The 57,671-nt window shown below is 43.7% G+C and carries 51 protein-coding genes and 4 tRNA genes (1 of these 55 running past the window's edge); 37 read left to right on the plus strand and 18 right to left on the minus strand.

Annotated features, from left to right (window positions below; genetic code table 11):
* Both F597_RS0118290 and F597_RS0118295 read left to right on the plus strand, forming a co-directional pair.
* Positions 1-245: IS30 family transposase (locus F597_RS0118290; protein ID WP_019541205.1), on the plus strand; the 245-nt coding region annotated here is incomplete at its 5' end.
* Positions 246-345: 100 nt separating this feature from the next.
* A tRNA-Cys gene (locus F597_RS0118295) sits at positions 346-416 on the plus strand.
* Between the two features lie 51 nt (positions 417-467).
* On the opposite strand, the gene F597_RS0118300 is transcribed toward F597_RS0118295, so the two are convergent.
* The gene (locus F597_RS0118300; protein WP_019541206.1) at positions 468-815 is read right to left on the minus strand and encodes a sll1863 family stress response protein; all 348 of its coding nucleotides are present in this window, start codon (positions 813-815) and stop codon (positions 468-470) included.
* Between the two features lie 338 nt (positions 816-1,153).
* Here F597_RS0118300 and F597_RS0118305 point away from each other — a divergent pair, with 338 nt between their 5' ends.
* From F597_RS0118305 to pgeF, 3 genes are read left to right on the plus strand one after another with little or no spacing between them, the layout of a single operon-like run.
* Positions 1,154-1,729 (plus strand): adenylate kinase, encoded by a 576-nt coding sequence (locus F597_RS0118305; protein ID WP_019541207.1) that lies wholly within the window; start codon positions 1,154-1,156, stop codon positions 1,727-1,729.
* A gap of 2 nt (positions 1,730-1,731) precedes the next feature.
* Complete coding sequence (obgE, locus tag F597_RS0118310) at positions 1,732-2,880, plus strand: GTPase ObgE (RefSeq protein ID WP_019541208.1); 1,149 nt, start codon at positions 1,732-1,734, stop codon at positions 2,878-2,880.
* Between the two features lie 9 nt (positions 2,881-2,889).
* Positions 2,890-3,708 (plus strand): peptidoglycan editing factor PgeF, encoded by an 819-nt coding sequence (gene pgeF / locus F597_RS0118315; protein ID WP_019541209.1) that lies wholly within the window; start codon positions 2,890-2,892, stop codon positions 3,706-3,708.
* A gap of 80 nt (positions 3,709-3,788) precedes the next feature.
* Here the strand turns inward: pgeF and F597_RS0118320 are convergent, their stop codons facing one another.
* From F597_RS0118320 to F597_RS0118335, 4 genes are all read right to left on the minus strand, one after another.
* Positions 3,789-4,364, minus strand: coding sequence for a superoxide dismutase (locus F597_RS0118320; protein ID WP_026327638.1), 576 nt, complete (start codon positions 4,362-4,364; stop codon positions 3,789-3,791).
* Positions 4,365-4,759: 395 nt separating this feature from the next.
* Positions 4,760-6,859, minus strand: a complete 2,100-nt coding sequence (ftsH, locus tag F597_RS0118325; protein WP_019541211.1) for an ATP-dependent zinc metalloprotease FtsH — start codon at positions 6,857-6,859, stop codon at positions 4,760-4,762.
* Positions 6,860-6,937: 78 nt separating this feature from the next.
* The gene (gene rsfS, locus F597_RS0118330; RefSeq protein ID WP_019541212.1) at positions 6,938-7,297 is read right to left on the minus strand and encodes a ribosome silencing factor; all 360 of its coding nucleotides are present in this window, start codon (positions 7,295-7,297) and stop codon (positions 6,938-6,940) included.
* A gap of 129 nt (positions 7,298-7,426) precedes the next feature.
* The gene (locus tag F597_RS0118335) at positions 7,427-8,668 is read right to left on the minus strand and encodes a 3-keto-disaccharide hydrolase (RefSeq protein WP_044060477.1); all 1,242 of its coding nucleotides are present in this window, start codon (positions 8,666-8,668) and stop codon (positions 7,427-7,429) included.
* Positions 8,669-8,901: 233 nt separating this feature from the next.
* Here F597_RS0118335 and F597_RS0118340 point away from each other — a divergent pair, with 233 nt between their 5' ends.
* On the plus strand, positions 8,902-9,846 hold the full coding sequence (locus F597_RS0118340) for a bifunctional riboflavin kinase/FAD synthetase (protein WP_019541214.1): 945 nt from the start codon (positions 8,902-8,904) through the stop codon (positions 9,844-9,846).
* 78 nt (positions 9,847-9,924) lie between these two features.
* Here the strand turns inward: F597_RS0118340 and mltG are convergent, their stop codons facing one another.
* Positions 9,925-10,968, minus strand: coding sequence for an endolytic transglycosylase MltG (gene mltG, locus F597_RS0118345; RefSeq protein WP_019541215.1), 1,044 nt, complete (start codon positions 10,966-10,968; stop codon positions 9,925-9,927).
* 196 nt (positions 10,969-11,164) lie between these two features.
* Here mltG and F597_RS0118350 point away from each other — a divergent pair.
* Positions 11,165-11,251: transfer RNA gene (locus F597_RS0118350), tRNA-Ser, on the plus strand.
* A gap of 46 nt (positions 11,252-11,297) precedes the next feature.
* Here F597_RS0118350 and F597_RS0118355 read toward each other — a convergent pair.
* From F597_RS0118355 to F597_RS0118365, 3 genes are all read right to left on the minus strand, one after another.
* Positions 11,298-12,623: an outer membrane beta-barrel protein gene (locus F597_RS0118355; protein WP_019541216.1), complete on the minus strand. Its 1,326-nt coding sequence runs from the start codon at positions 12,621-12,623 to the stop codon at positions 11,298-11,300.
* A gap of 7 nt (positions 12,624-12,630) precedes the next feature.
* The gene (locus F597_RS0118360) at positions 12,631-13,194 is read right to left on the minus strand and encodes an RNA polymerase sigma factor (protein WP_026327640.1); all 564 of its coding nucleotides are present in this window, start codon (positions 13,192-13,194) and stop codon (positions 12,631-12,633) included.
* Between the two features lie 130 nt (positions 13,195-13,324).
* Positions 13,325-14,065, minus strand: coding sequence for a NigD1/NigD2 family lipoprotein (locus tag F597_RS0118365; RefSeq protein ID WP_019541218.1), 741 nt, complete (start codon positions 14,063-14,065; stop codon positions 13,325-13,327).
* Between the two features lie 870 nt (positions 14,066-14,935).
* Between F597_RS0118365 and F597_RS0118370 the strand changes: the two genes are divergently transcribed.
* On the plus strand, positions 14,936-16,132 hold the full coding sequence (locus F597_RS0118370; protein WP_019541219.1) for a pyridoxal phosphate-dependent aminotransferase: 1,197 nt from the start codon (positions 14,936-14,938) through the stop codon (positions 16,130-16,132).
* A 172-nt stretch (positions 16,133-16,304) separates the two neighbouring features.
* Here the strand turns inward: F597_RS0118370 and F597_RS0118375 are convergent, their stop codons facing one another.
* The 4 genes from F597_RS0118375 to F597_RS0118395 all read right to left on the minus strand — a co-directional run bounded on the left by F597_RS0118375 (position 16,305) and on the right by F597_RS0118395 (position 22,853).
* Complete coding sequence (locus tag F597_RS0118375) at positions 16,305-17,165, minus strand: endonuclease/exonuclease/phosphatase family protein (RefSeq protein ID WP_019541220.1); 861 nt, start codon at positions 17,163-17,165, stop codon at positions 16,305-16,307.
* A gap of 236 nt (positions 17,166-17,401) precedes the next feature.
* On the minus strand, positions 17,402-19,156 hold the full coding sequence (locus F597_RS0118385; RefSeq protein WP_019541222.1) for a RagB/SusD family nutrient uptake outer membrane protein: 1,755 nt from the start codon (positions 19,154-19,156) through the stop codon (positions 17,402-17,404).
* Between the two features lie 11 nt (positions 19,157-19,167).
* The gene (locus F597_RS0118390) at positions 19,168-22,407 is read right to left on the minus strand and encodes a SusC/RagA family TonB-linked outer membrane protein (protein ID WP_019541223.1); all 3,240 of its coding nucleotides are present in this window, start codon (positions 22,405-22,407) and stop codon (positions 19,168-19,170) included.
* Between the two features lie 251 nt (positions 22,408-22,658).
* Entirely contained in the window at positions 22,659-22,853 is a 195-nt protein-coding gene (locus tag F597_RS0118395) for a helix-turn-helix domain-containing protein (RefSeq protein WP_019541224.1), read from the minus strand.
* A gap of 109 nt (positions 22,854-22,962) precedes the next feature.
* Here F597_RS0118395 and F597_RS21825 point away from each other — a divergent pair, with 109 nt between their 5' ends.
* The 17 genes from F597_RS21825 (at position 22,963) to F597_RS0118480 (ending at position 42,474) form a co-directional block, all read left to right on the plus strand.
* Complete coding sequence (locus F597_RS21825; protein WP_019541225.1) at positions 22,963-23,352, plus strand: hypothetical protein; 390 nt, start codon at positions 22,963-22,965, stop codon at positions 23,350-23,352.
* Positions 23,353-23,489: 137 nt separating this feature from the next.
* Positions 23,490-26,906, plus strand: coding sequence for an isoleucine--tRNA ligase (ileS, locus tag F597_RS0118405; protein ID WP_019541226.1), 3,417 nt, complete (start codon positions 23,490-23,492; stop codon positions 26,904-26,906).
* Between the two features lie 50 nt (positions 26,907-26,956).
* Positions 26,957-27,337, plus strand: a complete 381-nt coding sequence (locus F597_RS0118410; protein ID WP_019541227.1) for a TraR/DksA family transcriptional regulator — start codon at positions 26,957-26,959, stop codon at positions 27,335-27,337.
* A gap of 99 nt (positions 27,338-27,436) precedes the next feature.
* Positions 27,437-28,114 carry a lipoprotein signal peptidase gene (locus F597_RS0118415; RefSeq protein WP_019541228.1) on the plus strand — a complete coding sequence of 226 codons (678 nt, stop codon included), beginning with the start codon at positions 27,437-27,439 and terminating at the stop codon, positions 28,112-28,114.
* On the plus strand, positions 28,104-29,003 hold the full coding sequence (locus tag F597_RS0118420; protein WP_019541229.1) for a DUF4296 domain-containing protein: 900 nt from the start codon (positions 28,104-28,106) through the stop codon (positions 29,001-29,003). Before F597_RS0118415 ends, F597_RS0118420 begins: the two co-directional genes overlap by 11 nt.
* A gap of 128 nt (positions 29,004-29,131) precedes the next feature.
* Positions 29,132-31,849, plus strand: a complete 2,718-nt coding sequence (ppdK, locus tag F597_RS0118425; RefSeq protein WP_019541230.1) for a pyruvate, phosphate dikinase — start codon at positions 29,132-29,134, stop codon at positions 31,847-31,849.
* 225 nt (positions 31,850-32,074) lie between these two features.
* Positions 32,075-33,445: a peptidylprolyl isomerase gene (locus F597_RS0118430; protein WP_019541231.1), complete on the plus strand. Its 1,371-nt coding sequence runs from the start codon at positions 32,075-32,077 to the stop codon at positions 33,443-33,445.
* 16 nt (positions 33,446-33,461) lie between these two features.
* Positions 33,462-35,087, plus strand: coding sequence for an OstA-like protein (locus F597_RS0118435; protein ID WP_019541232.1), 1,626 nt, complete (start codon positions 33,462-33,464; stop codon positions 35,085-35,087).
* Positions 35,088-35,379: 292 nt separating this feature from the next.
* The gene (locus F597_RS0118440; RefSeq protein WP_019541233.1) at positions 35,380-35,703 is read left to right on the plus strand and encodes a hypothetical protein; all 324 of its coding nucleotides are present in this window, start codon (positions 35,380-35,382) and stop codon (positions 35,701-35,703) included.
* A gap of 18 nt (positions 35,704-35,721) precedes the next feature.
* A complete protein-coding gene (gene mutL / locus F597_RS0118445; RefSeq protein ID WP_019541234.1) occupies positions 35,722-37,557 on the plus strand; it encodes a DNA mismatch repair endonuclease MutL in 1,836 nt (611 codons plus the stop codon).
* Positions 37,558-37,588: 31 nt separating this feature from the next.
* Entirely contained in the window at positions 37,589-38,557 is a 969-nt protein-coding gene (locus tag F597_RS0118450) for an aldo/keto reductase (protein WP_019541235.1), read from the plus strand.
* Positions 38,554-39,024, plus strand: coding sequence for a Rieske 2Fe-2S domain-containing protein (locus tag F597_RS21245; RefSeq protein ID WP_019541236.1), 471 nt, complete (start codon positions 38,554-38,556; stop codon positions 39,022-39,024). Before F597_RS0118450 ends, F597_RS21245 begins: the two co-directional genes overlap by 4 nt.
* 166 nt (positions 39,025-39,190) lie before the next feature.
* Positions 39,191-40,399 (plus strand): cation:proton antiporter, encoded by a 1,209-nt coding sequence (locus F597_RS0118460; protein WP_019541237.1) that lies wholly within the window; start codon positions 39,191-39,193, stop codon positions 40,397-40,399.
* A gap of 252 nt (positions 40,400-40,651) precedes the next feature.
* Positions 40,652-40,724 (plus strand) — tRNA-Gly (locus F597_RS0118465).
* 8 nt (positions 40,725-40,732) lie between these two features.
* Positions 40,733-40,819, plus strand: a tRNA-Leu gene (locus F597_RS0118470).
* A 184-nt stretch (positions 40,820-41,003) separates the two neighbouring features.
* Positions 41,004-41,171, plus strand: a complete 168-nt coding sequence (locus F597_RS22640) for a hypothetical protein (protein ID WP_019541238.1) — start codon at positions 41,004-41,006, stop codon at positions 41,169-41,171.
* A 274-nt stretch (positions 41,172-41,445) separates the two neighbouring features.
* Entirely contained in the window at positions 41,446-42,474 is a 1,029-nt protein-coding gene (locus tag F597_RS0118480) for a dihydroorotate dehydrogenase-like protein (protein WP_019541239.1), read from the plus strand.
* Here the strand turns inward: F597_RS0118480 and F597_RS0118485 are convergent.
* Positions 42,471-43,520 (minus strand): Na+/H+ antiporter NhaC family protein, encoded by a 1,050-nt coding sequence (locus tag F597_RS0118485; RefSeq protein WP_019541240.1) that lies wholly within the window; start codon positions 43,518-43,520, stop codon positions 42,471-42,473. The genes F597_RS0118480 and F597_RS0118485 overlap by 4 nt on opposite strands.
* Positions 43,521-43,721: 201 nt before the next feature.
* Here F597_RS0118485 and F597_RS0118490 point away from each other — a divergent pair, with 201 nt between their 5' ends.
* The 8 genes from F597_RS0118490 to F597_RS0118525 all read left to right on the plus strand — a co-directional run bounded on the left by F597_RS0118490 (position 43,722) and on the right by F597_RS0118525 (position 51,375).
* A complete protein-coding gene (locus F597_RS0118490) occupies positions 43,722-44,324 on the plus strand; it encodes a TetR/AcrR family transcriptional regulator (RefSeq protein WP_026327646.1) in 603 nt (200 codons plus the stop codon).
* Between the two features lie 50 nt (positions 44,325-44,374).
* Positions 44,375-45,655 (plus strand): TolC family protein, encoded by a 1,281-nt coding sequence (locus F597_RS0118495; protein WP_019541242.1) that lies wholly within the window; start codon positions 44,375-44,377, stop codon positions 45,653-45,655.
* A 243-nt stretch (positions 45,656-45,898) separates the two neighbouring features.
* Positions 45,899-46,777, plus strand: a complete 879-nt coding sequence (locus tag F597_RS0118500; protein ID WP_026327648.1) for an HlyD family secretion protein — start codon at positions 45,899-45,901, stop codon at positions 46,775-46,777.
* A gap of 142 nt (positions 46,778-46,919) precedes the next feature.
* A complete protein-coding gene (locus tag F597_RS0118505) occupies positions 46,920-47,276 on the plus strand; it encodes a four helix bundle protein (RefSeq protein ID WP_019541244.1) in 357 nt (118 codons plus the stop codon).
* A gap of 73 nt (positions 47,277-47,349) precedes the next feature.
* Positions 47,350-48,327 (plus strand): ABC transporter ATP-binding protein, encoded by a 978-nt coding sequence (locus F597_RS21250; protein ID WP_019541245.1) that lies wholly within the window; start codon positions 47,350-47,352, stop codon positions 48,325-48,327.
* Positions 48,324-49,064 (plus strand): ABC transporter ATP-binding protein, encoded by a 741-nt coding sequence (locus F597_RS21255; protein ID WP_019541246.1) that lies wholly within the window; start codon positions 48,324-48,326, stop codon positions 49,062-49,064. The genes F597_RS21250 and F597_RS21255 overlap by 4 nt, the downstream gene beginning before the upstream one ends.
* A gap of 15 nt (positions 49,065-49,079) precedes the next feature.
* On the plus strand, positions 49,080-50,204 hold the full coding sequence (locus F597_RS0118520) for an ABC transporter permease (protein WP_019541247.1): 1,125 nt from the start codon (positions 49,080-49,082) through the stop codon (positions 50,202-50,204).
* A gap of 49 nt (positions 50,205-50,253) precedes the next feature.
* A complete protein-coding gene (locus tag F597_RS0118525; RefSeq protein ID WP_026327649.1) occupies positions 50,254-51,375 on the plus strand; it encodes an ABC transporter permease in 1,122 nt (373 codons plus the stop codon).
* A gap of 32 nt (positions 51,376-51,407) precedes the next feature.
* Here the strand turns inward: F597_RS0118525 and nhaA are convergent, their stop codons facing one another.
* The gene (nhaA, locus tag F597_RS0118530) at positions 51,408-52,598 is read right to left on the minus strand and encodes a Na+/H+ antiporter NhaA (protein WP_019541249.1); all 1,191 of its coding nucleotides are present in this window, start codon (positions 52,596-52,598) and stop codon (positions 51,408-51,410) included.
* Complete coding sequence (gene pepE / locus F597_RS0118535; RefSeq protein WP_019541250.1) at positions 52,595-53,308, minus strand: dipeptidase PepE; 714 nt, start codon at positions 53,306-53,308, stop codon at positions 52,595-52,597. Before pepE ends, nhaA begins: the two co-directional genes overlap by 4 nt.
* Positions 53,309-53,478: 170 nt before the next feature.
* On the opposite strand from pepE, the gene F597_RS21260 reads away from it, so the two are divergent.
* Positions 53,479-54,138 (plus strand): DNA alkylation repair protein, encoded by a 660-nt coding sequence (locus F597_RS21260; protein ID WP_019541251.1) that lies wholly within the window; start codon positions 53,479-53,481, stop codon positions 54,136-54,138.
* Between the two features lie 3 nt (positions 54,139-54,141).
* Here F597_RS21260 and F597_RS22495 read toward each other — a convergent pair whose 3' ends face one another.
* Both F597_RS22495 and rlmH read right to left on the minus strand, forming a co-directional pair.
* Positions 54,142-54,327, minus strand: a complete 186-nt coding sequence (locus F597_RS22495; protein ID WP_139224172.1) for a hypothetical protein — start codon at positions 54,325-54,327, stop codon at positions 54,142-54,144.
* A gap of 48 nt (positions 54,328-54,375) precedes the next feature.
* On the minus strand, positions 54,376-54,849 hold the full coding sequence (gene rlmH, locus F597_RS0118550) for a 23S rRNA (pseudouridine(1915)-N(3))-methyltransferase RlmH (RefSeq protein WP_026327651.1): 474 nt from the start codon (positions 54,847-54,849) through the stop codon (positions 54,376-54,378).
* Positions 54,850-55,198: 349 nt separating this feature from the next.
* Here rlmH and nadC point away from each other — a divergent pair, with 349 nt between their 5' ends.
* The 3 genes in view from nadC to F597_RS0118565 are tightly spaced (at most 16 nt apart) and all read left to right on the plus strand, a layout consistent with a single transcriptional unit that may run on beyond the window.
* Positions 55,199-56,053, plus strand: coding sequence for a carboxylating nicotinate-nucleotide diphosphorylase (gene nadC / locus F597_RS0118555; protein WP_019541254.1), 855 nt, complete (start codon positions 55,199-55,201; stop codon positions 56,051-56,053).
* A gap of 6 nt (positions 56,054-56,059) precedes the next feature.
* Positions 56,060-56,494: a deoxycytidylate deaminase gene (locus F597_RS0118560; protein ID WP_019541255.1), complete on the plus strand. Its 435-nt coding sequence runs from the start codon at positions 56,060-56,062 to the stop codon at positions 56,492-56,494.
* A 16-nt stretch (positions 56,495-56,510) separates the two neighbouring features.
* Positions 56,511-57,671 carry the 5' portion of a S41 family peptidase gene (locus tag F597_RS0118565; RefSeq protein ID WP_019541256.1) on the plus strand. Its footprint extends 480 nt past the window's final position, so the window shows 1,161 of its 1,641 coding nt (coding positions 1-1,161); its start codon is at positions 56,511-56,513; its stop codon lies beyond the right edge, outside the window.

The following is a 57,671-nucleotide window of genomic DNA, read 5'->3' on the forward strand; positions in this document are numbered from 1 at the left end:
CCCATGAAATGATAACTAAAAGACTGGGAGTCCCCGTATATTTTACAGACCCCTATTCATCGTGGCAAAAAGGAGCGATTGAAAATGCTAATAAACTCATCCGGCAATACATCCCCAAGGGGGCATCATTCAAGGACTATCCCCCGGGGAGATTAAAGCAAATACAGCATAAATTGAACAATCGACCAAGAGAAAAATTAAGCTTCAGCACACCAAAAGTTGAGTTTTACAAACAATTAATGTAAATTGCACTTGCTGCTTGACTCTGCTGGAATAGAAAAAGAGGGGGAATCTTTTTATAAGTCAAAAAAATATCCTACCTTTGCAACCTATTTAAGGGCAATTGGTACCTTGGCCGAGTGGTTAGGCGCCGGTCTGCAAAACCGTTGACGGCGGTTCGAATCCGCCAGGTACCTCGAAATAAAAAAATCCAACACTGCTTGATGGTGTTGGATTTTCTAATGTTCTTAGTCCGGTGTGTCGGTATCGGTATCGTCACAACAACCTCCGGTTTTCTCTTTTTTAAATGCATCAGCTACTTTACCGAAATTTTCTTTCCATGCATCAGCTACTGAAGCAAAGAAATTGACAGCACTATCCTTCACCACATCCCATTTAGAGTCGGCCACTTGCTCATATTCCTCCAATTTGGCGGACAGATTGTTTTTAATCTCTTTGAGATTCTCCAGACGCTCACGGTATTCTTCTTTTGCCTCTTCCGCAATTTCTCCTGCTTTGTCTTCCAGTTTGGTGATGTAATCTGCTAATTCGTTCAGTACATCATACGTTTTTTGTTTGAATTCTTCTTTTTTCATTGTAGAGAGTGTTATATGTTTCAATTACTTTAGGCATTTTGAGTCGCTTTCGCTCCTCGATTTTCAATTTTCGCAACGACATATTCAAGTAAATTTAGTTGTTTTCTACGCTCAACATAATAAAACAAGTTTTCTTCTGTACTCGCTTACCGAAAACATTCCAGGCAAGCTTGTCTTCTGTTCGTATTGCTTAGCGAAAATGTTGACTTTTACTCTATAAACAGATGACAAAAAAATTAGTTCAACTTCAATTGAATGAGGGAGTATAAAAACGGTGATGGAGCTACAGTCCGGAAAAAAATAAAAATTGTATCTTTGCATCTTAACGAAAAACGAATATGTTGAATATTGTAATTTTTGGAGCTCCCGGATCGGGAAAAGGGACACAAAGCGCGAAATTAGTTGAGAAATATGGACTCAAGCATCTCTCTACCGGAGATATATTGCGCAACGAGATTAAAGCAGACACGGAATTGGGAAAATTGGCGGACTCATATATGTCGAAAGGACATCTTGTTCCCGACGAGTTGGTGATTGATATATTGGATAATCTGATTGGCAAGCATAGAGACGCCAAAGGATTTATCTTTGATGGATTTCCCCGTACGCTTGCCCAGGGCGAAGCGCTGGGTAAGATGTTGGAGAAGCATGGTGAGGCCATAGATGCTGTCCTCAGCCTGGAAGTGGAGGAAGAAGAGTTGATCGACCGCCTGCTGAAACGGGGACAGATCTCCGGCAGGGCGGATGATAACCGTGAAACCATTGAATCGAGGCTGAAAGTGTATCATGCTCAGACCGAGCCGCTCAAGGAGTTTTACCGGACACGCGGCACATTAAAAAATATTGAAGGGGTTGGTTCTATTGATGATATCTTCGGATCCATCGAGAAAGAGATCGACCGGTTAGAAAAATAAAAATGGCGGAAACAAATTTTGTAGATTACGTAAAGATTTTCTGCAGGTCAGGTAAGGGTGGACGAGGCTCTGCCCACCTGAGGAGGGAAAAATATATCCCGAAAGGTGGTCCTGACGGGGGCGATGGGGGAGATGGCGGAAACATTATCCTCCGTGGTAATCGTAACTACTGGACATTACTCCATCTGCGTTATCAGCGACACATCTTTGCCGGACACGGCGAAAGCGGATCAAAGGCTCAACGTTCGGGGAAAAAGGGCGAAAGTAAGATAATTGAAGTGCCTTGTGGTACTGTAGCCTATGATGCACATACCGGAGAATATTTGTGTGATATCACAGATGATGGCCAGGAAGTGACCTTGCTGAAGGGGGGACGTGGCGGCCTGGGCAATGTCCATTTTAAGTCGTCTACAAATCAGACTCCGCGTTATGCACAGCCGGGAGAACCGTATGAAGAGCGATGGATAATCCTTGAGTTGAAGCTATTGGCAGATGTGGGATTAGTGGGTTTCCCGAATGCGGGGAAGTCCACATTGCTTTCAGTGGTATCAGCTGCAAAACCAAAGATCGCCAATTATCCCTTTACCACACTCCAGCCCAATTTGGGTATTGTGGAATATCGTGACGGAAAATCGTTTGTGATGGCCGATATTCCCGGGATTATCGAAGGTGCCAGTGAAGGAAGAGGACTTGGATTACGTTTCCTCCGGCATATAGAGCGTAATTCTTTATTGCTGTTTGTTATTCCTGCCGATGCGGATGACATAAAGAAAGAGTACAATATCTTACTGAACGAGCTGACTCAATATAATCCCGAGCTATTGGATAAAACTCATTTGTTGGCAATATCCAAAGCCGATATGCTCGATGAAGAACTGATGCAGGAAATGACATTCGGCTTACCCGATATCCCTTACCTGTTTATCTCTTCTATTACGGGATACGGTATTCCTGCACTGAAAGATATGCTTTGGCGTGAACTCAATTCGGATGATTATGTGCCGATATCAGCTTCGCGGGATGCATTGGTACATAGGAATCTCGATATTTCCAGGTTCGAATTTGATCCGGAAGAGGAATTTTCCGATGATGATTCCGGATCGGGAGAGGATATGGAAGAAGATGATAACTACTACGAAGAGGACTTTTAACGATTAGAAATGAAACCACATCCTCTGTATAGCAATCTGCTTTTGTTCGACCTGTTCGACAGGGAAGAAAATATTGTTCATTTTACTACTACCCGGGAGGGAGGAGTGAGTGACGGTACCTTCTCCTCTTTCAATATGGGTAATTTTTCGGATGACAGCCCGTTGAATATCAGAGAGAACCGGGAGATACTTGCCCGTATGCTCTATATGGATATAGACCGGTTCATTATCCCCCACCAGACGCATGGACCCAGGGTATTGACAATTGACAGAAATTTCTTTAACCTTGACCATGCCACAGCCATTGAAACCCTGTATGGCGTCGATGCCACTATCACCGGTGAGAAAGATATCTTCCTGTGTGTTACTACCGCCGATTGTGTACCGGTGATTCTGTATGATAGAAAGAATGAGATAATTGCTGCTATTCATGCCGGGTGGAGAGGTACTGTAGGACGGATTGTTGAGAAAACTGTCGTGGAGATGGAGCAACAATTCGGTTCCTTACCGGAGAATATGATCGTCGGCATCGGTCCGGCCATAGATATGTCGCATTACGAAGTAGGAGATGAAGTGGTGCGTCGGTTTCATGATGAAGGATTCGACCTTTCTGATGCCACCCTTTTTCCCAGAGAAACCTTATACTCCAGATACCATGTCAATTTGAAAGAGATCAACAGGAGGGAACTGATCAGGCTTGGAGTCCCTGAGGATCAGATCGAAAAAAGTACATTGTGTACCTTCGAGAGGGAGGATATTTTCTTTTCTGCCCGCAGGCAAACCGTACATTCCGGGAGGATGCTTACCGGGATTATGATGAAGAGATAAAAAAGAGAGAGTGAATTGTTGATATTCACTCCCTCCCATTCAGTTGACTATTGCGATCTTCGCCGGAAGATTGCTTTCAATTAATAACGTGCGCTTACCACATCCCAATCTATAATCTTCCATATTTCCTTCAGGTGATCGGCACGGCGATTCTGATAGTCAAGATAGTATGAATGTTCCCATACATCAAAACCTAAAATAGGAACCAGACCGCTTGTAACCGGATTACCGGCATTGCTTTCTTTCAAGATAGAAAGTTTACCGTCCTGATCCTTTGCCAGCCATACCCATCCCGAACCGAATACGGAAACTCCGGCTGCATTGAATTCTTCTTTAAACTTCTCGAACGAGCCGAATTGCTCGTTGATTGCATCGGCCAGTTTCCCTTTTGGCTCACCACCGCCGTCTTTTTTGAAAGAGGTGAAGTAGATATTGTGGTTGAGGATCTGTCCCGCATTGTTGAAAATAGCGCCATCACTCTCTTTTACTACTGTTTCAAGATCTGCATTTTCAAATTTCGTCCCCACCACTAACTTATTCAGATTATCCACATAGGCCTGATGGTGCTTACCATAGTGAAGTTCTACTGTCTGTTTGCTGATAACCGGCTCTAAAGCATCGGTTGCATAAGGTAATGCTACTTTTTCGAATTTCATATTTACACTGTTTTTAGAATTGTCGTTTTCACTGTTTCTCGCGTTGGAATTGTTGCAACTGATTGCCGATAACGCAAATAATCCTGTCAATAAGTAATAATGAATTGTTTTCATATAACTAATTTATTTTTTTCCTGTCGGTCTATAGACCCAAAATAATTAATTTAATGATAATCATCACATCATTAAATCATTAAATTAATTTCCTGTCTGTCTATAACGAAAACACTCTGAGAAATGTTCGCACCCATTGATACCGATTCTTGTTAATTTAGATGAAATAGGATCTAAAAATAATAGCCTGACCGTTAAAAGTCAGGCTATCAGTCGTCTTTAAAATCTTATTGGTTTTTTCTATTCCGCTTGTTCTTTATTTATTCACTGAGATTAAGCGTTTATCTGTTTTCTCCGCTGTTCTCATTCTCACGCTCCTTATTTTCCTGTGAAGAGCCGGACGGAACTTTTTCATCGGTGTCGATGAATATATGATCTCCGGAGCCGTGAGGTTTGGGTGGGAGTTGTATGCCGGAAGAGGATTCTTTCTCATTCTCTAATATTTCCTGGGAACGGGATATCCAGGGGCGTTTGCCGAATATTTTTTCGAGGTCGTCAGAATAGATGATTTCCCTTTCAAGCAGAATACCTGCCAGCCTGTTGTGCCCCTCCGCTTTCTCGGTAAGAATATGTTTTGCCCTCTCATATTGCTGGTTGATCATCGCTTTCACTTCGTTATCGATCAGCTTGGCTGTTTCATCGCTATAGGGTTTGGAGAAAGTGTACTCTTGACCTGACGAGTCGTAATAACTCAGGTTGGGCAGCTTTTCACTCATCCCCATATAGGTTATCATGGCGTAGGCTTGCTTGGTTACGCGCTCCAGATCGTTCATTGCCCCGGAGGAGATCGATCCTATAAATATTTCTTCGGCGGCCCTTCCTCCGAGGAGAGCACACATCTCATCGAGCATCTGCTCTTTAGTCGTGATCTGCCGTTCTTCCGGCAGGTACCAGGCTGCTCCCAGTGCTTTCCCACGGGGCACGATAGTCACCTTCACCAACGGGTTGGCATGTTCCAGGAACCAGCTCAGTGTAGCGTGTCCAGCCTCATGGATGGCGATGGCTTTCTTCTCATTCTGGGTGATGATCTTATTTTTCTTTTCCAGCCCTCCCACGATGCGATCGACCGCATTCATGAAGTCTTCTTTCTCCACGAATTTCTTCTTCTTCCGGGCAGCAATCAGTGCTGCTTCATTGCAGACGTTGGCTATATCGGCACCGGAAAATCCGGGTGTTTGACGGGCCAGGAATTCAACATCCACAGATTCGTCTATTTTGATAGGACGAAGATGTACCTTGAATATCTCTTTCCGGTCGTTCAGATCGGGAAGTTCTACGTAGATCTGCCTGTCAAAACGGCCTGCACGCAGCAAAGCTTTGTCCAGCACGTCGGCACGGTTAGTAGCAGCAAGGATGATTACCCCGCTGTTTGATCCGAAGCCGTCCATTTCGGTAAGAAGTTGGTTCAATGTGTTTTCCCGTTCGTCATTCGATCCGAAATTATTGTTTTTTCCACGGGCACGGCCTACGGCATCAATTTCGTCGATAAATACAATACAGGGCGCCTTCTCTTTTGCCTGGCGGAAAAGATCCCTTACACGGGATGCGCCTACACCCACAAACATCTCCACAAAATCGGATCCGGAAATGGAAAAGAAAGGTACATTGGCTTCGCCTGCCACCGCTTTTGCCAGCAATGTTTTTCCGGTTCCGGGAGGGCCTACGAGTAACGCGCCTTTGGGAATTTTCCCACCCAGATTGGTGTAATTATTGGGATTCTTCAGGAACTCCACAATCTCCTGCACCTCCTCTTTGGCTTCGGATAGTCCGGCGACATCTTTGAAAGTCACTTTCTGACTGGAATCCTTATCGAACAGTTGTGCTTTCGATTTACCTACATTGAAAACACCTCCGCCGGCACCGGCACCACCCTGCATTCTGCGCATCATCCATATCCAGAATACAATGAGCAAAAGAAAAGGAGCAAAAGTGAGTAATATGCCCCAGAGTTCCGATGTTGTATCAAAACGTACCTCGATATCGTAGTTTTTTTCGGCCTTTACATTATCTATGAAGTTTGTTACGGCATCGGTCGAAGGAACTTTGATCAGAATCAGAGGTGTTCTCATTGCCTTGCCGGCATCATCTCCGAAAACATAGCTTATAGACTCTTCACGTACGACTGCTTCCGCAGTCTCTTTGTTGCTGTACACCACTACGCTCTTCACTCGGTTATCTCTCACATATTCCTGAAATTCCGACCATTTTACCTCTTTTACAGTAGTATCTTGTCCGAAAAACCACATTCCCATGAGCAATGCCAACACTACAGCATAAATCCAGTAAGGGTTGAATGGTCTTTTGGGGTTGTTGTTACCGCCTATTTTGGGCCGCAGGGTAGGTTGTTTATCCTGTTTATTTTCTTTGTTCGTATTGTTCATTTGAGTGACTCTCTATTACGAAATTTTTCCGATGATTTTATTGTAGAAATATTGTAACAATTTTTTGGGAAATAAGTTTTAATCAATGGATGGAATACGTTCAGACCGGGCATCTTCCCAAAGGTTGTCGATATTGTAAAAATTGCGGAGTTCGGGTAGGAATATATGTACAATTATATTACCGTAATCCATTGCAATCCATTCGGCGAGTTGCTGTCCATGTACACGGATAGGATCTTCTTTGGTGTTTTTCTTCACAATCTCATCTATTGAATCGGCTAAGGCCGATACCTGGGTGGGTGTATTACCTTCGCAAATTACAAAATAATCACATACAGCACCCGTCATGCCTTTTAAGTGGATAGTACAAATGTTTTTTCCTTTCTTCTCCTGAATTCCTTCAATAATACTTTGTAAGAGTTCGTTTTTTTCTGTCATTCTTTATTTTAAGTGAGTTGATCATACAAAGATAGGCTCTTTTTTAAAATAAAATCGAAAAAAGCCCCGTCTTTTTAAGACGAGGCTTCGACTTACATATTATTAAGATAGAGGAAGAACGTTCAATTATTACAATGTTTTTAGCTGAAGATTCCTCCAAAGCACTTTAATACCTCCTCCGTCATGGATTTGCAAAGCGATACGTCCTTGTGCCTTGCCTATCTTCTCGTCGGTCAGGTCGACCATCTCTTCTCCATTCAGGAAAGTCTTTACATTGTCACCTTTTACCAGGATACGTAAGGTGTTCCACTCGCCCTCTTTCAATATTTCTTCCTTTTCATCGGGAATCTGTACCAGCCATCCACGTCCGTAAGACTCATAGATACCACCGGTGTCATGCCCTTTGGGAGCCACTTCCACCTGCCAGCCATTTACAATAGCGCCCGGTTCCACGAATGAGCGGATGAAGACACCGGAATTACCGTCAGCTTCCTGTTTGAATTCGAGAGTCAGGTCGAAATCATCGTAATATTCACGCGTGGCAAGATAGCCATATTGTTTATCCGGCCCACTTTCGCATACCAGGAGGCCATCCTGTACATACCACTTTTCGGTTCCGTAGATTTCCCATCCGTGCAGATCAGTTCCATTGAACAGGCTTACCTCTTTGGTCTTGTGGGGTAACTCTTTGATCTTCACATTCCGGAACCATGCAGCTGAACCATGGTCTTGCAGGCAGATAACGCCTTTGCGTGCCAATCCGTATTCGGGAGCATTTTCCCATTTACCGCTGTTCTTACGTGTAAACCAATCCTCTGTCCAGGCCTCGAACTCAATCACCTTCTCACCGTTCAGCCAATGCTCCACATGACCGTTATCGAAAACGATCCTGGAGGTGTTCCATTCTCCTGCCGGTTTGATAATGGTCTTTTCCGGATCGGTGGTGTGCATGGCATAATCGGCCGCTGTTTTCTGCCAATCTTCTAACGGTTCGGGAAATCCGAGATCATCGATCAATTGGTATTCCGGACCGGTCACATAAGGAACAGCAAACTTCGGATGTTCTACCACGTGGTACAGCACGCCGCTGTTACCGCCGTCAGCAATTTTCCAGTCCCATACCAGTTCGAAATTTTCATACGTTTTTTCGGTAACGATGTAACCGTGTTCATCGGCGCCTTCGCCCTTGGCCTGTATCATGCCGTCTTCAGCAAACCAGGGGGCAGTCAGTTCCTCGCCATTGTAATCGCGCCACCCATTGAGTGTAGTGCCGTCGAACAGCAGTTCCCATCCGTCGGCAATCTCCTGTTGCGTCAGCGTGTTGTGCTTCGCTTCGCCTGTGCAACCTGTCATTACCATAATCATACTCATTAGAGCCAATAAAATAAATTTAGAATTCATCGCTTCTTTTTTAAAGGATTAAACTTTGTAGTGTGATAATATTGAACACAAAGGTACTGAAATGATGTTAATATGAAAGTATTTTACCTGATTTCTTTGATAATGCGTCCGGTAGTAATGAGAATATAACAAAAGAATCTTTCTTTTTTAAACAAAGCTTTGCCAAATTCGTTTTATCTTCGCAGTTTAATAAATAATTTTACTTGATTTTGAAACTCATTGATTTAACTGTAGAGAAAGGGATTGGTGATCTTTCATTTGTGGCGACTGTTGGTTTTTTTGATGGTGTACATATCGGTCACAGGCATTTGATCGATCAGGTAAAGAAGGAGGCAGAGAGGCGCGGATTACCCTCGGCTGTGGTCACTTTCCCTGTACATCCCCGCAAAGTGTTACAGACAGATTATCAGCCGGCGCTTTTATGCGGGTTTGATGAGAAAATTGAACAGTTGGCTACCGCAGGTATCGACTATTGTATCAGCCTTCCGTTTACCGTTGAACTTTCTCAACTCTCTGCAAGGGAATTTATGCAAAAGGTTTTGAAAGAACAGCTTCATGTGAATACGCTGCTTGTCGGTTATGATCACCGTTTCGGACATAACAGAGAGGACAGTTATCCCGAATATAGCCAATATGGTAAGGAATTAGGTATGCAAGTAATCCTTGCTACCGAATTTCAATTGGGGGATAATGATGTGAGCTCTTCACAAATACGCCGGTTGTTGAAAGCGGGAAAGATCAAAGAAGCCAACGAGTTGTTATCATATAATTACAGGTTGTCGGGCAAGATTGTAGAGGGTTATCAGGTAGGACGTACTATCGGCTATCCTACGGCTAATATGCGGGTTTGGGAACGTTATAAGGTAGTACCTGAACTGGGGGTTTATGCGGTGATGGTGCATTTGCGCGATCTTATCTACCCTGGCATGTTGTATATTGGGAGACGTCCTACACTACATTCAGACAATGAGATCAGCGTAGAGGTCAATCTTTTCGACTTTGACGGTAATTTGTATAATCAGTCGATGAGTGTGGAATTTATCGATTTTATCCGTACTGACCGGAAATTTGATACCAAAGAAGAATTGGTAGCACAAATCCATCAGGATAAGGAATCAGTGAAACAACGATTGAAGAATAAAAAGTAATAGGGATCTGGTGTTGTTCCTGAAATCTTTCAGAACATTCAAAAACCTTTGCGAATATATTCAGGTGTTGTATAAACGTCAATAGATGCCCATTGCATTCAACGCTCTTTGGTATGCCGCTGCGTTACGTGCATGTTCGGCATGGGTAGTTGCGAAGTTGTGCCGGCCGGAAAGATCGTCTTTGGCGCACATAAAAAGATACCGGTGCTGCTGGGGCAATAATGTGGCTTCTATCGCCTGTATGGAAGGGACGCGGATCGGCCCCGGAGGAAGTCCGCCGTTCTTATATGTATTATAAGGCGATTCTACCTCAAGATGTCTGAATAGAATGCGTCGCAATGCGAAATCTCCCACTGCGAACTTTACCGTCGGATCGGCTTCCAATCGCATACCCCTGTTTAATCGGTTCAGGTATAATCCTGCCACGATAGGATATTCATCGGCATAAGTGGCTTCTTCCTCCACAATAGATGCCAGGGTAGAGACCTGCACAGGCGTAAGTCCTATTTTCCCGGCCTTCTCTTTTCGCTCTTCATTCCAGAAAAGTTCATACTCCCTTTTCATACGGTTCAGCAGATTGTCGATGCTTGTATCCCAGTATACTTCATAGGTATTAGGTATAAACATTGAGATGAATGTATATTCGTCGAACCCGAACTTCTCGGCATTGGCAGGATCTTCGAGTGCATTCAGCAATGAAAGGCTGTCAATCATCAACTGTTGTGAGATACGTCCTGCCAGATTTTCCCTGATCCGTATATTATTGAATGTGAGATTTACCGGGGTTTGGGTTCCCGACCGCAACTTACGTATCACATCCGGCATTGTCATGCCGTCTTCAATGGCGTATCTCCCGGTTTTTACCATGTTGGGATAATTCATGCGCTCAGCCAGCAGCCGGAAGATCTTTTCAGAAGGGAGCCCCGCCTCTTCTTTCAGTTGCCTTACTACCTCTTCATAACTCTTTTCCTGGTCGATATGGATATATGTTGTTTCCGTAAGTGAGAACGGCTGAAAGACTGTACTATACAGGTAAATCCCTGCTGCAATGAATACCAGCAATAGGCTACCGGTGATCAGTAGGACTGTTTTATTTCTTTTTTTCTTCTTTATCTGTTCCATTTTGTATAGTGACTCATGAGAACCGATACAAAAATAGAATATTTTTGTTAAGCATGAGCAGAACAAATTTATTTGTTTTGCCGGGCGGAGAAAATATCTAATGAAATTGAATGTTTTCGTTTGAAAAAGTCACCTTTTCTTTGACAAGTTGAAAACAATCTTGTATATTTGCATCCGATTTCGCGGAAATCCACAAGGAAGTGTGGGTGAGTGGCTGAAACCAGCAGTTTGCTAAACTGCCGTACGGGTAACCGTACCGGGGGTTCGAATCCCCCCGCTTCCGCGAAATAGTAAACCCTTGTAGGCGACTAGTTTACAGGGGTTTTTGATTATTTGCCCAATGAAAAACGGAGACCCACCCTAAGATTAACGTTCACAGGCTTTTCCTTATATATTGTTTCAACCTCACTTCCATTCTTAAAATAATAGATCACCCCCGGCTCTGCATACAATCCTATCTTTGAAAAAAGATTATATTCCACGCCTACCGAGGTGTTGATCGACCATTGCAACCGGTCTATGGATATGTTATCTTTTTCGGTGGATTCAGGTTTATCATTGATGACATAATCCGTGCTTAATTTGCCGGAAACATTCTTTTCGACCATTCCTCCTCCTGATACATAGATTGATATATTCCTGACCTTCCAGAGATTATAATTAATGCCCAGAGGGATACCAATATTGTGCAGGGTTTGTTCACTTGTATAATAATGACTGTTACTGCCCGACCGGAGTTGCGACGATAGTATGGTATAGGTTAATCCGCTTGTAAGACTCCATTTTTCGTCTAAATTATACTTTATGGAGGCTCCCATTGTCACGGGCTGTCTATGTTTCGCCTCAGTATAGACCGCACTCTGTTTATTTGCAGCAACAATCCCTTCATGCGGGTATTTTACCAAAAGAGGCGCCACATCATCCTCTTTTCCCATAGAGATCTCTTCGGCCAAAAAACTTCTGTAACCATTGTATGTATTTGAAGAGCCTGATGAGATATTTGATGCATAAAGACTTGTCTGCCACCTCGCGGGTTTGTTCCGCCGTGTAATAACCGGATAATGGGTATTGGGTTCAGGCGTATGATAATCGTGACGCTGGTCTCTTGATACAGAATACCTATCGGTAGCTTTTTCCTCTATACCGGATTCTTCTTCCGGATATTCGCTTTGGTATCCATTGTCAGGTTTGTCCTTTTCCTTATCAATAAAGAAATCATCCGTTTTTCTGTCTGCAGACGCTGTGGAAGCCAATGCTGAGAAGATTGCGGTATTTTTATCAGGGGTAAGGGATCCATGGTGGCCTTCTTCCGTGAGAAGAATCCCCTCATTATCGTGATCTATGGAGAGATTATTCCCCGGCTTGTGTTCCACTTCCGGTCTCTGAGTAATTGCAGGAGAGTGCAGGGTATCTTTATTCAGAAAAAAATCTCCGACAAAAAGCAGGACTAACAGGATGGCTGCTACCGCACCAATCCTTTTAACCCACAACAGGTTCTTTTTTTCTCCTGATGGAGATTGAACAGGGCGTTCCACCGTCCGGAAAGGGAGTTCTTTGGTTACGATCTGCTCAATATCTTCCCATAATCCATCCGGAGAAGGTTCTTCATGAGCTTCCATCCTTTTACGCAGATTATCCGACCACTGACTATTCATGACTTCATTATTTTAAAGACTTGTACTCATTAATCTGCTTTGCTAAAAAACTTTTAGCCCTATGCAACTGTGATGCCGAGGTATTTTCCGTAATATTCAATATCGATGCAATTTCTTTGTGGCTTTTCTCTTCAAAAATATACAGGTTGAACACTGTCCTGTATCCCGCCGGAAGGGCCCGGATCATCTCTAATATGGCCGATGCCGGAATTTGTTCAAAATCAGCTTCTTCTTCACTGATATCCGGTAAATCCCATATCGGGCTATTGATGATATTCAATCTCTCATTTTCTTTGAGAAACTTTAATGATTCATTGACTACTATACGGCTGCTCCATGCTTTTAGAGATCCCACTCCCTTGTATTTAAAATTGGCTATTGATTTGAATATCTTTATAAAACTTTCCTGTAAGACATCCTTTACATCGTCACTGTTAGAGATATAACGAGAGCATACTGTGGTAAGATACCCAGAATAATTATTGTAGAACTCTTTCATAGCAATGATATCGCCCGATAAGATCTTTCTCAGTAGCTCTTGCTCATTATCTTTCTTCTCTAACATCGACATCAAGAAACTTTCTAAACCAGAGGTTGTACCATTCCACAAAGGTACAACCTCATAATTATTCTGACCGTAAAAAAAACTTTTTATTTTACAGGTACAGATATTCCGTTTTTTTTGTCTTTATCGTTTTTCCCTATTTTACATTAACCTCACTCCTTTCGTATGTTATTGCTGATTGGACGGGGGATGAAGCCTGGGAGTTATAGTCAAATTCTACTGACTTCTCTCCGCTGAATGAATTCCATTTCAACTTCAATTTCACTGTTTCGCCTTCCGTATCAGGCAATTTATCCAGTTTGAACGCTACCAAAGCATCTCCCATTGTTCCATGTATATCACCGGAAGCATTATGCCTGAATTCCACTTCATACGGTTTCTCGGGATCCGGGCTTTCAAGAAGATTGACATAATGGATCTTTCCCCGGTCTCCTCCCCATAGGGTCCTGAAACGCAAGGTGAGATAACCGTCCTCTACAATCGTCACCCAATCATTAACGATCTCCACGGGATCATTTCCATATTCAGTATCATTTTCATCTCCCAAATCGGGAACCATCGGTTTTGTCCGGATGCTGTCAATCCAGTTTACATGTACGGCTTTGCTGTATATTCCACTAGGTTCATCGACCTCTTTGTAGTTCACTAAAGCACGGACTTCTTTGGAATCGAAGGGATGTTTCGTCAGGTTTACAGGCAGTAGCGTTGTCTTGTCATCCAATTGCAGATAAACAGAGTTGTCGTCGACTGCCTTGACTGTCACAAGCGCGTTTGGCCAATAACTGTATCCCGGGGAGTCATTATCCAGGCATGACTGAAATAAAAGGAGGAAACAAAAAAAGCCTCCTGTCAATAAAAGTGGTTTTGTAATCTTCATAACTTCAATATTGATAAATTGTTATACATTTTATATTTCTCGCGTTCTATAAATACTAAATCCTGAAAATATGGAAACCTTGCATCAGGATAATTTATTTAACAAAATTTACCAATAAATTTCTATTATGATCCATCCCTCTGAATATGCCGGAATCTTATCAGTATCCCATAAAAATTGAATTGTTCATTAAAATTAGGCATTTTCTCGCAATGACATAGTCCAAGCAAGCTTGTCTTCTGTTCATATTGCTTAACGAAAATGTTGTATTAAAATATCTTTGTGATAGACTAATTCTATCTCATTATGCAAAAATCTATCAAAAATATGTTGTATAACATGTTTTTTGTTGTATCTTTGTGTCGATTTAAATGGCAAGCGAGTTATTTGAAATCACTTTTAGGTTATCAATTAATTTACTGACAAGGGCTTCTTGTAACTTGTGAACGGTTGCCGATAAATCATAACTTTTAAATGAAAGGAAAATTATGACTATCAAAAGCCTAACTAAAGAAGAAATTCTGTCTCAGATAAAATATCTGGAGCAGAACATCTCAAACGGGTCTGCTGCATACCGTGCAAACAGGGTGAACAGGCTTAGGAGTTTGAGAGCCGGCTTGCGTATGGCGAGCTGATGAAAAGGACTGGTGTCTGAAGCTGAGTAATCCGAAAAGGGATTACGAAAGCTTTGATTTAAGAAACTAATTGAATAAAATATATAGTAAGGCTGTTTTATACAGCCTTTTTTGCTTTTTGTAAAGCAGTGCGATTGTATTATAATCATTTATATAGGAAATCGTCTATTGAAATAATATTTTTATATATCTTTGCCTCCGTTATCTAACAAAAAGTCTAAATTTATTACAATTTATGAAGGATTTATTATCAGTCAGACTGACCGCCCTATCGCCTTCTGAAACGTTCGCGATGGCACAAAAGAGCAATGAACTGAAAGCTCAGGGCATTGATGTGATCAACATGAGTGTGGGGGAACCCGACTTTAATACCCCTAAGCATATAAAGGAGGCGGCCAAGAAAGCGATTGACGATAATTTCTCTTTTTATTCTCCAGTGGCCGGATTTCCCGACCTGAAGAAAGCGATTTGCGAAAAGCTGCAAGCCGAAAATGAGCTGGAATATACTCCTGCTCAAATTGTAGTCTCCGGTGGAGCAAAACAGTCGTTGTGTAATGTTATCCTTTCTATTGTGGACAAGGGTGAAGAGGTGATTATTCCCGCACCTTACTGGGTGAGTTATCCGGAGATGGTAAAACTTGCGGAAGGAACACCGGTCTTCGTTTATGCCGGAATTGAGCAGAATTTTAAAATCACTCCGCAGCAACTGGAAGAAGCTATCACTCCGAAGACCAAAGCGCTGATCCTCTGTTCTCCGTCGAATCCGACCGGAAGTGTATATACCAAAGAAGAATTAGCTGCATTAGCCGGTGTACTGGAAAAATATCCACAAGTGTATGTGATTGCCGACGAGATATATGAACATATCAACTATATTGGACAACATGAGTCGATCGCGCAGTTCAGTACTGTTCGTGACCGTGTGATAGTGATAAACGGAGTGTCGAAAGGATATGCCATGACCGGATGGCGTATAGGATGGATTGCCGCACCGCAGTGGATCGCATCGGCTTGTAATATGTTGCAGGGGCAATATACATCGGGTCCGTCTTCAATCTCTCAAAAAGCAGCCCTGGCAGCCTATACCGGAGATCAATCCTGCGTGGGAGAGATGCGGATAGCTTTTGAAAGGAGAAGGAACCTCATCGTAGAGTTACTGGGACAGATTCCCGGATTGAAGGTGAACAGCCCGATGGGTGCTTTCTATATTTTCCCTGACTGCTCAAGCTATTTGGGACGGTCATATAACGGAAAAACAATACAGACAGCTACAGATCTGGCGATGTATATACTGGAAGAGGCTCATGTAGCGTGTGTGGGTGGCGATGCTTTTGGTGCACCCGGATGCATTCGTTTGTCGTATGCCACTTCCGATGAAAGCATCACCGAAGCGATTGCGCGCATCAAAAAGGCGCTGGAAAAGTTGTCGTAAGGTCTGAAATCGCTTAGATTTACTGAAATATACTTTAAAAGAGCCCGGTTGACTTTAATCAAACCGGGCTTTATTTATTATATTACCTGACTCAATTTTCGCAGGTACATCCAGGCGAATGATTTAGTTGCAATTGTACTTCTTGCGAAAATTGAATTGGCTGATTAATCTGTTACATCTTTACCTGAATTACTACCGGAAAGTGGTCGGAAGGAAACCGTCCGTATGGCCTGTCGTTTAGTACCCCGTATTTTTTGACTGTGATGCCGGAGCTAACCCAGATGTAATCGATCCGGCTATTTGAAGGTGCGTCCGGTCTGAACGCATTGAAAGTGCCTTCTGTCCCGTAAGGAGGTTCCTCGGTTACAAGGTAGGAGTCATTAAGTTTACCTGCATTATAAATGGTTTGAATAGGTTCATCGTCAGGGGTGGCGTTAAAGTCGCCGGTAGCGAATACCGGGCTGTCTCCCGCAATCTGCTCGATCTTTTCTATCAGTAACAGCGAAGAATTCTTGCGTGCCACTTTTCCTTCGTGGTCGTAGTGTGAGTTGAACACAAAGAACTCTTTTCCCGATTCGATATCTTTGAATTTCGCCCATGAGCAGATGCGGTTGCAACAGGTGGCGTCCCATCCTTTCCCCGGCACCTCAGGTGTTTCGGAGAACCAGAAATCACCATTGTCAAGCAATTCCAAACGATCTTTTTTGTAGATGATGGCCGAATGTTCACCGGCATCCTTACCATCATCACGCCCGGCTCCCACATAGGCATAGCCGTTCAATTCAAGAATATCATCAAGTTGATGCTTAAATCCTTCCTGAGTGCCGATGATGTCAAGATCATGGAATCTGATCAGGCCTTTCACCATCTCTTTCCTGTTCGGCCAGGCATTCTCACCATCGTTAGGGGTGTCCATCCTCAGGTTGAACGATGCTACTCTCAGGTTGCATTCTTTCCCACTACTGTTATTCGTGCAGGCTGCTGCTATTATTGTCATAAGAGACAAACCTAAAATAAATACTGTTTTTTTCATTTTTTTCCGTTGATTATATGTGTATGTAATGTTTTTCCTGACAAATCTTTCTGCCGTACATTTATCCTGGAGTCTACCGTGATGTCGAGGTAGATCTCATCGTCATTGATAAGCACCTGTACCGGTGGAGAGACTCGGTAAATGTTTTAAAGCCCGAAATTACATTTTCCGATCAAGAAAAACAAGTAAGCCTGTGAAAATAATTGACAGGCTTGCTTGAGATACCGGTGACAATACTATTCCCATCCGGGATTTTGTCCCAGGTTGGGGTTTTTCAGAAAATCCGCCTCAGGGATTGGGTATAAGTACTTTTTATCCAGCCACTCTCTTGCTCCCGGATTCCAGATAATTTCTCCGGAATCGCCATTCGATAAGATTCTGTTGCCAACCCCGGCGGAGGTGACATCAACAAAAACTGAGGCTTGTGAGGAGGAAGGCCGTTCTCCCCGGTAAAAACAGACATCCATTATGCCGTCTTCGTTCAGGTCATAATCGCCCAATGCGGGCACATACATCCCATTCATGGGAGCTTCGGCAAATAAATCGCCTAAACGCCATCTGATCAGGTCGTCGGGTCTTAATCCTTCCGTGATCATTTCCACGGCGCGTTCGCGGAGCACCTCCAATAAAACCGGATCGGTGAATTTGCCATCATAAAACTCAATCATATAAGGATCGGCTGTCGAAGGTTTTTGAGTAAGTGTTGTCCCTTGTATCCCGGCACGAGTTCTTAAAGCGCCGATCGTTGATGCCCATTCGGCATCTGTCATCGTACCCAGTTCGGCTAAAGCTTCCGCCTTATTCAAGAGGATCTCGGCATAACGGAATATAAGGTGTGCGTTCTCATTCCGGCTTTCATCGTCATACGGGAATCGCTCGTCGTAACATCCTTTTATGATTTGATAACCTGTATATGCCTGCTCCAGATTAGGAGGAGCAATGATCGGCGCTCCGTTTTCGGTACGGTGGTAATCCCCGACCCGGATGGTCTGGCCGAGACGCAGATCCCTGTTTTTCACCTCTTCTGTAAACGGAGTTGTTTTGTAATCAGGATCGCTTGTAAAGGGATTCCCGTCGATATTCAGATAGGTGTTGATAAACCGGCGCGTCAGGGAAGGGCGGTTTCCGTAAGTAGGACTGATCGTTCTTCTGTTTCTGGAACTGAATACCTGTAAATTTGCGTCCAGAGTAACTGCCAATATCGTTTCATTGCTGTTGGGAGTCTTTTGAAGGAACAGATTGCGGTAGGCGTTAGCCCCTTCTACCAGGGAGTAACCCTTGATCTCATCGGCTGTTTTCACCACTTCTTCAAACCAGGTATTGGCTGTGCCTTCTTTTCCATATTGCGTATGATACTTCCTGAAAGAGGCTTCATAAAGACAGACGCGTGTCTTGAAGGCTCTCGCCACATCCTTCGTAATGAGAGTGCGGGTAGGCTCCGAGATTGTTGAGATATGCTCTATGGCGTAATTCAGATCTTCCAGCACATACTCCATCACCGCAAACCGGTCATGGCGGGGACCATACAGGGTTTCATCGTCATCAACATCTATCGTGCGGTCAATCCAGGGTACATCTCCGAAACGCTTTATCATTCCGAAATAGAAGTAAGCTCTGAAGAAACGGGCCAATCCCAGGTAATGCTCTTTCTCCGCGACGGGGCTTTGTTCCGTGTTTTCAATAAAATAGTTGATGTTCCGTAAGTTGCTCCATGACCACCCGCTGCTTGTAGCAGGGCTTAACGCGTTAGGCATGAAACGCGAATCAACATTATTACGTGCGATCAAATCACTGTTATCGTCTATGGCAAAGACACCGTCGTAAGGGGTGGGCAGCATTTCATAAAACGAATTGGAATAAAGTTCCAGACCGCTTGCCGTTTCAAAAATGGCGATGCGCGACGCGGTAGCCTGGGGCAATTCTTCCAGGTCGCAGGCTATAAAGTTCAATATAAAAGAGAAGCTTAAAAATATATAAATATATCGTTTCATTATACTCTGTTTTAAAAGTTGATAGATAAACCTAAAGAGATTGATTGTAGTGTAGGATAATTGTAACCGTCGCCATCAGTCCGTCTATCATCACTGTTGAGTCCGGTTAGTTGAGTACCGGCACCCCAGATGTTTGTAACATCCGTGTCCCGCGTAATTTTATAGAGAGGCGACCATGTCCATAAGTTTTCCCCGGAGAGGTAAATTTTTATATCATTCGCCTGGATCTTTGAAGAGATACCGGTAGGGAGCGTATATCCGAAATGAAGGGTTTTCAATCTTATATATGCTACATTCTGCAGGTACCGGTCATTGGGAAGGGCTAACTGACCGTTTGCATTCTGAGCGGTATAACCCGATATAAGCGGCAGGTAAGCATCGAAGTTTTGCAGCTCCGGACGGAATTGTTGATCTTCCTGCCAGCGGGGATAAGCGTTGTAAGGACGATTGTATTGTCCCCAAAAGCGAGCCTCTCTGGAAGGATACCACTGCTGTTTACCCACACCCTGAAAGAAGGCCGTCAGGAAAAAGCGATTCCAGTCGGCGCCCAGATTAAATCCGTAAACATACCGGGCGGAGTTATTGCCGATAATTGTTTTGTCGCCGGAATCATCCGCGCGATTCAAACCGTGATAAATCTCATCATCTCCATTGAGATTCCTGAACTTTAAATCACCTACATAGTTTCTTCGGGTATTGTGAGCCAGGATATTGGATTGAGAGGGTGAATTGGCAATCTCCTCTTCCGATTGGAACAGGCCTTCTACCCGGTATCCCCATATTTCCCCGATTGTCTGGCCGATATAATAGTCCGTAAGGTTTTTATCGGGATTATAATAGTCTGTGATAACCGACTTCGAGTCTGCCAATGTTGCCCTGACACTGTAGTTGAACGGCTTTCCTCCCAGTATGAATCTGTCTGTCCAGTGTAAGGATATTTCCCAGCCTGTGGTCTCCAGTGCTCCGTAGTTGCCTTTGGGGACGCTGGTACCGAAAATAGCAGGCACGCTGGGTCCCACGGTATACATGTCATCCGTCCATCGTCTGTAAATATCGCCGGTAAATGATAAGCGGTTGTTTAACGCGTTTATATCCAATCCTATGTTTCCCGTCGTGGCAGTCTCCCATGTCAGGGAATTAGGTATCACCCCGGGCTGGGCGGTACGTTGAGGACGTGTATCCCCTAGTATCCGGCCGGATTGGCTGATCCCGAAGTTTTCTGTAAATGTATAAGGGCTGATCGATCCGTTACCCAACGAACCGTAAGATATCCTGAATTTTACATTTGAAATTGCATTTGGATCCACTTGCCAGAAAGATTCTTCCGATAATCTCCATCCGGCAGATATGGAAGGAAAGAAAGCCCATTGCTGGTTGCTGGGGAATTTTGATGAACCGTCGTAACGACCGTTTACCTCCAGCAGGTAGCGCTCCATAAAATTATAATTTATCCGGAAGAAGCTGCCTGCAATCCGCCATTTACTGTATCCGCCTGATGTGGTGATATTATTCCCCAATGAAAGATTAATATCCCTGGCATCTTCGTAAACGATTCCGTTCCGGGTCATGGTCACGTTTTTATATACGGATTGTTCATAGTTGAACCCGGCAAGAAATTCGAAGTTATGTTTTTGCTCAAATGATTTGATATAATTGGCATACACGTTTGTAGCCAGGTAATCCGTTGTGCTGCGACGTTCCTGCAAATCATTGGTGTTGGTTCCGGTATACCCGGTCTGGCCTTCATAGCGGCTGTACGGAACCTGTACCCTTACCTGCTGGTGGCCGTACTCCGTATTCTGGAAAGTAAAATCCGCACGCAGCGTTAAGCTTTTATCGAGAAAAACAGCTTCCAATGCGGTTTTATTCTTTATTATGTTCTGATGCAGATCCGCGCCGTTTTTTCCCAGATACCTGTCCCCTAAGGTATACGCGGCAGGAAATGATAAGGTCCCGTCCGGATTGGTAAGCGGTGCCAAAGGATGGGCTTCGTCCGCCATGTTGCGCCATATATTGGATCCTTCACCCACATTGACAGGCTGCCGGTATTTCATAGAGGAATACTCTACATTATTATCGATGTTCAACCATTTAAATATCTGTATGTTGCCTCTCCCTCTCAGATTATACATTGAATACTTATCGGTATTATATTTATACAACCCGTCCTCTCCATTATAGCGTCCGCTCAGATAAAATGAAGCAAGATCATTTCCGCCGGACATGGATATGTTGTGATCCTGTGCAAAAAAACTATCCTTGTAAAGCTCTTTGTACCAATCCGTACTATAATAATATTCATATGCGCCCGTAACAGGATTCACTTCAATCCGGGGAAGAGACGGGTCTTCCCACCTTCTTTTGATCTCCTCCAGATAAGCAGGTGAAAATGACATTGTCTTGTTGATGGCAGTGGGCGTATTTCCGTTATCGTTCCAGTTAGCCCACGCATCACTGAATGATTTTGCCCATGGATAGGAATCTGTGATGTTGTCCGGAACCGTTGTAGGCCGTTTGGAGGTGAAATTCCCGGTATAATTCAATGATGTTCTTCCTTTGGATGCTGATTTTGTCGTAATCAGCACTACGCCGAATGCGGCTCTTGCCCCGTAAATTGAAGCGGAAGCCGCATCTTTTAATACCGAAACACTTTCAATATCATTCGGGTTGAGCATACGGGGGTCTCCCTCTACGCCATCCACCAGGACCAGGGCGCTGCCTCCCTGACCGATAGAGGTTGTACCACGGACATTGTATGAAGGTGATTGAGTGGGTTTTCCATCGCTTAATTGTATATTTAGATTAGGTATAACACCCACCAACGCCTGGGTCATATTGTTCACCGGCCTGTTTTCAAAAACCTCACTGGTTACCTGTTCTACAGCCCCTGTGAGGTTTACTTTTTTTGAAGTTCCGTATCCGACTACCACCACTTCATCCAGAAGTTCCGCATCTTCCTGTAATACCATGTTTAAGACGGATTGCCCATCCCATTGGACTTCCTGTGTAGCAAAGCCAATATATGAAAAAACGATGGTTGCTCCGGAAGGCGCAGACAAGGTGTAATTCCCGTCGATATCGGTAATGGTACCGTTAGTGGTACCCTTTTCTACCACATTTACCCCAATAAGAGGCTGGTTATTTGCATCTTTTACCGTGCCTCTTAATATTACGTTTTGCGAATACACCGTACACCAGAATAAAAAGCAGGCTGCGAGTAGATTCACACGTAACATGTTTTTTGATGTCATTTGTTTTTCTGTCATGTTGAATAAACTTTTAATAAAATAACTGATTATTGAAATTCGACCGCAAAGAAAGACTAATAATGTTAAGGACCCGTGAAGAGAAAATGAAGAATAAGTTACTTAACATTCCATTCCTGGAGCGGGATCGAGTGTTTTTTTGATAGAATTAATCCATATGTTTTCAATCTCATTGAATTAGATTTTATTATCAATAGAGTATTATTCCATTCGTTTTGATTTTCTTTGTTGTATTGTTATCCGATCTCCGTTTTTTCTCCATATTTTGCTACAGCAGCCTTTACGATCTTTAGATAGGTTATCCCTTTTTGGGAACGCAAGGCGCGACTGACGGTATTCGGATGGATGCCCAGCGTCAGGGCGACTTCTTTTTTCCAGCCGTGCGGCAAAATCGGGGGTAATTTAGGCGGTGATAATTTTTTTGCTTCCATATTCTTAGATTTTTTACAATTATATCTACCTTTGAAGACGTGGTGAGTATTCACACTGCAAATATAGAGATAATTATCTATATTATCCAAATTTTTAAAGATAAAAATCATGACCGATAAGCAAAAAATATTAGAATACCTTAAATATAAAGGAATTAGCAAAAATAAATTTTATATAAAAACGGGTTTGTCGGTAGGTTTTTTAGATAGTGGAAAGAGTTTGGGTGTAGATAAACTGAGAGATATATTAGATATTTATCATGATTTGAATCCGGCTTGGTTTCTGCCCGGAGACGGTCCTATGCTGAAATATAACGATGAATTGAATGAAAAAGAGGAACAATATATCCGATCGATAAATATTGCTGATTTAATAGAAAGAATTGGGGAATTATCCGTTCAACTTGGTGCTCAGATCAATGAAAACAAACATCTCCATGAAACCAACCAGCGGCTGCTTGCACAAATCGATGATTTAAAAAAAGAAAAGCACGATTAATAGCCTGTTTATTTCGTTACAACTCTATCTCTCATCCTCCGTGGAGCAATATTTTTGTCATGGGGTTTCGATTGCCGTTTCTCAATTTATTGTTACCTTTGCACCTTAATTTTTGTGTGGTATAAATTTCATTGACAATGAATAAGAAATTTCCGGAATACAGCCATTTAGACCTCTCGGCAATAAACAGGGAGATGTTGAAAGCCTGGGATGAAAAAGAGGTTTTCAGGAAAAGTCTGGAGACGCGGAAGGGACATACGCCGTTTGTATTTTACGAAGGGCCACCCTCGGCTAACGGGATGCCGGGCATCCATCATGTGATTGCACGTTCCATTAAAGATATTTTCTGTCGTTATAAAACCATGAAAGGTTTTCTGGTCAACCGGAAAGCGGGATGGGATACGCACGGACTACCCGTGGAACTGGGTGTGGAGAAATCGCTGGGAATTACCAAGGAGGATATCGGTAAAAAAATATCGGTCGAAGAATACAATGCGGCGTGCCGTACCGAAGTAATGAAATATACCCGGGAGTGGGAAGACCTTACCCGGAAGATGGGATATTGGGTGGATATGAACGATCCCTATATCACTTATGACAACCGTTATATCGAAACCCTGTGGTATCTCCTGAAAGATTTATACGAAAAAGGATATCTCTATAAGGGATACACCATACAACCATACTCGCCCGCGGCCGGTACAGGCCTCAGTACACATGAACTGAATCAGCCGGGATGTTACCGCGACGTAAAAGATACGACCTGTACAGCTCAGTTCTTAATAAAGAATCCGCTGCCGGAATGGACTGAATTCGGGGAGCCGTTCTTCCTGGCGTGGACCACTACGCCCTGGACTCTACCCTCCAACGTACTGCTCGCTGTAGGACCCAAGATCGATTATGTGGCGGTGCAGACCTATAATCCTTACAGTGGCAGGCCGATGACTGCCGTGCTGGCTAAAAACCTGCTGAATACCTATTTCCCCGCGAAAAACGCTGAACTTTCGTTGGATGATTATAAGCCAGGCGACAAGAATATTCCTTTCCGCATACTCGATAAAGAGTGGAAAGGTGCCGAACTCGCGGGCATAGCGTATGAGCAACTTATTCCCTGGGTGAAGGTGTCGGACAACGGATTAAAAGTGGTGACGGGCGATTTTGTGACCACGGAGGACGGTACAGGTATTGTGCATATAGCGCCTACCTTCGGTGCGGATGACGCGAAAGTGGGGAAAGAGAACGATGTGCCTGGCTTAACCCTTACCGACAAAGAGGGAAATCTCCGGCCAATGGTCGACCTCACCGGAAAATATTTCCGTATCGAAGACCTCGACCCCGAATTTGTGCAGCAGAGTGTGAATATCGATCTCTACGGAGAGTATGCGGGTAGGTATGTGAAGAATGCATATGATGATTCGCTTACCGATGATGATGCCACGCTAGATGTGGATCTCTCGGTGATGCTCAAACAACAGAACCGTGCCTTCCGTATAGAGAAGCAGATCCATAATTATCCGCATTGCTGGCGGACTGATAAACCGGTATTGTACTATCCGCTGGATAGCTGGTTTATCCGAACTACGGCGTGTCGTGATAAGATGATAGAACTCAATGAGACCATTAACTGGAAGCCGCAGTCTACCGGTACCGGGCGTTTTGGAAAATGGCTCGAGAACCTGCAGGACTGGAATCTGAGTCGTAGCCGGTATTGGGGTACGCCCCTCCCGGTATGGCGTACCGAGGACGGAAAAGAGGAAAAATGTATCGGTTCCGTAAAAGAACTCTTTGAAGAGATACGTAAGGCAATGGATGCCGGTGTGATGAAAGCGCTGCCTTGGAGCGGCCTGAATCTGGAAGAGGGGCAGGAACCGGACTATGATAAGATAGACCTGCACCGTCCGTATGTGGATGATATCGTATTGGTGTCGGACAGCGGCAAGCCGATGAAGCGTGAGACGGACCTGATCGACGTCTGGTTCGACAGTGGTGCTATGCCTTTTGCACAGGTATTTTATCCTCATATTGCAGAAGATGATTTTCAAAAAATATTTCCTGCCGATTTTATTGCGGAGGGAGTAGACCAGACACGCGGATGGTTCTATACCCTGCACGCCATCGCTTCGATGGTAAAAGAAAGCGTGGCTTTTAAAAATGTGGTATCCAACGGGTTGGTGCTCGATAAGAACGGCAATAAAATGTCGAAGCGGCTGGGTAACGCGGTAGATCCGTTTGAAACGATAGAACGGCATGGTTCCGACCCGCTACGCTGGTATATGATCACCAATGCTGCTCCATGGGAGAATCTGAAATTCGATATAGAAGGAGTGGAAGAGGCACGTCGTAAATTTTTCGGGACACTCTATAACACTTATTCGTTCTTTGTATTATATGCCAATGTGGATGATTTCCGCGATCAATATCAGCGGATTGCCCTCGACGAACGGCCCGAGATCGACCGTTGGATTCTGTCGATGTTACATTCGCTGATAAAAGAGGTCGATCAAAGTTATGAGGCATACGAACCTACCAAAGCGGGACGTGCTATTGCCGATTTCGTGAACGATCATCTCAGCAACTGGTATGTACGCCTCAATCGTAAACGTTTCTGGGGAGGAGAGATGGCCGATGATAAGTTGTCAGCCTACCAGACGCTGTATCAATGCCTGGTGACCGTGGCAAAGCTGATGGCACCTATCGCTCCCTTTTATGCCGACCGGCTCTATCTCGACCTGACTTCGGCTACGGGTGATGAAGCGTTTGAATCAGTACATCTGGCTGACTTCCCGTTGTGGGACGACTCGTTTATCGACAAGCAACTCGAAGAACAGATGTATCTTGCCCAGACTGCTTCATCCATAGTGCTCTCATTGCGCCGGAAGGTAAATATCAAGGTGCGCCAGCCGCTCTCCAAGATTATGATCCCCGTTGTAGATGAGCAGCAGAAAAGAAATATCCAGGCTGTAGAGTCGTTGATCCTCAGTGAGGTGAATGTGAAAGAGTTACAGTACGTCGATACTGCAAGCGAGATATTAGTGAAACGGGTGAAGCCCGATTTCAAAAAGCTGGGTCCGCGCTACGGTAAAATAATGAAACAGCTTGCACCGCGGATACAGGGTATGACCCCTGAAGAAATACAGGAACTGGAAAAAAATACCCGTTTCAGTTTGACTGTTGAGGGACAGGAGGCTGTTGTGACGCTCGATGATGTGGAAATCATCTCTGAAGATATTCCGGGGTGGCTGGTGGCCAACGAAGGGCGATTGACAATAGCACTGGATGTTACGCTTACCGGTGAACTCAGGGAAGAGGGAATTGCCCGCGAGTTGGTGAACAGAATACAAAACCTGCGCAAAGCGAAGGAGTTTGAGATCACTGACCGCATCACCATCAGACTTTCGCCAAATCCTGCGTTTGACGAGGCCGTCATCCATAATGCCGCTTATATTAAAAATCAGGTGTTGGCCGATGAAATCATCATAGTGAGTGAACCTCTTGAAGATGTGATAGAGATCGATGATGAAACACTCACTATCAGCATTGTAAGAAACAGTTGAGAATTATGTGATTTATGCGTATATTTGCAAAAAATAAATAATGAACTATTATGAGCGAAAAGACGAGATATTCAGACGAGGAATTGGAAGAATTCCGAGCTATCATTAATGAGAAATTGCAGATAGCCAAACAGGAGTATGAAAATTACCGTGCTGCTGTCACCAATGCCGACGGAAACGATACGGTGGATACTTCTCCTACCTATAAAGTATTGGAGGAAGGTGCGTCTACCCTCTCCAAAGAAGAAGCGGGAAGGCTGGCACAACGTCAGATGAAGTTTATCCAGAATCTTCAGGCTGCCATGGTGCGCATTGAGAACGGAACTTATGGCATATGTCGTGAAACCGGTAAACTGATTCCGAAAGAACGTCTTCGCGCTGTGCCCCATGCCACATTGAGTATCGAGGCCAAGTCGCAAAAGAAAAAGTAATCACTTCCCCGATGAAGACGAGGTTGGTATCTGTGAAAGTTGAAGGGAGGGGCAATGCTTCTTCCGGGTTTATTATGCCCGTAAAATAAAGAGAAACGTATGAAGAAAAGTGTACGAAATAGATGGATTGCTATTGCCGTTGTTGTGGCAGTGCTCCTTGTCGATCAACTTTCTAAAATATGGGTAAAAACACATATGGGTTTGTATGATGCCATTGATGTTTTCGACTGGTTTAAGATCTATTTTGTGGAGAATAACGGGATGGCATTCGGTATTGAGGCGGGAGGAAAATTGTTTCTCTCGCTTTTCCGTATCATTGCTGTTGTTTTTATTGTTATTTATTTGTCGCGGCTGATAAAGCAGAGCTACGGAGCCGGATTTATTGCCTGTGTGGCGCTGATCCTGGCCGGTGCCTCGGGAAATATCATAGACAGTATCTTCTATGGTGTCATTTTTGAAGCAAGCTATCCGGGACATGTCGCTTCCTTTGTACCTTGGGGTGAAGGATATGCTTCCCTGCTTCACGGCAGAGTCGTAGATATGCTTTACTTTCCCATAGTCAGCGGGACATATCCGGATTGGGTGCCCTTTCTGGGGGGAGAGGAATTCCTTTTCTTCCGGTTTATCTTTAATATTGCCGACTCCGCTATTACGGTAGGTGTCATCCTGATACTGCTTTTTTACAGAAGAACATTATCCTATTCATTGCTCTCGAAGAGTGAGCGTGAAAGACTGGAAAAAGAAAAACAAGATCAGCAATTCGGAAGTGAAGATTAGAAAGAGTGTTGCATATTTGTTCCTGTTCATTCTATTAGGCGGACTGGCCTACTCCTGTCAGAACCGTCCCAAGGAGGTATTGAACAGAAAACAGATGGAACGGCTGATGTATGATGTGTATATCGCCGAGGCCACCATGGAAAACGACTATCAGAATTTCAACACTCCCGAGAAGAAAGAAGCGTATATCAATAAGATATTTCAGTTACATAAAACTACTCAGGCGCAGTGGGATACCTCGTTGTCATGGTATTCTGACAGAATCGATCTCTATCTGAAAATGAATGACTCGGTAAAGGCTCGCCTGCAGCGTGCCCGGCAAGAAATTGATGCTATGGTGGCACAGCAGACTCAGGGGCAACAGATTGATCCCGCACTACTGCCACCCTCTTACCTGCCTCCTGTTTATATATTCTCGATGCCTGATGCAAAAAGAGGACTCCGGTTCCGCCTGGATTCCTCAGAAATTTCTTCCAAAGTTACCGGAGATGATTTTCTGTTTACTTTCAGTACAATAGGAATCCCACCCCGGTTTTCATCCTCCTTTACATCATTGCTTACAATGGTTTATTCAGATACTACCATCTACCGGTTCCAGAAAATAAGGGAAAATAAAACTTACGAACTCACCGGATCAAAGTATATTCCGGGAGATACGATCACCGAAATAAGGGGTTTTGTACACCTGCAGGATTCGACAGGTGTAATACCTCATATTCAATTATACAATATATTTTTCGGAGATATACAGTCAGCCGTTTTAGAAACAGACACTTTAAAGGTGGGGTTGGATACTCTGGATGGAGAACCGTTAAATCCTGATTCTGCGAGGCTTCCGGTCCCGGATTCCATGAATTCTTTTCAACCTGATTCCATACAAGAGATGTAATATAATGCCCTATAGAGAAAAGTAATATGTCATAATGACTTATATTTTAGATAAATTGCTATATTTGCCGGATAAAATAAAAATAATAATAAAATTTTAACATTTACTTGTCATAACTTAACATCAAAATGAAAAAAAAGAGAGTTTATACCTTTGGAAACGGTGCAGCTGAAGGGCGGGCAGATATGAAAAACCTGCTTGGCGGGAAGGGTGCGAATCTTGCAGAAATGAATTTAATTGGCGTTCCCGTTCCTCCGGGTTTCACTATTACTACTGAAGTCTGTACGGAATATAACGAATTGGGTAGAGATTATGTGGTAGGTCTCCTGAAAGAGGAAGTTGAGCAAGCAGTAGCCCAAATTGAAGAACTGACAGGAACAAAGTTCGGAGACAAGGAGAACCCCTGTCTGGTATCTGTCCGTTCCGGCTCGCGTGTATCCATGCCCGGAATGATGGACACCGTGTTAAATCTTGGCCTGAATGATGATGCCGTGGAGGGAATTGCCAGAAAGTCGGGTAATGAGCGTTTTGCCTGGGATTCCTATCGCCGTTTTGTGCAGATGTATGGGGATGTGGTATTGGGAATGAAGCCCCAGAGTAAAGAAGATATCGATCCTTTCGAAGAGATTATGGATGAAGTGAAGGAGTCTAAAGGAATAGAATTGGATACCGATCTTACCACCGACGACCTGAAAGAACTTGTCAAAAAATTCAAGGCAGCTGTAAAAGAAAATACCGGTAACGATTTTCCGGTAGATCCCTGGGATCAGTTATGGGGAGCCGTGTGCGCAGTATTCGACAGTTGGATGAACGAACGTGCGATCCTCTACCGCAAGATGAATAACTTCCCCGAAGAGTGGGGTACTGCCGTCAATGTGCAGGCTATGGTATATGGGAATATGGGTAAGACTTCCGGTACGGGAGTTGCTTTCACCCGCGATGCAGCCACAGGAGAAGATATCTTCAACGGTGAATACCTGATCGATGCACAGGGTGAAGATGTGGTGGCCGGAGTACGCACACCTCAGCAGATCACTACCGAGGGATCCCGTCGTTGGGCAAAACTGCAGGGTATTTCCGAAGAGGAGCGTGCTGCAAAATATCCCTCGCTCGAAGAAGCGCTTCCCGCATGTGCACAGGAGTTGATTGAAGTTCAGCAGAAGCTGGAGGATTATTTCAAGGATATGCAGGACCTTGAATTCACCATCCAGGACGGAAAACTCTGGTTATTGCAGACCCGTAGTGGAAAACGTACCGGTGCTGCGATGGTGAAAATCGCTATTGATATGCTCCACCAGGGATATATTGATGAAAAAACTGCACTTAAACGGTGTGACGCTGAAAAGTTGGATGAGTTGCTCCATCCTGTTTTCGATAAGAAATTGTTGGCTAAGGCAAAACCGCTGACCAATGGTCTGCCTGCTTCCCCGGGAGCTGCTACCGGTCAGGTGGTATTTCATGCCGATGAGGCCGAAGAATGGAGTAAGCAAGGTAAACAAGTGATCCTTTGCCGTATTGAAACATCGCCCGAAGATTTACGTGGTATGGCTACTGCGCAGGGAATCCTTACTGCACGCGGCGGAATGACTTCCCACGCAGCCGTAGTGGCAAGGGGAATGGGTAAATGTTGTGTTTCGGCTGCCAACAATGTGGTGATCAATTATAAAGAACGTACCATGACCATTAACGGCAAGGAGCTGAAAGAGGGAGACTGGATATCATTGAACGGTTCCACCGGTCTTGTATATGAAGGTAGAATAGAAACCCAGGATGCTGAACTGGATGCCGATTTCAACGAATTGATGGAGATCGCCGATAAATATGCCCGTATGGATGTGAGAACTAATGCCGATACCCCGCGTGATGCCAAAGTGGCCCGCGATTTTGGAGCTAGAGGTATTGGTTTGTGCCGTACGGAACATATGTTCTTTGAAGAAGATAAGATCATTCCCATGAGGGAGATGATCCTCGCAAAAGATGAAGAGGGGCGTAGGAAAGCGTTGGAGAAACTGCTCCCATTGCAGAAAAAGGATTTTGCCGGAATTTTCAGGGCGATGGACGGCCTGCCCGTTACTGTTCGCCTGCTCGATCCGCCATTGCACGAGTTTGTCCCCCACGATGAAAAAGGGCAGATGGAAATGGCCAGGGTAATGGGAATCTCTTACAAAGATATTCACGAACGGGTGGAAGGATTGCTCGAATCAAACCCGATGCTCGGATTGCGTGGTTGCCGCCTTGGAAACCTCTATCCTGAGATCACCGAGATGCAGGCCCGTGCCATAATGGAAGTGGCCATTGAGCTGAAGGAAGAAGGTATTACCGCTTGTCCTGAAATCATGGTTCCCCTCACCGGTATCGTCCATGAGTTCAAAGCCCAGAAAGACATCATCGAGAATACTATCCAAAAAGTATTTGCAGAAAAGAACGATTCGGTAGAGTATAAGATCGGTACGATGATTGAGATACCTCGTGCAGCACTTACGGCGCATAAGATTGCCAGAGAGGCCGATTTCTTCTCATTCGGAACGAACGACCTTACGCAAATGACCTTCGGTTATAGCCGTGACGACGTGGCTAAATTCCTGCCGATGTATCTGGATAAGGGAATCCTGAAACATGATCCGTTTGCGGTACTCGACCAAAATGGAGTAGGACAGCTTGTAAGTATGGCTGTGCAGAAAGGACGTGAAGTCAGACCCACCCTTAAGTGCGGTATTTGTGGAGAGCACGGGGGCGAACCGTCGTCAGTGAAATTCTGCCATACGGTGGGACTGAACTATGTTTCCTGTTCACCGTTCCGTGTACCTATTGCACGCTTAGCCGCAGCACAGGCCGCGATTGGATAAGCAGTCTTTTTTAGACATCTCATTGCAGAGGCGCCCTAACGGCGTCTCTGCCTGTTTTATAACCGTCAATCCTTTATAACTACTTTTAACCATCAAACTATTTTGCTACTAAGGGGATTATCATTACTTTTACATCAGTATTTTAATGTGATGATGTGATGATTTATTGATGTGATAATTATAATCAGCAAATCGGTAAATCAGCAAATCGGTAAATCAACAAGTATGAAATATTCAGTGAAGATATTGTTTTCTCTTATAGTGTTGTTATTCGCTTCTGGTCTGATGTTTGCCCAAAATAATGTGATCGATGAAATCGTATGGGTGGTAGGCGATGAAGCTATCCTGAAATCAGAAGTGGAAGAATACCGCAAAGAGATCCTGATGCAGAATCAGCGTATTGAAGGTGATCCCTATTGTTTTATTCCCGAGCAGTTGGCTATCAGAAAACTGTTTCTCGATCAGGCGAAATTGGACAGTATTACGGTACAGGAATCACAGGTGACCCGTTCACTTGAGTATATGATCAATGAATACATTGCTTCCGTTGGTTCAGTAGAGAGATTAGAAGAGTATTGGGGTAAAAGTATTACTGCAATCCGGGAAGACATGCGTGAACAGATTCGTGAGCAGCAGCTTATAGAAGGAGTACAGCAGAAACATTTTGGGAACGTACAATTGACTCCTTCCGAAATCCGGAAGTACTATAACAGCCTTCCGCAGGATAGCTTGCCCTTTATTCCGACTACTTTAGAAGTACAAATTATTACTGTGGAACCGGAAATTCCATTGGAGGAAATCGATAGGGTGAAAGCCCAACTGCGTAATTTTACGGAACAGATAACCAGTGGAAAGAATACCTTTTCTACACTGGCATTGCTTCATTCCGAAGATCCGGGAAGTGCACTGAGGGGAGGAGAACTCGGTTTTATGAGCCGCTCTACCTTATCTCCTGAATTTGCCAATGTGGCCTTCGCGCTGAATGATCCGCAAAAAGTATCGAATGTTGTGGAAACAGAGTATGGGTTTCATATTATCCAGTTAATCGAGCGGAGAAACGATATGGGGAATTTCCGCCACATATTGCTGAAGCCCAAGGCTCCCCAGGTATCTCTCGACACGGCGCTGATCCGCCTCGATTCCATCAGGACAGGGATCACGGCCAAAAAGATCACGTTCGATGATGCGGCCACTTATCTCTCTGCCGATAAAGATACCCGGAATAACAGGGGGATCATGGTGAACAATACTCCCAGAAGCCCCAATGCCGGTACGCCCCGTTTTGCACTGAACGAGTTGAATCAGGATATTGCAAAGATTGCGGGAGAGATGGCAAAAGGAGAGGTGTCCGAACCGTTTATTATGATGAATGACAAAGGGCGCGAGGTGGCAGCTGTCATTAAAATTACCGACCGTAACGAAGGGCATAGGGCCAATATCAATAACGATTACCAAATTATCAAACAAATGGCTGAGAATGCCAAACAGCAAAAGCTTGTGGATGAATGGCTACAGGACAAGATCAGGAAAACCTATGTTCGCATAGACCCGCAATGGCAGGGATGCGAGTATAAATATCAGGATTGGTTAAAGTAACGGCTTTCTTATAACAATGGAGAAACAACGCTCGCATTCTTTCCGGGGAAGCAAATTCCTGTCGGGCCTGCTTTCGCTCATTATAATGTCGGCTTATGCACAGCAACCACCCGTGCAGCGGTCTGTCGGAGAGCCGCCTGTCGAGATTGTGGAAATGAGGCAGGCTGATCTGTTGAGTAAAAGAGACGGATTGGATGCGCAGATCTTTACGGGTAATGTGATCTTCTATCATGAGGGAGCGTTCATGTATTGCGATAGTGCTTACCTCTATCAGCAAGCCAACTCGTTTGAAGCATTCAGTAATGTAAGGATGGAGCAGGGGGACACCATCTTTGTGTATGGTGATTACCTGCACTACGATGGAAATATCCGCTTGGCCCGGCTTCGTGACAATATACGGATGGAGGATCGTACCGCCACGCTCTTTACTGACAGCCTTGATTATGACCGGGCAGCCAATCTCGGATATTACTTTGATGGAGGGATGCTGGTAGACGAGGAGAACGAGTTGACCTCTTACTGGGGGCAATATAGCCCTGAGACCAAGGAGGCGCTGTTCAGTGACAGTGTGAAACTGGTCAATGAAGATTATATCATTTACGCCGATACGCTGAAATATAATACCGAATCGAAATTTGCCGATATCCTCGGCCCTTCGCGTATTGTATCGGACAGCGGTTATGTACATACAAGCAAGGGGTGGTATAACACTGTGACCGATGATTCCAAATTATTGGATCGTTCGGAAGTGTATAGCAATGACGGAACAAAAGTGCTTATCGGCGACACCATTCTCTATAACCGTCAAACGGGTTTGGGAGAGGTCTTTGGCGATATGTTCCTCGAGGACAGGGCACAAAAGGCTATCCTACGGGGGAATTACGGTTACTATGACGAAAAAACGGAGTACGGGATGGCTACCGACAGGGCATATGCCATTGACTACTCTCAGGGTGACAGCCTGTTTGTGCACGGTGATACGCTCATCATGAAAACCGATTCGATATATCGCGAGGTAAAGGCTTTCTATGATGTGAGGTTCTACCGCTCCGATCTTCAGGGTGTGTGCGACTCGTTGCACTACGCTTCGGCCGACTCTATGCTCTATATGATTGGTGATCCCGTAGTATGGAGTGATAATAATCAGATATTGGGGAATCGGATCGATATTTTTCTGAATGATTCTACCATCGAAAAAGCCATTGTGAGGGATTATGCATTGGCTATTCAGAAGAGAATAGAAGAGGATCAGTTCAATCAATTGAGTGGAAGAGATATGACTGCTTTCTTTCGCGGCGGGGAACTCTATCATGTCTTGGTAGAAGGGGATGCCGTAACGTTATATTATGCGGTACAGGAAGATAGTACCCTCATCGGGCTGAACAGGATGGAGAGCGCTTACCTGGAAATAGATACGGAAAATAACCAGATTACAAAGTTAAAAACATATTCAGCCACTTCAGGTGTTATGACTCCTTTGCCCCTGTTAAAACCCGAAGAGACTCGACTGAAAGAATTTGTCTGGCTCGATTATTTGCGTCCTACTGACCCCGATGATATATTCCGCAGTAACGAACGGCGTAGCTCCGAAGCTACCGAACCCCGTCGGGGGCGTTTTGAGAGAGAAGATATCACACTCTAATCCTGCGTGATTTGTCAGTCTATTTTATATATTTTCATACGATTAAAATTATTGATTTTCAAATGTATCGTATGGAACTCGCTTTTAATCATGATTTTGTGTGATAACGATTATCATGCTCGTTTCATAATATAAGATGCATCTCGGAAAATCTCAACAAGTTAGTTGTTTTCTACGCTCGACATAGTCAAAACTTGTTTTGCCTCTGTGCTTGCTTATCGAAAACATTCAAGTAAACTTGGCTTACCTCTCAACTTTCATTATATTTGTATAAACCAAACAGCAGCTTATTATGGGTATTTTCTTTTTTTACAATAACCGAAAGCCGCGTAAATTCAATTATACGCCTATCCTTTACAATCCGGAAGAGGAGGAACGCAGGAAGAACTTGCAGGATCGGATCGAGAAGGTCAAAAGAGAGATGGGTGTACTGCCGGAAGAAAAAACAGCCGAAAAGAAAGATTTTAAGGCGGAATTTGTTTCTCAAACACGTCATCTGAAAAAACGTAAAGAGAGGGAGAGTTCCGGGAGAAATTCTTTTTTTGCCAATAATGGATTGCTAATCATTATTCTGGTGGTTCTTTTCGCGATCTTCTTCTTCTGGTTTTTACGATAGATAGCACAGATATACACTATGCCTGACATCATTCATCTCCTTCCGGATTCCATTGCCAACCAAATTGCTGCGGGTGAGGTAATACAGCGCCCCGCATCAGTAGTGAAGGAACTGATCGAGAACTCGCTCGACGCTGGTGCTACACATATCATTCTCAGTGTAAAGGACGCCGGACGTACCTTTATTCAGGTAATAGATAATGGCAAAGGGATGTCTTCCACTGATCTGCGAATGGCTTTCGAACGTCATGCAACCTCCAAGATACGGAGTGCCGACGATCTGTTTTCCCTTACCACGATGGGATTCCGGGGGGAAGCCCTCCCTTCTATTGCCGCAATTTCCCATATTGAAGTGAAGAGTCGGAGGGAAGAAGATGAATTGGGGTCATTGCTGGTCATTTCCGGATCAAAAGTCGAGAAGCAGGAGATGGTCGCTGCTGCCACCGGAACTTCCATCACTGTGAAGAATATTTTCTTCAATGTGCCGGCCAGGAGAAAGTTCCTGAAATCCAACGAAACCGAACGCCGGAATATTTTTACGGAATTCGAGCGTATCGTACTTGTCAATCCTGATGTGGAGTTCACTCTGATTGAAAATGGAGTGGAAACGCTTCATCTGCCTAAAACAGGATTGAGACAGCGTATCGTTCAGATAGAAGGGAAAAATATGAACCAGCAGTTGATCGAAATCAATGAAGAAACTACGCTTGGAAAGATTTACGGTTATATAGCCCGGCCCGAATTTGCCAGGAAGGGAAAAGTAAATCAGTTCTTTTTCGTGAATAACCGGTATATCAGGCATCCCTACTTCCACCGTGCGGTCACTACCGCATTTGAGCCACTTATTGCCGCCAACGAGAAACCGGGTTACTACATCTATTTTCAGGTCGATCCTGATACAATTGATGTGAATATTCACCCTACAAAGACCGAGGTGAAGTTTGAGAACGAACAGGCGCTCTGGCAGATACTGATGGTGACCGTAAAAGAGTCGCTGGGAAAATTCAATGCAATCCCTACAATCGACTTCGACAGGGATGATGCACCCGAAATACCGATTTACAACCCTTCCCACGCCTCATCGATGCCGAAGGTGAACGTGGATCCCGGTTATAATCCTTTTCACAGTCACCGTACTGAAATTCCGAAACCGAAAGCGCCTGCTTTTGGTTGGGAGCAGCTTTACAAAGGATTCGAAAAAGAGAAGGAATTGGTTGACGAGATAGAGAGCGGTACCCCCGCTACCCTGTTCAAGCCGGCGGGGAGCGATCGTAATTTACCTGAAACTGAGCTTTTTCCCGAGCATTATCAATATAAACAGAAATATATACTCACCTCGGTGAAATCGGGACTGATGATTATCGATCAACATAGGGCGCATGTGCGTATCCTCTTCGATAAATACCTGGAACAGATAAGGAACAAAAGAGGAATTTCCCAACGGGTATTATTCCCCGAGGTGCTGGACCTCTCGGCTTCCGAAGCGGCTGCCCTGCCCTCCATCATGGAAGATTTGGAGGCGTTGGGTTTTGAATTGAGCGATCTGGGTAATCACAGTTTTGCCATACAGGCCGTTCCTTCTGAAATTGAAAATGCTGCTCCTGCCGCACTGATCCGTTCCATGATCGGTAAAAGTATGGAGACAGGGAGTGACGTAAAATCGGAAATTCAGGAATCGATAGCACTTTCGCTTGCCAATCTAACTGCTATTCCTTATGGGAATACGTTGACTACGGAGGAGATGTTGCTTATCGTGAGTCAGCTATTTGCATCTCCCTTTCCTACCTATACTCCCGACGGGCAGACAGTTATCAGCGTGATCTCGGAAGCTGAGATTGAAAAGAAAATGCAGTGATATATTTTTAATCCTTAATATTAAAACAGATATGATGCACTATTCTTATTGTGGAGACAGCGGCGTGCAACTCCCTAAAATATCGCTGGGACTTTGGCATAATTTCGGATTTGCCGATGATTATAAGACGGCACGTGAAATGATTATCCATGCTTTTGAGCAGGGTATAACCCATTTCGACCTGGCAAATAATTACGGACCGCCTCCCGGTTCGGCAGAGTCGAACTTCGGGAAAATACTGAATGAGAACCTCTCTTCCCATCGTGACCAGATGATCATCTCATCCAAAGCAGGACATCTGATGTGGGAAGGACCTTATGGCGACGGCTCGTCGAGGAAATATCTTATGGCCAGCATCAATCAGAGTCTCAAACGGACAGGACTGGAATATTTCGATATCTTCTATTCGCATCGTTACGATCCCAATACACCGGTAGAGGAGACGATGCAGGCGCTGGTAGATATTGTGCGCCAGGGAAAGGCGCTTTACGTAGGCCTGTCCAAATATCCTCCCGTACAGGCGCGTGTTGCGATGAACTATCTGAAAGAGAGAGATGTCCCCTGTTTTATCTTTCAGGATAAATACAGTATGTTCAATCGTCTGCCTGAAAAGGATATTCTGAATATTACCGAAGAATTCGGCTCCGGATTTATTGCTTTTTCCCCGTTGGCGCAAGGTCTCCTTACCGATAAATATCTGAACGGTATTCCCGAAGATTCACGTGCGGCCGATCCTTCCGGTTTTCTGCAGAAAGAGCAGGTAACTCCATTCCTTGTCGATAAGGTGAGGCTGTTGAATGAGGTGGCCGTACAGCGTGGACAGACCATGGCGGAGATGGCCCTGGCATGGGCGTTGAGAGACAAAAGGGTTACTTCTCTTATCGTGGGGGCACGGAATGTAGCGCAATTGAGGGATAATCTGAAGGCATTGGAGAATACCTCTTTTACGCAGGAAGAACTGGAACGGATCGATGCGATCCTTGACGGAGCTACGCTATGAAACGATTCGCACTTACCCTTTCGGTCATTATCCTGCTTGTGTTGTCCTGTGGGGAAGAAGCGCCCCGGCAGACTGTTCCTTTTGCATCGGTCAATTTCAGGGTCGACCCGAATAGTTATGACCCTATATTGAATAATCCACACACATATAAAATCTTTACGGAAGAAGAACGACGTCTTCCTTCCGATCGTTTTGGCTATGCCGGAGTGTTGGTCGTCTCCGATGCAAGAGGGGATCTGCACGCCTTTGATCTCTGCTGTCCTCATGAAGACAGCAAAGGGATAGTTGTAACCCCCGATTATGAAGAGAATGGGGGATATAACGGTAAGGTGAAATGCGTCTCATGCGGTTCCGTTTTTGTCACTATGTTCGGTCTCGGCAGTGTGGAGTCGGGGCCTTCAACGGAGCCCTTGCAACGGTACAATGTATTACCGTTGCAGGATGGCAGTTACCGGGTAGTAAATTAACCTCAGGGAATTTAATATTATTTTTGATAAAAAAACACTCCTCTTTTTGATCTGCTGCCATTATGGTGGTGGTAATTCGATTTTTTTTACTACCTTTGCACCCTAATTTTCACGGGTATAATTCTTTTTACTTATTTTTCTGTTATACCCCTAATAAGTTCTACTAATGAAAAAAGTTTATATTTTCTCTTTCCTGCTGGTTACCGGCCTTATTTTATCACAGCTTGTCCCTCATCTTTTAGGGGATAATTTCTATTCCTTCAAGATCTTCTTAGATGCACTGTTGTATATTTCCCTGGCGTTTATCATGATCAATGTTGGGCGCGAGTTTGAAATAAATAAAAAACAGTGGCGATCCTACAGCAAAGATTATCTGGTGGCTATGGGAGCTGCTGCTTTTCCATGGATTTTGGTAGCGCTTTATTATCTTTTTTTTGTGGCGCCCCCCGAGATGCGAATTTGGGGTGATGGAGATGCATGGAAAGAAACATTCCTGTTGAGCCGTTTTGCAGCACCTACTTCGGCAGGCATTTTGTTTACGATGCTGATCGCTGCCGGATTAAAGCATACATGGGTATATAAAAAGGTACAGGTACTGGCTATTTTCGATGATTTGGACACTATCCTGCTGATGATCCCTTTGCAGATACTGATGATCGGGATGCGTTGGCAGATGTTCGTGATACTGATTGTGGCTGTTGTATTGATTTGGGTAGGTTGGAAAAAGATGAATACCTACAATCTCCGTCAGGACTGGAAATCGATATTGTTGTACTCTGTTATAATGTATGTCATGATTGAAGCCCTTTACCGGGTGTCGACCTATTTCTTCGGCGGTGACGGCAGTATTCATATAGAGATTCTTCTTCCGGCTTTTGTCCTGGGGATGATTATGAAAGGTGACCATAATGCTGTACCCGATCTGAAAAGTGAAAGGGTAGGAAATTCTATATCTTACCTCTTTATGTTATTGGTTGGGATGAGTATGCCTTTGTTTCTTGGAGTCGACTTCGGTACAGTTGCGGAGCAGTCGTCCTCTATAATTTCCCGCATACCGATACCTTCCTGGGGAGTGATTGCCCTGCATGTCGTTTTGGTAACTCTGATTTCCAATATAGGAAAGCTCTTTCCATTACTTTTTTATCGGGATCGCAAGATTGGCGAAAGACTTGCCGTTTCAGTGGGTATGTTTACCCGTGGAGAGGTAGGTGCCGGAGTATTATTTATCGCGATCGGATATCAATTGGGAGGTGTTTTGCTGATTGTCTCGGTTTTGGCTATGTGTTTGAACCTGTTACTCACCGGATTCTTTATCAGTTATGCCAAGAAACTGACCCAGGATGCTGTACGGGAAACGATAGAAACAGGTGTTTAGGGCGGTATGAACAAGATAAATTAAATTCTGCTTGTAAAAATTCTCCGTATTGCTTTGAAATACGGAGAAACATATTTACATTTGCAGTCGCAAAAAAGGGCAGAGTTTTTAATGCGTTAATGATCTTTGTTCCTATTCTTTACTTTTTGTTCTAAATATTATTACGAAACCTTGCCCCAAAAGGAAAGTGTAAACTAACCTTGGCAAGGAGTACCGGACCAGCGGATCCGGTAAAAAGAACTAAATATTATTGCGGAAGTAGCTCAGTTGGTAGAGCATAACCTTGCCAAGGTTAGGGTCGCGGGTTCGAGTCCCGTCTTCCGCTCAAGGTGCGCTCGGATGGTGGAATGGTAGACACGCAAGACTTAAAATCTTGTGACCATTACGGTTGTGCGGGTTCAAGTCCCGCTCCGAGTACCAAAAACGGCTGTAAATTAATTGATTTACAGCCGTTTTACTTTTTCTGGGACGCCAAAGGGGCATCAAAGAAAACGATACATAAGATTTAAACAACATTAACCATAAGCCACTCTTTTCCCGTTCCACTTGCCTATATTTTCTCTTTTATCCTTATTTTGCAATAAATCATTTCAGAGATAGTGATATGGAAACAACCTTTAACTGCCTGCAATGTTTCATCAATGAATTTATTTCATCACGGTTGAAAAAATCAATCGACCTTTTTAAGTTGAAATCCGAATATTGGGATGATGAGACCCTGCACACGCATATCCGTAAAGAAATTTACAAGGCATCATGTGAGTTGATTTGAGTTGATTGCATTACATGAAAAATTTCCGATACCGTAATACAGCCACAGTAACTCTTGGAAGATGCTTAACAACGATATTTTTACGTTCCGATGTGGTTCTTTCGTGAAAAAAATGTAACTTTGTCTTGTATGCTAAACCGGTATTGAGGTGAATTTTTATAAACTGTTATGCCGGGAATCCTGTGTCTGAACCGGCCATGAGGATTAATATAAAGACAGAAGCTGATATTTTGGCATTGATCGTGAGAAATTAATATATAAAAAATATAGTCGTATGAAGAACCTGGAAACATCCTACATGGGCATTCCGCTCAAGAACCCGGTCATACTGGGGGCATCAGAACTGTCATCTGAGATCGATTCACTGAAAAAAGCCGAGCAGGCGGGAGCCGCGGCTATAGTCTATAAAACACTCTTTGAAGAACAGATACAGTTGGAAGATCTGCAATTCGACGAGTTGAAGGACGAGTATAACGATATCCATGCCGAGATGACTTCGCTTCACCCTGATATCGATCGTTCCGAGATCGAGTATTACTTGGTAAAGATCCGCAATGCGAAAGAAAGTCTTTCCGTACCGGTGATAGCCAGTCTGAATGCCGTGAACGAATCATCCTGGTTCCGCTATGCACGCCTGATCGAAGAGACCGGAGTGGACGGAATAGAACTCAACCTTTATCAGACACCCACGCAGTTCGACCTTGATGCGGCAGAAATCGAAAATCGACAGATAGCGATGGTTACTGAGATAAAAAAACAACTGTCCATACCGGTGAGTGTAAAACTCAGTTCCGACTATACCAATATTCTTCACTTCGCGAAACGTCTCGATGAAGCGGGCGTGGACGGAATGGTGCTTTTTAATTCTTTCTTTCAGCCTGATATCGATATTGAGAAGGAGAGTCACAGAAGAGCATTTAACCTGAGTAAAAAGGGTGATTACAAACAGTCGTTGCGTATCGCCGGAATGCTCTACGGCCGTGTGAATGCTGCTGTATGTGGTAGCAGGGGTGTCTTCAACGGGGATGATGTGATCAAGCTGATCCTCTCCGGTGCAACCTGTGTACAGGTGGTAAGCGCTGTCTACAGACATGGGATGAAACAGATCACAGGAATGATCCGTGAGATTGAGGAATGGATGGAAAGGAAAGGTTACGATACTTTGGATCAGTTCAGGGGAAAACTTTCGGACAGTGTACTCAATAAAAACGACAATCTGCTAATCTACAAGAGGGCACAGTACGTCGACCTGATACTTCATTCCGACACAATCTACGGGAATATGCAGCACCGAGGTTTTTAAGAATAGCGTTTTGGATAACGCACTGCAATGGCAATAGTAGCGGCTATACCGATCAGGAAGGGATAGTAAAGCCTGGGGACGATTTCTACAGGATTGATATTCGCTATTCCGGCGGCAATGAGTAATTGTGCGCCGTAAGGGATCATACCTTGCACAAAGCAGGAGAAGGTATCCATCAGGCTGGCCGTTTTGCGGTTGTCGAGTTCGAAACGGTTACTGATATCTTTGGCAATCGGACCGGTGATGATACAGGCGATAGTATTGTTGGCGGTGCAGAAGTTGGTGAACATCACCAAACCGGCAATGGAGAATTCTGCACCACGTTTTGACGATATTTTGCGCGTGAGTATATGGATAAGCCAATCGATCCCTTTGTTGTATTTGATAACTTCGAAAACTCCGCCTGCCATAATAGTGACTATGATAAGTTCACCCATATCCGAGACAATACCTGTTCTCGCTGATAACGTCAGATCCCATATTGAAAAATCGGGAGAGATCAATCCGAAAAATGACGAAAGTATTATTCCGGTCAGGAGGACGATAATCACATCCACACCTGCCAATGCAGTGATCAATACGACGAGATAGGGGATTACCTTTATCCAGTCGGCACTGTCGAAAGCCACTTTGTCGGTGACGGTAATATCACGTCCCATGAAGATGGAGATCACACATGCCGCTACGAACAATCCTGCCATGATGGCCTGTGGCGGCATGGTATAAAGGATCAGGTTTACGGTAGCGTCTACAGCTCCCATTGAACCGGCAATGGCAGAAAAAGCGCCGGCAAGGATGAAGATAACCACCATGAGCATGATAGTTTCATTACCGGCACCTTTTGAGAAGATACGTAACCGCTCCGGGAAAGGAGTCTGCCGCACAGAAAGAATGGCGACGGCGGTAGCTATTGTAAAAGCCACTGAGACGGGCATATTGCGTAGGTCACGTGTGATAGCGTACGTGATGGCGTAAAGTATAAAGAAAAGTACGAAAGGGAGCAAAGCCCAGCCGTTCCCTCTGTTCCTGTTAGTTTGAGAATCCATTCTTTAATTTATTCCCTGCCTGATAAACGGTAAGGTGATAACCTGTTTTGTTATGAATGGCAAAAATACAAGATAGTTTTTAAAATAAAAAAAATCGTAAGTTATTCTGTAAAACATTGCCATGTTTAATCATTTGATTAAAACATTTGGTTAAACAAAAAAGAGTTTATATCTTTGCTTCCCAAAAAGAATGTTGCTGTAATGGCAGAACCGGAAAAAGATAAGGGACTGGATATTTCCACTGAGGAGAAAATTATAGAGGCTGCCCGTAAAGTCTTTATGCAGAAGGGATATGCGGCTACGAGGACACGTGATATAGCAGAGGATGCGGGCATCAATCTGGCGTTGCTCAATTACTACTTCCGAAGTAAGGAGAAGCTGTTTTATCAGGTGATGATAGAGAAATTTCAACAGTTGTTTGGCGTGGTATTCCCAATTATAAACAACGATGCGTTGAGCCTCGATCAGAAAATAGAAATTCTTATCGAAAAATACATCGATCTGTTACTTGAAAATCCGGATTTGCCGATTTTTGTCCTTAGTGAAATCAGGGCCAACCCTGAAAAATTCAAAGAGACAGTACATGTACAGGAAATATTGAGAGGCTCGTCGTTTATTTGTCAACTTAGAGAGAGACGTCCGGATGTGGAACCGATACAGTTTATCAGTTCGGTGTTGGGTATGATAATCTTCCCGTTTGTTGCCAAACCCGTATTATTTTTTGATACTTCCAATTTCAATGCATTGATGGAGGAGAGGAAAGAGCTTGTCACGAAGTGGGTAAAAACCATTTTGAAGGAGTAGATAATTTTTTATCTGTAATTTAATCAAATGATTAAAACAAAATAATTAAAATGATGATTAATAAACTGCTTTTAAGCCTTAGTGGCTGGCTGATCGTTGCGGGTTGTATTCAGGCGCAATCGATCTCGCTCGAGGAGTGTTACCAATGGGCGGAAAGCAATTACCCTTTGGTGAAACAATATGCGCTTATCGAAAAAACACAGTCCTATTCTATCGCTAACGCTTCCAGGGGCAGTCTGCCGCAGTTACAAATTGGCGGACAGGCGTCCTACCAGTCGGACGTGACACAGATCCCCCTTTCGTTGCCCAACGTGGACATTCCGGTGATGAGTAAAGACCAGTATAAATTATATGGCGAGATATCCCAGCCGATTACTGATTTATTGACGGTAAAACGTCAAAAAGAATTGATTGATGCAAACGCGAGAGTAGAAGAGCAAAAAATTGAAGTGGAATTGTACAAATTGAAAGAACGTATCAACCAGCTTTATTTCGGTATCCTGCTCATGGATGAGCAGATTGCCCAGGTTAGAATCCTGCAAAAGGATCTTCAATCGGGAATAAACAAAAACAGTGTTGCTATTGCTAACGGTATTGTCCTGAAAAGCAGTGCCGACATGCTCAGGGCGGAATTGTTGAAAACAGAACAACGGGTTATCGAGCTGAAAGCTGTCCGAAAAGGATATGCCGATGTGCTTGCACTGTTTATAGACCGGGATATCAGCGAAAATACCATATTGGAAAGACCGTCAGCGGTTACATCATTGTCCGGTATTAACCGTCCCGAACTCCAACTCTTTGAGATGCAGAAGCAAACCTTCGAAGTGCAAAATAAACTTGTCGATACCCAAATCCTGCCTCGCTTCAGCCTTTTCCTGCAGGGAGGTTATGGAAGGCCTGCACTGAATATGCTGAACAACGATTTTGACCTCTATTATATTGGGGGAGTTCGTTTTGCATGGAACATTTCAGGTTTTTACACCCATAAGCGGGAGAAGCGGTTGTTGGTGTTAAGCCAAAACGCAGTGGATGTGCAAAAAGAACTCTTCCTTTTCAACACGAACCTTACGCTGAAACAACAGAACAATGAAATTATCAAACTCGAAGAGCTGATAGAAGCGGATAAAGAAATTATCAGATTGCGTGAAAATGTAAAACTAGCCGCACAAAGCCAATTGGAACACGGTACGGTTACAGCGAACGATTACCTCACCTATGTCAATGCCGAGGATCAGGCAAGACAAAATCTCATTTTGCATGAGATGGAGCTTCTGATGGCACAGTATAAGCTTAAAACAACGGCGGGAAGTTTTTTTTTAATTGACAATTGATAATTGACAATTGACAATTGAGAGAGTTGGGGACTGGAGATTGAGAGCTGAGAACAAAGAACTGAGAACAGGGTATTGAATACTAAAAGCTAATAACGGAGTATTGATAGTTGCTAATTTGTAATTAAAAATTGGAGGTAGTCGATAATGATGTAGAAATTAAAAATGAAAACAATGAATACGGATAAAAAATTAATAAGGAGAAAAGAAAATTGTCAATTGTCAAATGTCAATTATCAATTTATGACGCTTGCTCTTGCCATTGTTTTGTCGGCCTGTAACAGAAACCACTATACGTTTGATGCTTCGGGCTCGTTCGAGGCAGAAGAAACCATTATCTCTGCCGAAGCACAGGGAATATTGAAACTGTTCGATGTGCAAGAGGGCCAAATTCTGCAAGCCGGCCGGCAGATCGGCTACATTGACAGTATACAGCTTCATCTCAGAAAAAAGCAACTGGAAGCACAGATTGTGGCCATAGCAGGAAAGAAGCCGGATATTCCCGTACAGTTATCCGCCCTGCAGGAACAACTCAGAACTGCCGAAAGAGAGAAAACAAGGATTGCCAAACTCGTTGAAGGAGATGGTGCCACACCTAAGCAACTGGATGATATTACCGCACAGGTAGAGGTGCTGAAGAAACAAATCGAAGCGCAAAAATCATCACTGGGTATTTCGAGTGAAAGTATCAACAATGAGATTGTGCCTTTGCAGATACAGATTGAACAACTTGCAGACCAATTGGATAAATGCCGTATCGTAAATCCGGTAAGCGGTACCGTGTTGACTAAATACGCCGAAGCAAACGAAATGGCTTCTATCGGCAAGCCCCTCTATAAAATTGCCGACCTGTCCAATATCATTCTGCGGGCGTATATTACCGGGAAACAGTTGCCACAAGTGAGACTCAACCAGAAGGTAAGGGTGTGGACTGATGATGGGAATGGAGGATATAAAGAAACTGAGGGTACAATTACCTGGATAAGCGATAAGGCGGAGTTTACACCCAAAACCATTCAGACCAAAGACGAACGGGCAAATAAGGTGTATGCCGTCAAGGTAAGGGTTAAAAACGATGGATCGTACAAGATAGGGATGTATGGGGAAATCTCCTTTAATTGACAATTGATAGTTGACAGTTGACAATGGAGAATGGGAGGTTGGTGTTGGGTGGTATTGGATGGTAAGTGATTAGTAATTAGTAATTAGTAATTAGTAATTGGTAATTGAGAAGTAATGATTATAATAACACGAATTAAATGATATGGAAAATATAGTTGCCGTTAAATCGTATGCTTTTGCAATTAGAGTTGTGAAATTGTATAAACTTTTATCACAGGAAAAAAGAGAATTTATTCTTTCCAAACAAATGTTGAGAAGTGGAACAGCAATTGGAGCATTAATTAAAGAGGCCGAACATGCCCAGTCAAAGGCGGATTTTCTAAATAAAATGAATGTTGCTTTGAAAGAAGCAAATGAAACAGAATATTGGTTGATGCTGATGAAAGATACCGAATATCTGAATGAAAAAGAATTTCAATCAATCAGGGAAGATTGTTCCGAATTACTAAAACTTTTAATCAGTATTGTTAAAAGCACAAAAACATCAATAAAAAAGTAATTACCCATTGTCAATTATCCATTGTCAACTGTCAACTATCAATTGTCAATTATCAATTATCAATTATATAAAAATGATAGTACTGAATAATATTATAAAAACCTACGATAAGGGAGAAACAAAGGCTGTGAACAATGTCTCATTTGAAGTGGGGAAAGGAGAGTTGTTTGGTTTGATCGGTCCCGACGGAGCAGGCAAAACGACTATTTTCCGCATACTTACTACATTGCTTTTGCCCGATAGCGGTACTGCTTACGTGAACGGTTTTGACGTAGTGAAAGATTACAGGGTTATTCGTGCGAGCGTGGGTTATATGCCCGGCCGATTTTCGTTGTATCCCGACCTATCGGTTGAAGAAAACCTGCGCTTTTTCGCTACGATGTTCAATACGGGCATAAGGGAGAATTATGACCTTATCAAAGATATTTACACGCAGTTGGAACCATTCAAAGAGCGCAGGGCCGGGAAATTGTCGGGCGGAATGAAGCAAAAACTGGCTTTGTGTTGTGCTTTAATCCATCGTCCCGCAGTTTTGTTTCTGGATGAACCGACTACTGGGGTAGATGTAGTTTCGAGAAAGGAATTCTGGGAGATGCTGAAACGTTTGAAAGAGCAGGGTATCACCATTCTTGTTTCTACGCCGTATATGGACGAAGCGATGCTTTGTGAGCGGATCGTGTTGATCCAGAGTGGTAAGATTTTGTCCGTCGATACTCCTTCAACTATCATCGGACAATATCCCGAACGCCTCTTTGCTGTTCGATCGGACAATATGGGGCGGTTGCTGAGTGATCTACGGAATATCGAAATTGTGAAGAGTTGCCATGCCTTCGGCGGGTATCACCACATTGCATTTGTGGATCGTATTGCCTTTGCAGGTCAAGCCAACTTTGCAGATGAAAAAGAAAATCCTCAAAATGCATTATTACACGCTCTGGAAAATGAAAATCACCGAAATATTGAAATAAGGGAAATCACTCCTACTATTGAAGATTGTTTTATCCGGCTGATGGGTAATCACTATCAACCGACAGCAAATGGATTTACATGAATGAAATAGTCATACAAACCGATAAGCTCACCAAACGTTTCGGTGATTTTATTGCTGCCAACGAAATCACTTTTGATGTGTATAAGGGGGAAATATTTGGTTTTCTCGGTGCGAACGGGGCCGGAAAAACAACAGTGATGCGTATGCTCTGCGGATTATCCAAACCATCGTCGGGAGCGGCAACCATTGCCGGGTTTGATATTTACAGGCAAACTGAAGCCATCAAGAAGAATATCGGTTATATGAGCCAGAAATTTTCACTGTATGAAGATCTGACAGTCATGGAAAATATTCATTTTTTCGGAGGTATCTACGGTTTGTCCGGCCGGCAATTAAAAGAGAAGGGAGAAGCGCTTATTACCAGGTTGGGTATGAGGAACGAGACCAAAAAGATGGTAAGTTCACTGCCGTTGGGCTGGAAACAAAAACTGGCTTTTTCGGTTGCTATCCTGCATGACCCTAAGATCGTATTCCTCGATGAACCGACCGGAGGGGTAGATCCGATTACCCGCAGGCAGTTCTGGGATTTGATTTACGATGCCGTGGAGAGAGGTATCACGGCTTTTGTTACGACACACTATATGGATGAAGCAGAATACTGTAACCGTATTTCTATGATGGTCGACGGTGAGATCAAAGCGCTCGATACGCCTGCCAATTTGAAAAAACAGTATTCCGCTGACTCGATGGATGAAGTGTTTTACGGTCTGGCAAGAAAAGCAAAACGAAATCTCTAAAGTAGCTGAAAGTTAATGAAATCTTCTATTCCTGATTCCCGATTCTGGGCATTTGTCCGAAAAGAATTTTTACATGTTTTCCGCGACCGGAAGACGCTCTTGATGTTGTTCGGAGTGCCTGTTGTATGCGTTACCCTGTTTGGTTTCGCACTTACCAACGAAATCAGAAACGCCAAAATCGTCGTGTGCGATTATGCCAATGACGATGCTTCACGACAAATTATTGGCAAACTGGCAGCGAGCAGGGAATTTCAACTCCAAAACCCGCTATTGGACTATAACCAGATTGAAACGGCTTTCAAGCAGGGCGATATAAAGATGGCAGTTGTTTTTCCTGCCAATTTCAACCGGGATCTATTGCACCTCAACGAGGCACAGATACAACTGATTACCGATGCATCCGATCCGAATACTGCCACGGCATTGAGTGGTTACGCTACCAATATAATTATGGATTATCAGCAGGAACTTATACAATTGCAAGGCTTACCCTATACCATAAACACTGAAATGCGGATGGTGTATAACCCCGAATTGAAATCAGTTGTCAATTTCGTACCCGGAGTAATATCACTTATCCTTTTGCTGGTATGTGTATTGATGACCTCGGTTTCCATCGTAAAAGAAAAAGAGAGCGGGACAATGGAAGTGTTGCTGGTTTCGCCCTTCAGCCCCTTTGGGGTTATTGTATCTAAAGCGGTTCCCTATCTGGCACTGTCGCTTATCAATCTGACCGTTATTCTGCTATTGAGTATTTTCGTACTGGGAATGCCGGTCAACGGAAGCTTTTTACTTTTGTATGCCGTAAGTACGCTGTTTATTATTACCGCACTCTCTTTGGGGCTGCTTATATCGAATATCACCACCTCGCAACAGGCCGCAATGCTGGTTTCACTGATGGGGATGCTGGTTCCGTCGATATTGTTTACCGGCTTTATGTTTCCACTTGAGAATATGCCCTATGTTTTACAACTCTTTGCCAATATTGTTCCTGCCAAATGGTATTACATCATTGTAAAATCAGTGATGATAAAAGGTTTAGGATTTGAGGCAATATGGAAGGAGACGTTGGTCCTGTTAGGAATGACGATATTGTTGCTTGTAGTCAATATCAGGAAATTTAAAATAAGATTGGAGTGATTCTGGGCAAATGATTTTGTTGCATATATAGCTTTAGACAGATAGACAGATGAGAACATTACGATTTTTATTACAAAAAGAATTTCGGCAGATATTCCGCAACAAATCCCTGTTGCCGTTGATATTTTTTATGCCGGTTGTACAATTGCTGGTACTTCCTTTGGCGGCCGATTACGAAGTGAAGAATATCCATATAACAATTGTTGACCGCGACCATTCTACTTATTCGCAAAAATTAGTATCAAAAATCGGAGCATCCGGATATTTTCGACTAACCGATTATACAATGGGATTTGATGAAGCGTTTAAAGATATGGAGGATGACCGGTCTGACTTGATTTTGGAAATACCACCGGGTTTTGAGCGGAATCTTGTCCGTGAGAATCAACAATCGCTTTTTATCGCAGTGAATGCTATTAATGGCGTAAAAGCCAACTTGGGAGGCGCTTATCTCAACCGTATTATTGCCGATTACAATAAGGATATCTGTTTGGAATGGATACAGACGTCAAAATTCAATCCGTCGCCTTCGATTGAAGTAACCCAATCCAATTGGTTCAATCCCTCCATGAACTACCGGTTTTATATGGTTCCGGGCATTTTGGCGCTGTTGGTTACGATGATAGGAGCTTATTTATGTTCACTGAATATTGTCAGGGAAAAAGAAGTGGGTACGATTGAGCAAATCAACGTCACTCCCGTTCAAAAATACCAGTTCCTTCTGGGGAAATTGATCCCGTTCTGGGTCATTGGAATGGCTATATTCACCATTGGATTATTCGGCATTGCCTGGCCGGTTTACGGTATTGTTCCGGCCGGTAATCTGTTGTTACTTTACGGGTATCTTTCTGTATATCTGGTGGGGATACTTGGATTGGGATTATTAATCTCCACCTATGCCGACACGCAGCAACAAGCCATGTCTGTCGCTTTTTTCTTTATGATGATCTTTATATTGATGAGCGGACTGTTTACGCCGATCGACAGTATGCCCCGGTGGGCTTACATCATTGCACGCAGCAGTCCCGTCACTTATTTTATCGAAGTGATGCGGATGATTGTGTTGAAGGGGAACAGTTTCGAACACATATGGCGCCACTTCTTAATTATGGCGGGGTTTGCCGTATGTCTTAACGGCTGGGCAATTGTAAATTACAGAAAAACAAATTAATTGAAACCATAAAGAGGAAAAGAGTCGTTTGTTTATGTATCTACTTCTTCTTTTTCGCGGGAAAATGCTTTTAGCCATATATAGCCTACGATCATTGCCAGGGCCGAAGCGATCAGTACCGACAGTTTCGCGATATCCTTCAGCATCTTGTCGTCAGGGAAAGAAAGATTCGATACGAAGATAGACATGGTAAAACCAATACCTGCCAATATACCGACTCCTATAAACTGTACCCAGTGGATATTTGCTAACCTAACCAACCGAAGCTTAACCATCAGATAAACGGCCAGTGTGATACCTATCGGTTTTCCCAGGAACAGACCCAGGATAATTCCGAGAGAAAGAGGAGAAGTAAGTCCGGATATGGCTGTCGGTGAAATCAAAATACTGGTGTTGGCCAGTGCGAAGATAGGGACAATGATAAAATTAACAGGAAGACCGAGCCTCTTCTCAAATGCAGGCATCTTACTTACCGGAATGATAAAAGCAAGTATTACCCCGGCAAATGAGGCATGAATACCTGACCGGTACATACAATACCACATGACCAATCCCAGTCCGACCGTAATATAATAAACGGATTTATGCTGAAAATGACGGTTGATAAGAAAGATCGCAAGAGCTACAACTGCTACTCCCACCAGCCAGATAAGGTAAAGTGCAGAACCATAAAACAGCGCGATAATAAGAATAGCGCACAGATCGTCTATAATGGCTAATGCTGTCAGAAATACTTTCATGGAATGAGGAACCGCTTTTCCTAACAGGCTTATCATGCCGAGGGTGAAAGCAATATCTGTAGCGGTTGGTATGGCCCACCCGTTTGAATAGGCTGTACCGGCAGTAATTACGGAAAAAATAACTGCCGGAAAAGCTACTCCGAACAACGCAGATGCAGTGGGGAGCATCATCCTGCTAAAAGACGAGAGTTCCCCTTTGGTTACTTCCCTTTTTATGTCGATGGCTACATGAAAGAAGAATAACGTCATCAGGGCGTCATTCACGAAATGAATGATCGTATGGGGTAAATGCAGATCGTGAAATCCGGGAATTGACATTTCCCAGAAATTATAATAAAGGTTCCCTATCCCTTCGATATTTGTTAAGATCAATGAGAAGAAAGTGCATAACAGTAAAAGTATTCCCAATGATCTGCTGTCGTTGATAATTCGTTTGAATATCGACGTAGCCGGTGGTTGCAGGCCTTTATGTCCAGTACTCATTTTCGTTGCAGGAGAAAACTGAAATCATCTTCATTGGAAAGCTCCATCGGTTCCTGTCCATATTTGAAAATACGAGCCTTACGGGGACCTATCAGTTCCATCCCGTCATCTTCTACAAGAAGCATGGTGCTTTCACGAAGTCCCACCACATAAATATCACGATTTACTTCTATAAATTCCCTGATGCGTACCTCTCTGGTCTCACCACCATGATTTGCCGGGTGATCGTCGAGATAATGAGGGTTGATCTGGAAGGGAACCAATTTTAAGGTTTTAAATTTCAGAGGTTCTACAATTGGCATATCATTGGTTGTCCTCAGAGTCGGACAGGCTATATTGGAACCGGCACTCCAACCGATGTATGGGGTGCCTTTCTTCACCTTCTTACGGATCACTTTCATCAGTCCCTTTTCCTGAAGCATTTTTACCAACTGCCACGTGTTCCCGCCTCCGACAACAATGGCATCGGCATTTTCAATAGCTTCCACAGGATTGATGAAGCGATGAATACCTGTGACATGATGACCTATTTCGGCGAAACGGGCATTCACTCTCTCTTCATATTCATCAAAAGAAAAAGTGACCGCTGCATAAGGAATAAAAATGGCGTTATTTGCTTTGTCCCCCAGAAATTCTTTGATCCGGTCTTTGGGATACTCCAGATATCCTTCACCGGGATTGGTGGAGTTACTGATTAAGAGGAGTCTCATCATTTATATATTTTTAATTATAATGCAAATATAATAAAAGCCGAGAGAATAGTATAACTCGTTGAACTTTTCCAAGGCATATCACATATTCTGCAAATATAGTGAAAAATGTTTGAAAATTATTGTTTTATTTCTGAATAGCGTAATTTTGTAGCCAAACAGAATAAGCAATGGAGACAATTTTACGTAATATACGGGCCGATCTGCGGATGTCGATGAATGGTGTGACTGCCGCCAGTATGCGGTCGAAAGGAGTAGGATATCGTATGAATTTCGGGGTGGATGTCCCCCGACTCAAACAAATCGCAGCCAGATACGTGCCGGATAAAGTATTGGCGGAAATAATGTGGAAAGAGGATGTGCGTGAGTTGAAGATACTTGCGACAATGCTCTGTCCGCCTGTCCGTTTTTCTAAGGAAGATGCCGAGCGTTGGGTCCAGGGTGCAGCCAATCAGGAGATCCGTGAACAGGTTTGTAAAAATCTTTTCCAGGAGTTGTCTTATGCCGATGAATTGGTGCAGGAATGGACCGGAAATAAAGATGAAACCATCCGGACTACCGGATATTGGCTTTTTGCCAGGTTGTGCATAATCCGGTCTGACGCAATAAACCGGATCCGGTCTGAAGAGTTATTGGAAAGAGCAAAAGCCGATCTGAAAAATGAATCGTTGCTACTGCGCCAATCGGCATTGAATACGCTGAAGTTCTTTGGTAGACTCTCACCCGATAACGCTGAAAAGGTGATGTGGTTGGTAGCCGATTTTGAATACTCTGTCGATCCGCAGGAGAAAGAAATCTTTGACCTGCTTTCTTTTGAGTTCAAGCTCTAACAGTTACTCTTTGACATTCTTGCTGATAAAAAACAACGACAGAAGGAGATTCAAAATAAGAAAGGCGCCACTTCCCGCTAAAAAAAAACCTTTCCACCGGGGAAATACTATCAGGGAAATAACTGATGCAACTGCAATCAGTGCGATGATGACCCACATGACAGTAAGGATTGTTTTCTTTTTTGACATATTTAATTTATGATTGAATTTATTACAAATTACTGCAAAAGTAAGAATTTATTCGTGATGATAAGGTTCATTCTGTAAAATGGTCATCGCACGGTAAAGCTGTTCGGTGAAGATCAACCTTACCATCTGATGAGTGAAAGTCATTCTGGATAACGACACAGCTTCGTTTGCCCTTTCCCGGATCTCATCAGAAAATCCATAAGGTCCTCCTACAACAAAAATCAACCGCTTAGTAGCGGAAAAACTCTTTTTCTCTATATATCCGGCGAACTCTGCGGAGGAGTATTGTTTCCCCTTATCATCGAGCAGTATAACATAGTCGGAGGGTTGCAACCATTTCAGCAGTTTTTCCCCTTCCTGCTTTTTTTGTTCTTTTTCAGAGAGATTTTTTGTGTTTTTTATATCGGGAATAATCTGCATCTCGAACGGAATATAGTAATTGACCCTCTTTCTGTATTCTTCTATGATTTGTGAAAAAAGAGGATCGTCCGTCTTACCTACGGAAAGCAAAATAGTTTTCATTCGTTGTACTCTCGTTATTTGTTCACTGTGTTCAAGTGATTCTACTTCGTTGTTATTCGGCTTCGCCATTATTCGTGTTTCGCATTATTCAGCCTCACTGTTATTCGCACTTCGTGCGTTGTTCATTTGCTTCGCTCATGTTATTATATTAGCAACAATCGAACAACAACCGAATTATAACCGAATAACCTCCGGATATCAGTAATTTGGCCTCAGAAAACGAAAAAAGCTGTCTTTAAGGACAAATATAATTGTTTATTTCTTATTTTTGCACTAAAATTCTTGTAAAAAAATAACAAAACGGACAGATTGTTTGTTTTATGGTATAGCGGAGCAATATCGTTTTAGTATGACAGAAAAAGAGTTAATTCATAACCTTATCCGATTGGCTTTTGCAGAGGATATCGGAGACGGAGACCACACCACCCTCTGTAGTATTCCGGAGACAGAAGAAGGACAATCGAGATTACTTATTAAGGAAGAAGGTGTACTTGCCGGTGTAGATATAGCCATTGAAGTATTCCATACTTTTGATCCGGCGCTGCAGGTAGAGATTTTTCTTCACGATGGTTCCCATGTTAAGCCGGGAGATGTAGCTTTTGTTGTGTCAGGGAAAATACGCTCCATTTTACAGACCGAACGGCTTGTACTCAATATTATGCAGCGGATGAGCGGTATCGCCACCATAACCAACAGCTATATGAAACTACTTGAAGGTACGGCAGCAAAAGTGCTCGACACCCGGAAAACCACTCCGGGAATGCGTATCCTTGAAAAACAAGCTGTCAGGATCGGAGGAGGAGAGAACCATAGGATAGGGCTGTTTGATATGATCCTGTTGAAAGACAATCATGTGGATTTTGCCGGAGGAATTGAAAAAGCTATCCGCGGTGCACAAAACTATTTAAAAGAGAAAAACAAAAAACTCAAAATTGAGGTAGAGGTGAGAACCCTAGATGAACTTGAAGAGGCACTCCGTGTAGGTGGCGTGGACAGGATCATGCTCGATAATTTTACTCCTGCACAAACCTTCGATGCAGTGAAGATTGTGAAGGCTGTGAATGAACATGTGGAGTTGGAATCTTCGGGTGGGATCACTATTGATACCATTCGTGAATATGCTGAAACAGGGGTGGATTATATATCGGTAGGTGCACTGACTCACTCGGTGAAAAGTCTCGATATGAGTTTAAAAGCAATCTGATGTAACATGGAACAAAACGAGGAAAAGCAGGATTTGCTCGACAGGCGGTATATGCGTATGGCCTTTATATGGGCGGAAAACTCTTATTGCAAACGCAGAAAGGTCGGTGCGCTCCTGGTGAAAGATAAGATGATCATTTCCGACGGTTATAATGGCACTCCCTCAGGTTTTGAGAATGTGTGTGAAGATGAAAATGATATAACAAAGCCATATGTGCTTCATGCCGAGGCGAATGCGATTACGAAAGTAGCCCGGTCCAATAACAGTAGTGATGGAGCCACGCTTTATGTCACCTCTTCACCTTGTATTGAGTGTGCCAAGTTAATCATCCAGGCTGGTATAAGCAGAGTGGTCTTTGCCGAAAATTACCGGTTGAGCGATGGAATTGATCTGTTGAGAAGAGCCAATATTGAACTTGTCTCGGTAGAAATTGATAAATAGTAACAGGAGAGATTGGATGAATGCAGGAAAAAAGGGCAGAATATGGCTGCCTTTATGGATAGGCGTTGGTATTGCATTGGGTATATTTATCGGAAGCAGATATAGTCAGTTCGGACGTTCGGGAAGTGTGGAAGGATCCGGAAAGATCGATGCGGTGCTGAACTATGTCAGGGAGTCGTATGTCGATACGGTCAATATGCGCCAACTGGTGGAGGATGCACTGCCCAATATCATACAGGAACTGGATCCGCATTCAGAATATATCTCTGCTGCCGATATGAGACGGGTGAACGAAGACCTGGAAGGCCATTTCTCGGGGATTGGCGTTAATTTTTATGTCCTGAGAGATACCATTGTCGTAACAGGTATCGTACCGGGTGGCCCGTCTGAGGCCGCAGGTATTATGCATTGGGACAGGATCGTGACGGTGAACGATACTTTAGTCGCCGGCACGAAACTCCGGAATGAAGAAGTGATGGAGAAGTTGCGTGGCGAAATGGGCTCCGAAGTGAAATTAGGTATCATAAGAGCCGGTGACGACCGCATACATGAGATCACGGTTACACGGGGCGATATCCCCATGAACAGCGTCAATGCTGCTTATATGCTGACGAACAGAATCGGTTTTATTAAATTGGGGAAAAACTTCGGATTCAACACCTTCAGTGAATTCATCTCAGCCATATCCAAGTTAAAAAGCCAGGGTGCCAACTCTTTTATGATCGATCTGAGAGGAAATGTGGGAGGATCGCTGGATGTAGTGGTGGCTATGGTGAACGAATTTTTGAACAGAGGCGACCTGATCGTATATACACAAGGTCGGAATTTTCCGAGGACTGACAGCTATGCGAACGGGTCGGGAACCTGCAAGGAAGACGATGTAGTGGTGCTGATAGACGAATTTAGTGCTTCGGCCAGTGAGATCTTTGCCGGAGCTATCCAGGATCACGACAGAGGGTTGGTGATTGGCAGACGCTCATTTGGTAAGGGACTGGTACAGGGACAGCGTAATTTTCCTGACGGTTCGGCAGTGAGGCTCACTGTGGCCCGCTATTATACGGCATCAGGCAGATCTATCCAACGCGGATATGAAAGGGGAAGATATGATGAGTATGAAATGGAGGCCATCAACCGTTATATAGAAGGAGATTATGTTAATGTAGATACAGTATCCAAC

This window comes from Proteiniphilum acetatigenes DSM 18083 (genome assembly GCF_000380985.1).
Classification (GTDB): Bacteria; Bacteroidota; Bacteroidia; order Bacteroidales; family Dysgonomonadaceae; genus Proteiniphilum; species Proteiniphilum acetatigenes.

Coding starts and splice junctions, on each gene's coding strand:
- F597_RS0118300 (WP_019541206.1), bottom strand. CDS start 815: ATGAAAAAAGAAGAATTCAAACAAAAAACGTATGATGTACTGAACGAA.
- F597_RS0118305 (WP_019541207.1), top strand. CDS start 1,154: ATGTTGAATATTGTAATTTTTGGAGCTCCCGGATCGGGAAAAGGGACA.
- obgE (WP_019541208.1), top strand. CDS start 1,732: ATGGCGGAAACAAATTTTGTAGATTACGTAAAGATTTTCTGCAGGTCA.
- pgeF (WP_019541209.1), top strand. CDS start 2,890: ATGAAACCACATCCTCTGTATAGCAATCTGCTTTTGTTCGACCTGTTC.
- F597_RS0118320 (WP_026327638.1), bottom strand. CDS start 4,364: ATGAAATTCGAAAAAGTAGCATTACCTTATGCAACCGATGCTTTAGAG.
- ftsH (WP_019541211.1), bottom strand. CDS start 6,859: ATGAACAATACGAACAAAGAAAATAAACAGGATAAACAACCTACCCTG.
- rsfS (WP_019541212.1), bottom strand. CDS start 7,297: ATGACAGAAAAAAACGAACTCTTACAAAGTATTATTGAAGGAATTCAG.
- F597_RS0118335 (WP_044060477.1), bottom strand. CDS start 8,668: ATGAGTATGATTATGGTAATGACAGGTTGCACAGGCGAAGCGAAGCAC.
- mltG (WP_019541215.1), bottom strand. CDS start 10,968: ATGGAACAGATAAAGAAGAAAAAAAGAAATAAAACAGTCCTACTGATC.
- F597_RS0118355 (WP_019541216.1), bottom strand. CDS start 12,623: ATGAATAGTCAGTGGTCGGATAATCTGCGTAAAAGGATGGAAGCTCAT.
- F597_RS0118360 (WP_026327640.1), bottom strand. CDS start 13,194: ATGTCGATGTTAGAGAAGAAAGATAATGAGCAAGAGCTACTGAGAAAG.
- F597_RS0118365 (WP_019541218.1), bottom strand. CDS start 14,065: ATGAAGATTACAAAACCACTTTTATTGACAGGAGGCTTTTTTTGTTTC.
- F597_RS0118370 (WP_019541219.1), top strand. CDS start 14,936: ATGAAGGATTTATTATCAGTCAGACTGACCGCCCTATCGCCTTCTGAA.
- F597_RS0118375 (WP_019541220.1), bottom strand. CDS start 17,165: ATGAAAAAAACAGTATTTATTTTAGGTTTGTCTCTTATGACAATAATA.
- F597_RS0118385 (WP_019541222.1), bottom strand. CDS start 19,156: ATGAAACGATATATTTATATATTTTTAAGCTTCTCTTTTATATTGAAC.
- F597_RS0118390 (WP_019541223.1), bottom strand. CDS start 22,407: ATGACATCAAAAAACATGTTACGTGTGAATCTACTCGCAGCCTGCTTT.
- F597_RS0118395 (WP_019541224.1), bottom strand. CDS start 22,853: ATGGAAGCAAAAAAATTATCACCGCCTAAATTACCCCCGATTTTGCCG.
- F597_RS21825 (WP_019541225.1), top strand. CDS start 22,963: ATGACCGATAAGCAAAAAATATTAGAATACCTTAAATATAAAGGAATT.
- ileS (WP_019541226.1), top strand. CDS start 23,490: ATGAATAAGAAATTTCCGGAATACAGCCATTTAGACCTCTCGGCAATA.
- F597_RS0118410 (WP_019541227.1), top strand. CDS start 26,957: ATGAGCGAAAAGACGAGATATTCAGACGAGGAATTGGAAGAATTCCGA.
- F597_RS0118415 (WP_019541228.1), top strand. CDS start 27,437: ATGAAGAAAAGTGTACGAAATAGATGGATTGCTATTGCCGTTGTTGTG.
- ppdK (WP_019541230.1), top strand. CDS start 29,132: ATGAAAAAAAAGAGAGTTTATACCTTTGGAAACGGTGCAGCTGAAGGG.
- F597_RS0118430 (WP_019541231.1), top strand. CDS start 32,075: ATGAAATATTCAGTGAAGATATTGTTTTCTCTTATAGTGTTGTTATTC.
- F597_RS0118435 (WP_019541232.1), top strand. CDS start 33,462: ATGGAGAAACAACGCTCGCATTCTTTCCGGGGAAGCAAATTCCTGTCG.
- F597_RS0118440 (WP_019541233.1), top strand. CDS start 35,380: ATGGGTATTTTCTTTTTTTACAATAACCGAAAGCCGCGTAAATTCAAT.
- mutL (WP_019541234.1), top strand. CDS start 35,722: ATGCCTGACATCATTCATCTCCTTCCGGATTCCATTGCCAACCAAATT.
- F597_RS0118450 (WP_019541235.1), top strand. CDS start 37,589: ATGATGCACTATTCTTATTGTGGAGACAGCGGCGTGCAACTCCCTAAA.
- F597_RS21245 (WP_019541236.1), top strand. CDS start 38,554: ATGAAACGATTCGCACTTACCCTTTCGGTCATTATCCTGCTTGTGTTG.
- F597_RS0118460 (WP_019541237.1), top strand. CDS start 39,191: ATGAAAAAAGTTTATATTTTCTCTTTCCTGCTGGTTACCGGCCTTATT.
- F597_RS22640 (WP_019541238.1), top strand. CDS start 41,004: ATGGAAACAACCTTTAACTGCCTGCAATGTTTCATCAATGAATTTATT.
- F597_RS0118480 (WP_019541239.1), top strand. CDS start 41,446: ATGAAGAACCTGGAAACATCCTACATGGGCATTCCGCTCAAGAACCCG.
- F597_RS0118485 (WP_019541240.1), bottom strand. CDS start 43,520: ATGGATTCTCAAACTAACAGGAACAGAGGGAACGGCTGGGCTTTGCTC.
- F597_RS0118490 (WP_026327646.1), top strand. CDS start 43,722: ATGGCAGAACCGGAAAAAGATAAGGGACTGGATATTTCCACTGAGGAG.
- F597_RS0118495 (WP_019541242.1), top strand. CDS start 44,375: ATGATGATTAATAAACTGCTTTTAAGCCTTAGTGGCTGGCTGATCGTT.
- F597_RS0118500 (WP_026327648.1), top strand. CDS start 45,899: ATGACGCTTGCTCTTGCCATTGTTTTGTCGGCCTGTAACAGAAACCAC.
- F597_RS0118505 (WP_019541244.1), top strand. CDS start 46,920: ATGGAAAATATAGTTGCCGTTAAATCGTATGCTTTTGCAATTAGAGTT.
- F597_RS21250 (WP_019541245.1), top strand. CDS start 47,350: ATGATAGTACTGAATAATATTATAAAAACCTACGATAAGGGAGAAACA.
- F597_RS21255 (WP_019541246.1), top strand. CDS start 48,324: ATGAATGAAATAGTCATACAAACCGATAAGCTCACCAAACGTTTCGGT.
- F597_RS0118520 (WP_019541247.1), top strand. CDS start 49,080: ATGAAATCTTCTATTCCTGATTCCCGATTCTGGGCATTTGTCCGAAAA.
- F597_RS0118525 (WP_026327649.1), top strand. CDS start 50,254: ATGAGAACATTACGATTTTTATTACAAAAAGAATTTCGGCAGATATTC.
- nhaA (WP_019541249.1), bottom strand. CDS start 52,598: ATGAGTACTGGACATAAAGGCCTGCAACCACCGGCTACGTCGATATTC.
- pepE (WP_019541250.1), bottom strand. CDS start 53,308: ATGAGACTCCTCTTAATCAGTAACTCCACCAATCCCGGTGAAGGATAT.
- F597_RS21260 (WP_019541251.1), top strand. CDS start 53,479: ATGGAGACAATTTTACGTAATATACGGGCCGATCTGCGGATGTCGATG.
- F597_RS22495 (WP_139224172.1), bottom strand. CDS start 54,327: ATGTCAAAAAAGAAAACAATCCTTACTGTCATGTGGGTCATCATCGCA.
- rlmH (WP_026327651.1), bottom strand. CDS start 54,849: ATGAAAACTATTTTGCTTTCCGTAGGTAAGACGGACGATCCTCTTTTT.
- nadC (WP_019541254.1), top strand. CDS start 55,199: ATGACAGAAAAAGAGTTAATTCATAACCTTATCCGATTGGCTTTTGCA.
- F597_RS0118560 (WP_019541255.1), top strand. CDS start 56,060: ATGGAACAAAACGAGGAAAAGCAGGATTTGCTCGACAGGCGGTATATG.